Origin of the sequence: uncultured Methanobrevibacter sp. (assembly GCF_905235195.1) — an archaeon.
GTDB lineage: Archaea > Methanobacteriota > Methanobacteria > Methanobacteriales > Methanobacteriaceae > Methanarmilla.
This window is the reverse complement of record NZ_CAJOKH010000034.1, coordinates 1-42,364: the sequence shown is the minus strand read 5'-3', so window position 1 is coordinate 42,364 and position 42,364 is coordinate 1. Positions and strand designations below refer to the sequence as shown.

Genomic DNA, 42,364 nt, shown 5'->3' with positions numbered 1-42,364 from the left:
GAGAAAAAGATAAATATTATCATAAAAAATGCAAAGCAAACATTCAAGATAGCTTTTAAAAAATCAAAATTTTCTTAGCTTGACAGCATTGTATAAATACCAAAAATTAAACTTTTTTTTCATTATTGGGTGTCCTCCAAAATGCAATTTTTGAATTTTAGGTCAAAATTTTTTTCATATAAAATTTATTGATTTTTAAAAATACTTACTAATATTTAATTAAAGTATCTCAATAGTTTCAATGTTTTCACATAATTAAATTAAGCTTATTTTAATAGTTAATATTTGATTTAATTATATTTACAAAAGTAAATATTATATATTAGTTCTAATATTAATTATGTATGTTATGTTATTTATGGTTAAGAGAAATATTAATAAAAAATAAGTAAAATTGGGTATTGAAGTTTATGGAGAAAATATTCCAAAGGATCATATCTCTCATTTTATCGTGGATTTTATTGAAGAAAATTACAAACTTTTAAATATTGAAGAAAAAGAAAAAACTGGCAAAAATCCATTTCCTATTGTTCTATACTCAAATTATTGATTTATTCAAAAAAGAACATATAGAAAGTGCTAAATATATATCTAAGATGGCAAAATACCATGAAATATATAAATTCGTAGTGATAGTATAAAACCATCAGAACGTTCAATACAAAGGTACAAAGATAAATATGGTTCCTATTTTGAAGCATTATTAAAAATGACTTTATAAAAAAGCTTATGATATGGATTTACAGAATTTAATCCTGTTGGATTATGGAACTATTAAAAAAGTATATAATTCTAACAAAATATCATAACAGAAAAAGAAACTTTAATATTAGATCAATACTTCAAAAGCATTTTAATTGATGAGGAATCTCTTAAAACTTAATAAACACGCTAAAAAAATTTTGGAAAATGAAAAATAATTACAATTAAAAATTAGAACTCATATATGACATAAAAACTCAATTAACACTCACAGGAGAGAAAAATTCTCAATAAAGGATATTAAAGCTCGTTTTATGAAAGGTAAAAAGGAAATTTTTTAGTTGCTTAAAATATCAATCTACATCGATTACGATACAAAATTATTTGTGCAATAAATGTCACACAAAATCCTACAGCCTATATGAATTACTAGAAATTGCAGATAATCATAAAAAATATAAATAAAAAACCAAAACATATCAGTGCTGGTTCAATATATTTAAATAAATATGTTTATCTTACTTGGCTAATAATAATATAGATGGATTAATCCCTACAAGAAAAAAATCCAAACAAAGATTAAAAGATTAAACCCAATCCTTTCCAGAAAGATCATTTTGATATAATTTTAAAAAAAATGCCTTCCTATGTCCAAACAATAAATATCTATATTTTAATAAAGAATATGTCGAACATAATGGAGATTCAAATAAATCAGATAAAATTAAAATAATCTACAATAATTATTCCTCTTGTAAAAATTGTGAATGCAGATTCAAATGTATTTCTACTCACAAATTCAGAAAACAATCAATGAATATGGTTCATCAATGAAGTATCTATGGAAGAAAAAATGGAAAATAAGAATACTCCAAAAGGTCAAGTGTTGAAGGACAATATAGAGTATTAAAAAAAACAATTCAATATAGAAAAAGAAATGGTCGTTGGGATGGGTAAAAACAGAAGAAAAAATAAATCTTGATGGAATAGATTAAAATATTAAAAGATTATATAATATTACTCATGATAAATCTAATTCAAAAAAAGATTTAACTGATTTTTGTGAAGATGTCTGTTTTTCACCAATTAAAATTAGATGTAATGATTTTTTAGTTTTTATTAAAAAATTGCATTTTGGCGGACAACCTATTTATCTGTCAATAAATTATTTGTAAAAAAGATTGTCTTACATGATATTTACCTGACAAGTATTAAATAAATTTTTAATAATAATAAAAATATATATTAATTATAGGTGATTGAAATTTTTTCACATAAAAATGTTATATCAATAAAAGAATTCTCAAAAGATGATATTAACTATATACTAGAGAAGGCAACAAAATTAGAAAAAGTTGCAAAATCACAAGAAGTATCTAAATCACTTAATGGAAAAATAGTTGGAATGATGTTTTTTGAACCATCTACAAGGACAAAGCTATCATTTGAAACTGCAACTAAAAGATTAGGTGGAGCATATATTGGAATTGATAATGCAGCATCAAGTTCTATATCAAAAGGAGAAACAATTGCAGATACAGCAAAAATGTTTGAATCATATTCTGATGCATTGGTTATAAGACATGAACTTGAAGGAGTATCCCGTTTTATATCTGAAATTGTAGATGTACCTGTAATTAATGCTGGTGATGGAGCAGGTCAACATCCAACACAAACCTTACTTGATTTATATACAATGAAAAAAGAATTTGGAGATATTGAAGATTTAAAAGTTGCACTAGTTGGTGATTTAAAATATGGTCGTACAGTACATTCACTATCATATGCATTAGGATTATATAATGTAAAAATGACATTTGTATCCCCACCTGAATTAAAAATGCCAAAAGAAAATCTGAGAGATCTAGAAAAAAATAATATAGAATATCTTGAGGAATCAAATCTAAATAAAGTTATTGATGATATAGATGTATTATATGATACTAGAATTCAAAAAGAACGTTTTCCAGATGAAGAAGAATATAATAAAATAAAAGATGCATATTTGATTAATAAAAAAATGTTAGAAGATAAAAATCTAATTGTTATGCATCCACTTCCAAGAGTAAATGAAATATCACAGGATGTTGATAATACTAAACATAATCGTTATTTCGAACAGGCTTATAATGGGGTTCCAGTAAGAATGGCAATACTTGAAACATTAATATCTAATATCAAAAATAAGAAATAATTATAAAATATTCTATTATTAAAAAATATAATAAAATAAAAATTAATATTAAATAAAAAATTTAATTAAAAAAAATATAAAAATATATAGACAAAATTAGACAAAATTAGATATACAATTAATAGATTATATCTATTAAAATTATAATATAACTTATTTTTAAAATTATTTTAAAAAATACAACAAATTATATTATTAAATATGAAAAAAAGAGTTTAAAATAAAATAAATAATTTCTATAAAGAATTTAATGTTTTATCAACTAAATCTTCTTCACATTGTAATTTAATAATATTGGTTCTACCTTTACCTCTACCACGAGAAACAGTATTAGTAGAAATTATACCAAGCATTTCAAGTTCATTGATAAAATCAAAAATTCTACGATATGTAACTGAATCGCCTTTAGAAACTTCTTTATATGTTTCATATAATTTACCTGAACTGATTTCTTCCTTATTTTGAGTGAGAATAAGTACTGATTCTAGTACTCTTTGTTGTTGAGTAGGTAATGTATTTATTATATCAGTTACCTTATTATGTTCTATTCTATTTTTAGCAGCAATAACATAATCCCCTAAAATTTCAGAAGAATCATTTTCATCTGCAATATCTCCTGCTGTAGATAATAAATCAAGTGCATACCTTGCATCGCCTTCTTCTTTAGCTGCCATAGCAGAACATAGTGGAATAACATCTTCATTTAAAACATTTTCATTAAAAGACATTTCAGATCTTTCATTTAAAATATCAGCTAATTGATCTGCACGATATGGTGGAAATACTATTTCTTTATCCCTAAGGCTACTCATAACCCTAGGTTTAATAAACTTTTTAAAGTCTAAATAATTACTAATAGATAATACTGATACATTTTCAGTACGAGTTAAAGTATATAATAAACCATCCCCATCCTTTTCAAGTAATATATCAATTTCATCTAAAATAATTATTAAAATGAGTTTCTTACCATCAATTTCCTGATTTAAAACTTCTCTAAAAGTATTAATAATCTCTCCTTTGGTCCAACCCCTATATGGAACATCTCGACCTAATCTTTGGCAAAGCTGTGCTAAAACCTGATATTCTGTTGTATAATCTGTACAACGAATATATTCAACATTAATAAATATTTTATTATCTTGAGCAGCTTCTATTAATTGCTTTTGAGCAAATTTAGCAGCAGCAGTTTTACCTGTACCTGTTTTACCATAAATAGTAACATCTGAAGGAGTTACATTATCTAATGCATCGATCCAATATTTTGCAATCTTTGTAATTTGTTCATCCCTATGTGGTAATTGTTCAGGTAAAAATTTATGACTTAAAGGACTTTTATCTTTAAAAACAGATTTTCCTCTATCCATATTAGTAAAAATATTATCTTTCATACAGCCACCTATAGCATAGTCTCAAGTAAATAACTTTAAAAGTATACAATCAAATTAATATAATTTAATTAAATTAATTAATTCTAAAATTATGAATTAAAAATTTAATGAATATCTTATAATAATATTTAGAATAATAATTAAAATAACAAATAAAATTATTAAAGTAAATAAGTAAAATTCACATCATTTAAAGATGTATTTGAAGTGTAAAAAAATGTACTTTTAAAAAAAATTTAAAGTACAACTGCAAGTGTAATATTGATATTTATCTTTTATAAATATTTCCATAATAATGAAAATTTTATTCCAGTGTGTGAGATGTATTTCAAGTGTAAACAAATTTTGTAAAAAATAAAAATCTGAAGGTGTATTTCAAGTGTAAATTTTCTTTTTGATATTTACATATTTTCATAAAATGAATTTTTAAAAAATTTTACAGAGAGAAAAAATTATATATTTTACAGTGGAAATATACCCCTTAAGTCTAACAATATCCTCGAAAATATTTCAGTGGAAACATATCTCTCACACTGAAAAGTCAAAAATTAATTATAGAAATAATAAAATTAAAAACTTATTAAATTATAAAAAATATCTAAGTATTATTTCAAGTATAAAAAAGATAATATATTAAAAAAATATTAAAAATAAAAATAAAATGAAATATAAAAAAAATTAATAATTAAATATTACATTACCAAACTTTTTATTTTATAAATAAAATAATAAAATAAATTAATTATTATAATAATTTAAAATAATAATAATAAATTATAATATTAAAAAAATATTTAAGTTGATACAATGATAGATGAAAACTTATTATTAAAATGGTTAAATGAAGAAGGATTATTAAGCAAACAAACAGAAGATGGTAATGCTAATTTTCATTATATTATTGAATACCCTCCAGATCATGTGATGGATCTAATTCAACATGTCGGTAAAGAAGATATGATTTTAGTTGGTTGTGCAACGGAAATAGGAACTGAACAAAAAGAAATGATAAAAAATGCATCACAACAGACAAAGGAAAATTTTATTTGGTCTATGAGATTTGGATTAAATCAATTTTTAGTTGACTTTGAATTGAACCATCCAAATAATGAGCTTGTTCGTTTTCTTATAACTGATGAGATATTTGAAGATGGACTTACAAAGGATAATTTAATTCATACAATAAAAAGAATATATAAAGCGAAACTTCAATGTTTATGGTTACTTGATAGAACATTCTCTCAAAAAAGCATAAATATTGATGAATTATAAATTCATTTATAAATCATATTTTTTTAAATGATATAATATAATTTAATTAATTTTTTTTATATTATTAAATTTTAAAGTATTAATAAATTGAGTATTATTTAATTAAAGTATTAATAAATTGAGTATTATTTAATTTTTTATTTTTAAATTTATGTTATAAAGGATATAATATAAATATTATATAAATTAAATTAATAATAATGATAAATATTTTTCTTTATGATAACTTTTTTATAACAATTATATTGTTTTTTACAGTATTTGTAATAGCAATTTTATTAGATAAAATTATAGGTGAATTTCCAAATAATATACATCCTGTAGTATTAATTGGAAAAGTAATAGAATTATTAAAAATATTTTTAATAGATATGAATTTATATATATCAGGTCTATTATTATTTTTAGGTGTATTTATTATATTTTTTATATTAAATTATGCTCTATATCAAGTTGTAATGTATTTACCTATATTTTTTGTAGTAGTTATATCTGGAATATTTTTTTCACAGGCATTTTCAATTAAATTTTTACTTGATTCAGCTGAAAGAATAAGATATATTCTTGATCAAAAGGATATTAAGACTGGACGTAGAGAAGTATCAAAAATTGTTAGTAGACCTACAGAAAACTTACAAAGACCTCAATTAATATCTGCTACAATTGAAACATTAACTGAAAACATTACAGATTCTGTAGTTGCTCCAATATTTTATTATTTTGCATTTGGATTAATTGTTATAAGTGTATTCTGTTATTATCATTTATTTGATGATGCATTTATAGTAACTAATTTAAACATATTTGTTGTAAATAATTTTGGTATGGATGCAAATAGTAATGTAATTGATATAATTTTTATATCTGTAATTTTTGTATATGCCTATCGTGTAATAAATACTATGGATGCTATGGTAGGATACAAAAATGGAAGGTATAAAAAATTAGGATTTATTCCTGCAATTGTTGATGATATAGTTAATTTAATACCTGCAAGAATTTCTGGTTATTTGATGATTTTTGCAAGTTATATTTTAGGAATGAATTGGAAAAATGCATATAGAATATTAAAAAGAGATGCAAGGAATTGTGATAGTCCTAATTCAGGTTACCCTATGGCAGCATGTGCAGGTGCACTTGGTATACAACTAGAGAAGAAAAATAATTATGTTATGGGGGATCCATATAAAGGGCTTGATACATATGATATTAGAAGGGCATATAACTTAAGTAGATGGACTATATTTTTATATTTATTACTTCAAATCTTTTTAACCGCCCTTTTATTTATTATAATTTCATTTTTATTCTAAATATTTACTAAAAATTAATTTATAAATTATTTTTTTTAGTATTTTTATTATTTTATATTATTTTTTTATTATTTTTTTATTTTTACTATTTTATTATTTTTATAAGGATTATTGCTAAAAATGTATTTTTTAAATATTTCTTTCTTATTTTTAAATAAAAAATGTATAGGAGTTTTTAATTAATTTTAAAATTAAACAGACACAATTAAATATTTTTTTAATATCTTTGAAAAGGAATTTTAAATTGTATATAAAAATTAATTTAATATAAAAAGCATAATATTTTTTAAGGATTATATATTTTATAAAAATATTTTTTCTATAAAAAAAAAGTTTGTTTTAAATTTTTTAGGTTTTAATATGAAAATAGCAATTTTATCAGTTACAGAAAAAGGTTTAAAATTATCAGAAGTTATTCAATCTAAATTAAATGATGATTATACAGTAATTAAAGCTGATATTTACCATAAAAATGTCATGAAAAACATGAAAAATGTATTTAATAAATATGACGCTATTATTTCCATTATGGCAACTGGTATTACTATAAGAGCAATATCACCTTATATCCAATCTAAAGTTTTAGATCCTGCTGTTTTAGCTATCGATGAAAAGGGCCAATATGTTGTTAGTCTTTTATCAGGTCATTTAGGCGGTGGAAATGATTTAACTTGTAAAATTGCTAAATATATTAATGGCAAACCAGTTATTTCAACATCTACGGATGTTAATTTAAAGTGTGGTATTGATTCAATTGCTTCAAAATATTTTTATGAAATAGATGATACTAAAAAAATAATTGATTTTAATAAGGCTATTTTAGATAATATTTCATTTAGTATTAAATCAGATAAAGATTTAAGTCATTTAACTAAATATTTCCCAGGAAGTACATTTAAACAAGTACCAAAACATAAATTAAGTTTTAATCATAGAGAAATTACTGATAATATTCCATTATCTATTGTTAATTTTTCATTTAAAAAGAACAATCAAATATATGAAATGAATATGATAGAGAAAAAATTAGTTATAGGTATAGGATCAAAACGTGGTATGAAAAAAGAGCATGTAATTTTTGCAATTGAAGAAGCTATCAAAAATTTAAATATACCTTTAAGCAGAGTGAATAGTATAGCAACAATTTCAATTAAAAAAGATGAAATTGGTATAATTAAGGCAGCACATGATTTAAATAAAAAAATTGAAATTATTGATATATATGATGTCCGTAATTTTCACTCAGATGATTGTTCAAGATCAGAATTCGTTTATAAAAAATTCCAAATAGATGGTGTATGTGAACAATGTGCTATGATAGCAGCAGGGCATGACTCAAAATTAATTCATAAAAAATGTGCTTTAAATGGCGTTACAGTTGCTGTTGCAATTTCAAAGTAAATTTAAATAAATATCATTTTTTTAAATTAAACAGCTCACTAAATTTAATTATATTTTAAACTGTTGTTTATCTATAATTTTTTGTTTTCTCTTTTTTCTGTTTTTATGGTGTTTTTAATTTTAATATTTGTTTATTATTTTTATGATAATTTAAAAAAAGATTAAGAGTTATTAAAAACTCTTAATATTAAAATATTTTTATGGTTTTACAGTTATTTTTACTTTTTTATTTACTTGATTGTAGTAACTGTTTCTTGGGACTGTAATAACTGCAGTGTATGAACCTTTTTTGTTTAGGTTTCTTATTGTAAATGTTGCTTGGCCTTTACTGTTAGTTTTAGTTGTATATGTTTTACCATTAACTTTTAAGCTTATTTTTGTGTTTTTAAGGGCTTTGTTTTTATTGTCTTTAAAGATTGCTAGTATTTTTTAGTTTTTAAATTAAGTTTGTAACTTGTTGATTTTGCTGTTATTTTTGGGGTTGCTTTTTTAAATGTGAGTTTTACAGATCCGGTAGACGCATTATAAATATCTGATCCTGCATATTTAATTTTTACATTATAGGTTTTTGGTGTAAGCTTTGCAATATTGATTTTTACTTGGCCTTTACTATTAGTTTTATATTTTTTGCTTCCTATGTTTACTGTTATATATGTATTAGGTATAGCTTTACCATTTGAATCTTTTAATGTAATTGTCAAATATTTACCTAGATTATAAGTAGTAGTAACTGGTTTTGCAGTAATTTTACTTGCTAATTTTTCCACTGTAAATGTGGTTTGGTTTGTTGTGGCAGTGTAGCATTCATCTTCTGCAACTTCTATAGTTAGATTATAAATACCTATTTTAGTAGGTGTGAATTTACCGTCTTTTATTTCTTGGCCATTAACTTTGATTGTTACTGTTCCATTACTTTCAGTGGTATATTTTATTGTTATTTCTTTTCCTAATATTGCTTCAATAGGGTCAATAATAACTGATGTATTTGCTTTTGAAACATTAATAGTTGCATTTTCTTGATTTAGTGCTCCTCCATTTTCTTCTACTTGGTTTTTGTTAAATATGAAGTTGTATACATCCTCATTTTGTATTGCTCCACCATCTACTCCTGATTTGTTTCCAATGAACTGACAATTAGATGCATTACCAATTTCTATTGCTCCACCATATTTTCCTGCTTCATTTTGAGTAAATATACAGTCAGTTGCATTACTAAAATGTGTTGCTCCACCATCTGTTAATTCTCTATTTCCATTTATGAAAGTTATATTGTAAAAGTTAACATTATGATTATCAATGACATTAAATATTCTTGCCATATCGTTTGCATCTATTGTTGCTCCATTACCATAAATCGTTAAATCTCTGGTAATTTTGACTCCTTCATATAAGTTATGGTCTGAATCATTATTAAATTTGTAATCATTAGATAAGTAGATTGTAGAATTCTCATTTCCATTAATCGTATTATTTAAGTCTGTGAAAGTTAATGGATCTTCATCAATGTTGTGCTTTCATCTGCTCCAGACTTATATTGATTATCCTTATTATTTTCTTCTTCTTTAAGTTCAACATTCTCTTAACTAATTGAAACGTCATCATATCGGATATTTGTTTCTAAATTAGTAGTCTCTTATTATTATCAACACTAATTATATCTTTGTCTGTAGTATTTTCTGTTGCACTTTTGGCCTGAATACTTAAAATACAAAGAAGGAATAATAATGCTAATAAATATATTTTTTTATTTTTCATTATGAAATCCCTCAAGAGATTTTTTCATATATAATATTAGATATTATAGATTAAAAATATTAAGGATTAATAATAATTCACGGGTCTTAATTTTTTTAGGATTTGTAGATATCCAAATTTTCATTATTTGAGTTAAAAACATAATAAAAATAATGAAAATTAAGTTTTTTTTTCAAAAATTAAGGTAAAAATAGAAAAAAGTGTTTTTTATAAAAATTTTAGAAAATCAAATAATGTTTCTAAAAAGTTTTTTTTAAATTAATTGATTAAATATCTCATTGTTTAATTATATTTTGAAAAATATATTTATTTAAACTTAATTATCTCTAATTAAGTCTATTACCTTCCTTGATGCTTCACCATTATCAAATTCATTAAATTTATCATTAAATTTTTTATATTTTTCCCCATAAAGATTTTCATATTCATCTAAACTATTATTAATAAAATCTATAAGATCTTCTGTAGTCATACATATAGGACCTGGAACCTCACTAACCATATCAAAGTAAAAGTCTCTTAGATTATTTTTATAATTGTCTAAATCATATGTATAGAAAAGCATAGGTCTTTTTAAAAGAGCATAATCAAACATTACAGATGAATAATCAGTAATCATTATATCAGATATAAGGTATAATTCCTGTATATCCCAATCAGCATCACATTCTATTACAAAATCCCCATACTTACTCCAGTCAATATTATCTTTAACTAAATAGTGGAATTTAACGATTAAGTAATATTCATCTTTAAGTTTTTCATAAAGCATATCAAAGTCCATTTCAGTTGCAAATTTATATTCGCCTTTTTTATAATATTCATTATCTCTCCAGGTTGGAGCATAAAGAATGATTTTTTTATCAGTTGGAATATTAAATTTTGATTTAATTGTCTCTATATCTTTTGGATTATTTTTATGAATTAATATATCGTTTCTTGGATAACCAATTTCTAAAAATTCACCTTTAAAGTCAAAAGCATGTTTAAAGATATTTGATGAATATGAATTTTGTGATATTAGATATTGCCAGAGATGAGAATTTTTTCTAAAATCATCATGATATTGGGTAATGTCCTGATTTCCACTCATATCAATATAATCCATATCTAGTGCTAACTTTTTAAGTGGAGTACCATGCCAAGTTTGGATATATTTAGTGTTTTTATTTTTTTTAAGATAATATAAATGTCTTGAATCAAATATCCAAGTACCACTTCGAAGAGTGTAATATAAAAATTTGAAAAATGGTTTTTTAACTTTTATAGGATTTCCAGGTATTTCCGTTTTTGTATTTGTTAGTACCCAAACAGATTTAAATTCCTTATCAAGGCCTTGATTTAGAATTTCTTCATATATGGATTTAGGATTACCAGTATAATTACGACCATTACTTGATTCAAACAGGATAATATTTTCATTTGGAGGTATAATATAGGAAGCTATATAATATAAAGCTCTTGCAGAATATTTAGCAGTATTATAAATTATGTCCTTTAATTGTTTTTTAAATGTTTTCGCCATATTATCCCTTTTTTAATCAAATCTTTATATTTTAATTTATTTTTTTTATTTTTATATTTTTTTTAAATAAATCAATATTAAACTTATGTGTTATAAGAAATTATTAGCCTTCAAGTTCCTCAACTAGTCTTTGGGCATATTCCCAATCATTAATATCATCAATTTCACTCCATTTTAATCCATTTGTTAAGATGAAATCAATTGTTTTAATTTCACTTAAATCTTTAAATGAAAAATCATAATAGTTTTGTGGATTTTCATTAATAGATTCATTTAAAAATTTATTAAAATCACTAATGTCTGATTTAACAATTTTAGAAATTCCAATAAACTCTCCAGTAGAACTATCAATATCTAATTCTTTTCCAATAGAATTGATTATTCCATTAGTAATTGTTTTATCATTGTTAAAACTTTTATTATCAATAATTAATTTAAAAGATTCTTCATTTAACTGCTTATAGTTATCAATTATCATAGAACTATTACTGCTTTTACTAAGTCTTTTAATAATTAATGGATCTACTACATTATCTCCATTAACTAATATAAAATCATCTAAAGATTCTTTTTCAATAAATCTACTTGCAAGATAAGTTGAAACAGAAGTATTAGTTATATCATATTTTTCATTTATTATAATTTTAATTTCTATATTATATTTATCTTCAAGTTTTTTTGATAATTGTTCTACTTTTTCACCATTATATCCAATTACAACAATAAATTTGCAAATACCAGAGTCAATACAGTTTTTAATCATTCTCTCAAGTAGAGTTATATCATTAATTTTAAGCAGTGCCTTTGGAATATCTTTTGTAAGAGGCATTAATCTTGTACCCATACCTGCAGCTAAAATTACTCCTATCATAATATCACAATTTTTTTAATATTCTATTTTACTCCACAATGTTTTAAATGCTATTTTTGGAGGAATTTGTTTTACTATTACATCATAAACAAAATCTACAATAAGACTTTTAGTATTTGTTCTAGTACAAATATCTTTAATAGCCATTATTGAATTTTTCCCTTCAAAAACTATACCACTAGCTTTCTCATCAACTATAATTCTCTGACCATATAACATACCTAGTGTATGATTTCTACTTTCAGAAGATGTTGAGGTTAAAACCAAATCACCGAAACCACAGTATTCACTTGCAGTAGATTCATCTCCTCCAAAACTTTTAATTATATCTTTAGTTTCCCTAAATCCTTTTGTAAGCACGGAATATCTAGCATTTTCATTAATATTCATACCTTCACAAATACCATTAGCTATTGCATTAATATTTTTAATTACACCAGATAATTCTAATCCAAGCACATCATCAATGATTTTAACTTTAAAGTCTTCTGTTTCAAGAACTTCTTTTACGATTTTAGAATTTAGAGGATTATATGATGCAATATTTGTAATAGTTGGAAGGTTTAAAACAATTTCAGATGCAAAATTTGGTCCAGATAAGGCTACATAGTCATTGTCAAAAAAATCTTCAATGATTTTACCCATTGTTTTAAGGGAAGGATATTCAATACCTTTTGCTGTTGTAACAAGAATTATATCATTTTTAATAATTTTTTTAAAATCTATAAGTATATCTCTAAAGGCAGATGAAGGTATTGCTAGGAAAATAATTTTACAATCCTTTAAATCATTAATATCTGTTGTTGCAATAATATTATCTTTTAATCTTATATTTGGATAATATTCACTATTGCAATGATTTTCATTTATACTACTTTTAAGTTTTTCTCTTCTAAGAAAAAGGATTACTTCATCAACATTTAATGCTACTGTTTGGGCAATTGCTGTTGCTAAACTACCAGCACCAATAATACCTACATTCATTTAATCACCAATTAATTTTTACCTATTTTTGATTTAAAACGAACACTTAAATTATTTTTTTTATAATTTATCCACCCTTTAGTAGATTTAACAGTTTTAATTTCTTGGTTTAACCTTTGATTTTGTTTAAAATAAAAATTATAATTTCTTTCTTTTTCACGTATATAAATCAATTCATCTATTTTATCATCAATTAAAAAATCATACTTTATTTTATCAATCATACTAAGATTTCTAAACAGTTCCTTTGGATAAGTTTCAATAATCGGTTTTATGGTTTTGATTATAAATTCTCTATAATCTGAATTTCCAATATCAATTTGGTCTATAAATAATCGATAATCAATTTCTAGTAATTTAAAATGGTAAGAATCTAGAAGACAATTATATTTTTCATTTGATTTAAATAATTCATCTATTTTATTTATTATAAACATACGATCTGCTATATTTTTTTTATTTGTTCTATTTTGTGTAGTTGATTTATTTTGACTGTCTCTACGTCTTCTCCAATAGTATTTCACATCTGGTAGAACTCCAACAGAATCTGTAGAGCTAAATAATTCCATGGAAAATAATAAATCTTCATATAACCTATTAATAAATTCTATATTATTATCCATTATAAGACTTGTTTTAATTAATTTATTACAAGGGGAAGTATCATAGACAAATTCCTTATGTTCTAAAATACTAGTTTGTTTCATTTTGTATAGATTTTTCATGTAATTCACTTTCACCGATTATACCTTTCTTATCAAATCTTACAACATTAAATAATACCATATCAAGAAAGTTTTTTTCACAGAAGTTTAAAACTTTTTCATATCCATCTAAATCAATTTTATCATCACTATCCATAAAAGCAATATATTCGCCTTTAACTGATTTCAGGGCAATATTTCTAGCTATGGCTTGGCCTGTATTTTCTTTATTAAGTATAACTTTTATTCTATTATCTTTTGAGGCATATTTTTCTAATATTTCAGGTGAATTATCTTCAGATTTATCATCAATACAAATTATTTCAATATCTTCAAGACTTTGATTTACAAGACTATCTAAACACTCTTCTAAGTAATTAGCTGTGTTATATACAGGTACTATAATACTTATTTTCGGTTTATCTAAAGACATTTTATCACCAAAATTTTTTTTATATAATATTTCAATGGACTTTTATAAATTATTTTTATTATTATTAATTTAATTTAATTTTCCTTTAATATTTCTTAAGGGTTTTGTTATTTTCCAACTTGTAGATGAAAATATTTCATTTTGTGTTTTTTTAAGCTTTTTATTTTCTCTATTTATTTTTCTATATTCTGCTTTTAATCTTTTATATTCTTTTATATTATCATGATACCTTTTTTCATATATCTTATTATGTTTAATGATTCTTAAAAAATAATTATTCTTAAAATCACCATATTCTAAATTACTAAAAAACACATTAAATGGGTAATTTTTCTCAAAGAACGAAGAGTTTTTAAAGGTTTTATAATCATCAGATTCAAATAATTCATCTATATCTTCTTTTTTTAGAGTATTATCTTCAATATTATCTCGTATTCTATTAACATATGAGTATAAATTATTAGATATTAAAGCTGTTGTCATATATTCATTTATTTCAAAATCTTTGCATAATTTCAATATTGCAATATATGCTTTTAAGCTATTTTTAAGAGTTTTTAAGTTTATATTATGTGATACAGATTTATCTTCACTATCTCTAATATTATAATTATAAACAGAATAATTATTTATTAATATAAGTTTACTTGATTTAAAATAAGCTTCATTTACAAATATTAAGTCTTGAGCTGATATATCTTCTCTAAATTTAATATTTTTTTCTGTTAGTAGATCTTTCCTAAAGAGTTTTGAAGCTAATGCAGGAGCCAAATCCATTAATTTTAATTCTTCTTTAGGATTAGATATAATGGATGTTTTATCATCTGATTGGATTTTCTTCTCTTTTATAGTATTATCTGAATTTAAACGAGTGTATCCTCCAATAGCAATATCAATATCTTTATCCTGTGAAATTGCATCATATAATTTTTCCAATCCGTCAGTATTTAAATAATCATCACCATCTAAAAATAAAACATAATCTGAACTTGCATTTAGAATACCAATATTACGAGGCTTTCCTCCATATCCACTATTAGTATCTAGATGAATGACTTTTACATTAATATAATCATCTTCCCATTTATCAATTATTTGACTACTATTATCACTTGAGCAGTCATCAACAAATATTACTTCAATATTAGAAAAGCCAATACTTTGATTTTTAATACTTTTAAAATTTTTTTCAAGATATTTTTCAATATTAAAAACAGGTATAATAAGGGAAATTTTATACATAAAATCACATTAAGAATTTATCATTAGTAATTTATTTACTTTAATCTTTATAATATTGACTATTATTTTAAAATTAATTTTTTTCATGTAAATATAAATTTAATTAGTCTTATCTTTTCTAAATAATAATATATAAATAAAATTTTATATAAATAATAATTAAGAAATTTTAAATTATTTATTAATAAACGTGTTCATATGGATAAATCTAAATTTTCAATTATCATATCTCAGCAAGTATTTAATATATACTTTAAAGATTTTTATAAAAATATTAATTTTGATATTAATATCTATTTAATTTCTAAAGATAAATCCATTTATAAAAATTATCCTAATATTTCTATATTTTCTGATTTTGGTTCAATAATAGACTTAGGATTAGATAAAGATACAATTTATTTTTTATGTAAAAATGATTTAGATTTAATAAAAAATATTAATATTAAAAATAATTCTAATTTAATTATAATTGAAAGTGAAAAACTAAAAAACAATGAATTTATCCAGGAAAAAATCCATCATATGAATGATTTAATTAATATATATACAGAATCTAATAAATATTTTATTGAAAATCTATTACTATTTAATATTTTTGAAATCATTGAATTAAATTATGATGAATTTAGTAATTTTGAATATAAACAAATCATTTCTTCTATTTCTAATATTTTAACTTACATCTCTAAAGAAACTATTATTGGCGAATCTTATTTAAATAAAGATATTAAATCATTTTTAATATTTATTAGAAATAATCAGGAATATACACTGGATTCTAAAGATAAAACTGTTTTATTATATACTGATGATTATTTAATTGATGATTTGGCTAGTGAAAATATTAAAATAGATTTTCTTGATTTAAAAGATGGAATTTTAAACATTGACGGGTATTTTAAATCTAATTTTTATTATGATAGTCTAGATTTTGAAGCTATTTTAGAAGGCAACGGTGAAAAAATAGTATATAATTCTAGGTTATTAGAATATCCATTAACTGATAGAAGAACTTATAAATATTTAGGTATGGACTGGTTATTTTATTATAATTTCAATATTAAATTAGTTTTAGATGAATCTCAAGACTATAAACTAGTTTTAAAAACAATATTCACCGAAGCAGATTATAAGATTATAATTAAAAACAAGATATCCTTTAGAAAGCATGCTAATTTATCTCATTATACTAATTATACATGTCTAGGCACTAAACTTTTAGAATTTAGAGAAAATTCTTTTTATATTCGGGATTATTCAACTGGTAATATGTTAAAATTTGAGTTTAAATCTTTATTGCGGATTATTAAATCTAAAAAGCCATTTTGGCATAAGGCTATTTTTATGAGAATCCTTTATTTAATTTTAAAACCATTCTATAAAAATAAAAAAATATTTTTATTTGAAGATAGGCCACTACAAGCAGATGATAATGGGGAAATTTTATTTAAATATGCAATGGATCAAAAAGACAATATAGATAAATATTTTATCATTGATAAAAATACAGATGATTATAAAAGATTATCTAAGGATTATAAGAATATTATTCCGTTTAAATCTTTAAAACATAAAATATTATATCTTTTTGCAGATAAACATTTCTCAAGTCATATAGATAGGGTATTTTTAAATCCATTTAACGATGAATCTCCAGAATTTTATAATAGTTTAATTAAATTTAGAAGGTATTTCATTCAACATGGAGTAATACAATCTGATTTATCCCATTGGATTAGAAGATATTATCATAATCTAGATTTATTTTTAACATCCTCTCCCTATGAGAGAGATTCTATAATAAATGGTTATTATAATTATGATAAAGATATAGTTCAACTACTAGGCCTTCCACGTTATGATTATTTAGAAAATAAAAACGATCTTAATAAAGATATATTATTCATGCCTACATGGAGAAAATATATAAAAAATAAAGAAGAATTTTTAAATTCTGATTATTATAAAAGATTAAACAGATTTTTTAATAATAAAAAATTAAAAGAAAATCTTTTAAAATTTGGATATAAAATTGTTTTTAAACCTCATTATAATATCTTAGAGTATTTGGATTATTTAGATATTGATGAGGAGTATGTAAGAATTGCAGATGAATCTTATAGAGACTTATTTAACTTTTCTTCACTTCTTATTACAGATTATTCTTCTGTATTTTTCGATTTTGCATATTTAAAAAAACCAATAATATATTATCAAGAAAAAGATGAATATCATTTTAATAAAGGTTATTTTGACTATAAAACTATGGGATTTGGAGATATTATTCAAGATGAGGATAAATTAGTTGATTTAATCATTCATTATATGGAAAATAATTGTAAAATTACTAAGAAGTATAAACAAAGAGTAGAGACCTTTTTTGAATATAATGATAAAAATAATTCTAAAAGAGTTTATAATTGGAGCTTAAAGGAAAATTAAGTACTAATTATAAAAATATAAATAATATTAATTAAATATAATCAATTAGCTTTAAATTATTATTTCGGTGAATTTATGAGTAAAAAATTTAAATTTTCTATTATTATTTCTCTTTTTGAATCTCAATCTTATATTAATGAGTCATTAGATTCAATTATTAATCAATCATTAAATTTTGAAGATAATGTACAAATTATCATAGTAGATAATGGTAGTATTGATAATAGTAATGAAATAATAAGTCAGTATAAATCAAAGTATCCTGAAAATATAATTTTATTGTCTAAGGAGAATAAGGGTTTTGAAGATTCTTGTAATTATGCTTTAAATTATATTGAAGGAGAATATGTAAATTTTTTACTTGCTAACGATAAACTTTCAAAAGATACATTAAAAGAAGTTTATAATTTTTTTAAAAACAATTATAATGAAATTGATATAGTAAATATTCCTGTTGTAATATTTTCAACTCAGATGAATAAGTATTATTTGGAATATATGGACTTAAATAAAAAATTAGTAGTTAATTTAGATGAAAAGCCTACACAATCAATTTTACCATATTATAGTAATTTTATTAAATCAGATTTAATAAAAAATTTTCAATTTGATACTAATTTAGTTAGCGGTGCTGTTAATTTAATAATCACTGAAATTTTACTTAAAAAAAGAGCATATGGGGCTGTATATACTTCAAGATATTTCTTTAGAAAAAGAAATACAGATGATAGATTTGTTGAAGACCCTATTACTAAAAGGAATTTTACAGAAAAAATCAAATTATTCTACTTAAAATTAATTGACATATCAAAAGATCATAATGGCCGTGTTCCTAATTTTATTCAACATATTATTATTAAAGAACTTACAGAAATTGTTTTAGTTGAAGATTTATATCAATACTTAGATACTCAAGAAGAAATCGATGAATTCTGGGATTATTTTCATAAAATTTTACCTATATTTGATGAAGAATTTGTATATTCCGATAATAAGGTTCGAGATAGTGTAAAATCATTTTTAATATATTTAAAAAATAAAGAGTTCCATATAGAAACATATCCAGAGAAAAAAGAGGTTTATTTAAAAACCAACGATTATATAATCTGTAAACTCCACAGACATGTTATTCGTTTTGATATTATAAATTTCCACAATGGAGTATTGAATTTTTCAGGAAGTGTTTTAAGTCGTTGTGATAATAGTACATTTTATATTGAAGCAGTAAAAACAGATGATAAAGGTAACCAACTAGTTTATAAAAGTAAATTCTTTGAGTATGTAACTACTGGTCGTAAATCTCGTAAATTTTTAGGTATCTGGTGGAATTATTATCATCATTTTGATGTAAGTGTTCCAGTTAATAATGATAATAAATGTAAAATTAATTTTAGATTAGTCTATAATGAAAATGGAAAGGAAGTTATTATAGATAATAGAATTGATTTTAGACAATTTCCAGGTATGTCAAAATTTAATAATTATTTTGTTAAAGAGTCTAAAATTATTTACTTTAAACTTAAAACATTCTATTTTGAACCATTTTCTTATAAGAGAATGCTTCATTTAGAAGCTTATTCATTTGGAAAAATTATACTTAAAAAAGAAAAAGATTTAAAATCAGCTTTATTCTATAAATTTGCTAGATTAATATTATTCCCTTTTATGCAAAATAAGAATATTTGGCTATTTATTGATAGGGATGAAGTTGCAGATGATAATGCAGAACAGCTATTTAAATATTCCTATGAAATTGATGATAATATTAATAAATATTTCCTTATAAAAGAGGATAGCCCTGATTATAAGAGATTAAAAGATGATTATGGTAGTAGTATTGTTCCCTTCTCATCAGTTAAACATAAAATACTTTATTTCTTTGCAGATAAAATCATATCTTCACAAATTACAAGAAGCCTTATAAATCCATATAAAAATACATATGTTTTTGAAGGTTTATCTTCACATGAGTTTTGTTTTATACAACATGGTGTAATTCTACATGATTTATCTAGCTGGATTAGAAAATATAATAGACAAATGCTATTATTTGTTACAAGCTCTCCATTAGAACGTGATTCTATTGTAAATGGCTACTATAATTATGGAAAAGATGTTGTTCAAACTTTAGGTCTTGCAAGATATGATAATTTAGTGGATGATTCTAAATGTGAAATACTGTTTATGCCTACTTGGAGAAGAAAATTAGATACAGAAGATCAATTTATAAATTCAGATTATTTTAAATACTTAAAAAGTTTTTTAAATAATGATAAATTAATTGAATTTTTAGATAAAAAAGGATACACCCTGGTATTTAGACCTCATCCTAATTTATGGAAGTTTATACATCTATTTGATTTTAATGATAATATTAAAATTTCAGATGTACCTTATAGGGATATGTTTAGGGATGCATCACTAATGGTTACAGATTACTCTTCAGTTTTCTTTGATTTTGCCTACTTGAAAAAACCTGTTTTATATTATCAAAAAGAATCATTTGACGATTTTCATTATGGTAAAGGATATTTTGACTATGAAACCATGGCATTTGGAGAAATTGTTCAAAATGAAGATGAATTAGTCCAGATGATAATGAAATATGTTGAAAATAACTGTAAAATGAAAGATGAATATAAATCAAGAGTTGATAAGTTTTTCAAATTTAATGATAAAAATAATAGAAAAAGATTATATGATTGGATAAAAAATCATTAAATAAGATTTTTAATTAATGGGAAATATATACTAATCCTTGAAAAGTATGTGAAATATTGAATATAACTTATTTTACAATCATATTATCCAGATTTAATCAATCGTAGATGTATATGTAAATTAAATCTGAAAAAGAATAGGAAAATTTAAACAGAATTAATAGAAATATTTAAAAATACTAAAAAAAAATTTGATTTAACATCATTTTAGGAAATGGATGGATAATATTTAGGCTAAAACGATATTAAATTAATTATTTATCCGAATAGTTTATGCCAAGATGCCTTCCAGCAGTTATAGCTGTATCAATGAGATTATTCTTCTGCTTCAATATTTAATCAACTGGATGGGTTTTTACACTGAACATATAATTCAATAATTCACTTTGATAATAATCAACAGTTTTATTAGTAAGTAGCTTTGTAAGTTTTGATAAATGATTAGGCGCCTTTTCAGCACTAAAAACTAAACAAAAAGATACAGAATGATACTTAAATCTAATATCTTCTAGTTTTTGTAAATTTGTTAAAAATTCATAATTATCTGTTGAATTATACAGGTATTTGTTTTCTAATCGAATAGCCTCATATCTCAAATCATAAAGCCTTAAATCGTAGGGACCAATCACAGTACGATTACGTATCTCTTGGCAATAATTTCTAATTTCTTCACGGGTCATATTTTCTTTAAGTTCTTTTACATATATTTTTTCAGAATTATCATTTGATACTTTATTTTTTAGCTTTATATCCTGCTTTATACTATTTGGTGTATGATTATCAGAGGTGTTTGTGTGATTTTCATTAGAAGTATCTGTTTTATTTTTGTCTGATGTATTATTATTTGATCGATTGTGTCAGTGGTATCTACTTTTTCATCATGGTCACTTTAGAAAATTAAATGATTTTTAGAAAATTATAATGTATCAAAACTTTTTTTAAGTCTAATCTTTTTAAAAATCCATTTAGTTTTTATATTATTTTTTTAATTTAATTAAAAAAGTTTTTTAGAAAAAATCAGTAAACATGTTTAAAAAATAAAAAAATTGAATTAAATTGGTTTTGCAATTATATTATAAACTCCATCTGTTAATTTATTTATATATTTAGTAACAACATCTCTTGAAAGGATATATGTAACTATATTCTATAAATATTATAATATTTTTATAATTATATAATATATATTATATTTAAATTAATTAATATTTAAAAATATAAATTTTAAAAAGTTTTTAAATATTTTTTTTAAAAAAAGAGTAGATTAAAGTTTTTTTATAATTTTCTTATATAAAAAAGTATTTTATTTAATAAATTAATAAAAATAGAATTAATTTGATTATATAGATTCTAATTTACTTAAAATCTCCCAAATTAATGTTCTTGCATGTACAGGGATATTAGGATCATTACTAATATTATCTAAGATTACAATTACAGCACTAGCTCTCACTGTCTCATCTTCTTCTTCATTACTTAATATTTCTATTGATTCTTCAGCTGCTCTTCTTATATTACGTGGAACAGTATTGTTTTCTATGATAAAAGTTAATATTTCTGTGACCTCTTCAAATATCTCATTAGCCATTTAATCCTCTCCTTAATTTTTGATTTTATTAAGTTTATAAATATAGTTATTAATAGTTAATCTATATGTTTTTTATATTTTGTGGTATTAATAATTTTTGGCTCTTTGAAAAACTTGTCTGATTTTTATTATTTTTCATTAATATTATTGGGTATTTTTCTATTAATTAATATTTGATAGTTTTTTATAGCTATAATACCTAATCTACAGATATAAGCAATTAATGGAATATTTTTATCAATTTTTTAAATTGAATTTTTTTTGCAATTCTAATTTAGAATTTTATTTGATTTTAATAAATCTTTTAAAATCCTCAGAAAATCTATTATAACAACTAAGGTCTAAACTATTGAGAAAACCTTGAATATTCTTTTTACAGTATAAATATTGTAAACCAACTCCAATTCTGTAAATTTAATGGATTCGGCATAATCTGGACTAACTGTTAATCCATAATATGAGTTTGTAACTGCTATTTTTAATAAATTAAGTTCTTCTTCTGCAATTCATCATCAATGTAGTAATTAAATAATTCTTTGGGAGAAGATTCATTAAATTCATATATTCCTTGGAAATAGGCATTATGAATTGATACAATATATTTAGACTTTAAGTTTTTATTTTTACAGATATAAGGAACAAATCCTTCATGATAATCATTAATATGGATTATATCAGGATTTAAAGATTTTTGTTCAATGAGTTCATTATTGAACGAGAAAAAAAGGCCCATCTAATTCTCAAATTCTGTGCTTAATATAATAATTTTATTAAAATCACTTTTTAATAAATTTTAGCTTGTTGGAAAATAAATTATAAATGAAGAACTTCTATTTATTTTTAGAACCTTAATTATTTATTTCCCATCTAAAAGAATTTATATATTAAAAATTTAAATTTAGAGTTTATGATTGGTAGATTTAAATAATATTCCTATTTAATCTATATTATTAAACATGAAGTTGAAATTTAATAAATCAAACTCAAGTAATACTATCTAGAATAAAATATTTAAAAGCAACGTTCTATTTAATGGAATTTAACATATTAGCAATAAATTGTGTTTTAGCTGAATATTCTACAAATTCTGCTAGGTCACTTGCTTCAAGAAGATTTATTCCTGTTGTAATAATCCCATGTTCTTTTAAAACTAAAACATCCATGTCTTCACTTTTTGAAAATGCATCTCCAACTGCTTCAGCTAATTCTACAGTTCCTGGTTTTATATATTCAATTTGAGCTAAGTAAGGAATATTTATCGGGCCAAAACCTTCATATCTTTTAATTTTTTTATGTGAATGTGCAAAACCGGTAGCATATGGAGAGTGTGTATGAACTATAGCTTTAATATCTTCACGTTTTTTATAAATATTACAATGCATATAAACTTCAGATGAAGGTTTATTATTTTCTATTGCATTTCCATCCAAATCGACAATTGCTATATCTTCTTCTTTTAAAATTCCAAGTGATAATAATGTTGGTGATATTGCAATTAACTTATTACCCTCTGAATCTGTAAATTTAATACTTATATTACCTGATTTACCTGGTGTTAATTCTTTATCATACACTTTTTTAGAATAATCTACAATTAATTTTTTTACATTTTCCATAATATCACTAACAATGAAATTTATAATCTAATTATGTTTTTAATATTTAAAAAATTATTTAAAATTTCTTTTAATCTTAAAAAAATATTTTTAATTAAATTTTGTAAAGATAATGGAATTCATTCTATTTGTTAAAATATATATTAATATTATTAGACAAATTTTAACTGTTTATAAACACCTTTATCAAGTATGGGAACTTCTGCTGGTGTTGGAACAATATTGTAAATCTTCTGGAACTCTGTTTGAGTTTGGAATGTTCCAGAATTAATTAAATGTATACCATTATAGACTCTGTGGGTGTTAATATGTACATGTCCTGTATGGAAAACATCTGGCACATCTTCAATTACAAGATAATCCTCAAGTTCTGATGCAAGAGGAGTTCTTTCACCGTAAATAGGAGCTAAATGTCGTTTTTTAAGTAATTCTTCCATAAGAATATCATTTCTCTCATGTGAAAATCCTTTTACACTCATTGCTAAATCATCGAAGCTACGGCCATGATAAATTAAAACCTTTATTCCATCAAGTGATACATAACCTGGATTTGAAATAAATTCAACATTATCTAACTCATATAATGCATTTGCATATTTTTCAGGTACAGCTGGTTGAGGTTCAGCAACTCTTGATGCATCGTGGTTTCCAGGGGATATAATAATTTTAATATCTTTTCTTATTTGACCTAAATAACTAGCAGCTTTATCATATTGCTGGCGAATATCTTTAATTTCAAGTTCTTTTTCTTGGTTTGGATAAACACCTATACCATCCACAATATCTCCACCAATAATAAGGTATTTAACATCTTTTGCAATGGCCACTTGTTCTTCATTACCATATTCACAATTTATCCACATGATAAACCTTTCAAATGCTTCAGGAAGGAATGTTTTACTTCCAATATGAACATCAGATAAAAATACTATTCCAAAGTCCATTTCTTTTTTAGCTATTCTTGGTACATCTGGATGAATAATTTGATTTGCAATTGCAAGTTTATTATCTCCTGACATTTTACTTGCAAGTATACCAACTACTTCGTCTTTTACAAGTTTTTCAGCATCACTCATAAGCTCAGCATTATCTTTACTTACTAAAATAGGAATTTGCCCTGTATCATCTTCAAATTCAATTAATTTATGTCCATTTTTAGTTGTTCTAACTTCATTAACCATTAAAATTAATGCTAAATCAGTTTGATCCCTGTTTATATCTTCTATTTTTTGTGCAAGTTTTAAATCAGGCCTTTGTAATAGTATTTTTGATTCTTTCTCATAACGACTTGCAAAATAACTAATTAAGTTACTAATCTCACCACTAGTATATGACTTTTTACTTGTATCTTGTAGTATTTGAAAGTCATATTTTACATTAGTTTTTTCCAGATTTCTTCTATAAATAGAATGTTTTGATTTTGGATTTTTAATGTTTTCGATCTTTTCAGGTTTAATATCAGTTCCAGGATTATATCTAATTTCAGATGCATCAAATTCATTATTTTCTGCTTGATTATCATATAATCCTTTTTTATCCTCTTCTTCTTTAGGGGTAAGATTGATATTTGGACTTTTTTCTGTTTCATCTGCTTGTATAAATTCCTTTTTATCAATGGTTTTAAAAGAATTATTATTCTCTTTAATAGTTTCTTTGTGAAAATTATTATCTTTTTTAGAATCTTCTCTTGGAGAACTTGATAGTTGTTTATTGTTATCTTTATTATCAGTATTTTCAGAATTTTTTTTATTATATTCAGTATTTGAAATATCTATACCTAAAATATCACAAACTATCTCTTTTGAAACTGATACATAATCATCTTTATCATAATCTCCACTTTTTAATTTTACAATTAAAGATGAGGTTAAATTTTTAGAATCATCAGATTCTAAAATCATTTCGTAAGCTTTTGGAGATAAATTAATACCTTTTTTTGCAAATTTAAGTAAAATATCTGAAGACATGTAAATCCATCAAATTTATAATCTATTTTTTTTTTAAAAAATCATTTAAAGCTTTTATTTTTAATTTAAACTTTATTTAGATATTTTTGAAAAATAATAATTTAATTTAAACTTTTCATTATTACATTATAATATAATTTTAAAATTATTTATAATTTGGGCTTTGTAGAATTTCTATTTGGTTTTTGTAAAAATTTTTTTAATTATAGATTTTTTCATTATTTTTATATAAATTTTTAAAAAAAAACATTTTCCTATGTGTATTTTTATTATTATAGTTTAAATATTTGTCTAATAATAAAAATAATAAATTTTTAATACAATAATTTCACTAATACGAAATATTAAGAAATATATACCTAAATACATACTAGTAGATAGAGCATATGATACTAACTATCAGAAAATCTATAAACTAAAAGCAAAATCATGATCAAATACCATTAAAAAACCGATTAAAAACGGAAAATACAGATTAAAAAGTATAAATTTAAAAAAGAAATATATTCAAGAAGTATTAACGTAGAATCCATTTTTAGTGTAATAAAAAGAATATTTAATGTAACAATAGATGCAGAATCTTACAACTATTTAATAAAGAAACAAAAATCATAAATAAAATGTATAATATTTATAGATTAACTTAAATTCGATGAAAATTAGGATTTTTATAAAGCAAAAAAAAAAGAAAAAAGTATTAGAGTTATTGTATAACTCTTAATATAGGTTTTACAATTATTTTTACTTTTTTACTTATTTGATTGAAGTAATAGTTTCCTGTAACTGTTATAACTGCATTGTATATGCCTTTTTTATTAAGGTTATATATTTAAATGTTGCTTGGCCTTTACTGTTAGTTTTAGTTGTGTATGTTTTGCCTTTAACTTTTAATGTTATTTTTTTGTTTTTAATTGCTTTGTTTTGATTTTTTAGGTTTATTGTGTATTTTTTAGGTAATGTTTTGATTTTAAATCTTGCAGATTTTGCAGTTATTTTTGGTGTAGCTTTTTTGACTGTAACATTTACTGATGCAGAGGAAACTTTATATTTACCTGATCCTGCATATGTAATCCTTGCTTGGTATGTTTTTGGACTTGTTGTAGGAACTTTGATATTAATTTGTCCATTATCATCAGTAGTATAATTTTTGCTTTTACCTAATATTTTGACTGTTAATATTTCTCCTATTATAGGTTTACCGTCTGCGTCATTTAATGTAATTACTAAATCTTTATCTAAATCATAATATGTGGTTATAGATTTTGCAATTATATGGATTTAATAAAATATTTGATTTCTAGAAATATTTATTCTTATTGCATTCAAGTTAAACAATTGAATAAAAATATTTAATATTAATATTTTTTAAAATTAATGTAAAAAATAGAAATTGACTTTTATAATAATTTTTTACAAAAATCAAATAGGATTTCTACAAAGTCACAATTTGTTTATAATTTTTTTATATTAATTATATATTCTTAAAATAATATTTTCTTAAAAATTTTTTCTTATTTTGAAAATAAAGACTTATTATACATTTTTTATATAATATTTTTAAATTTATCCCATAATCCATTAAATAATTACTATAAATAATAAATTCACTAAAAATTTTAGTTTTTCATATAATTTTTTAATACTTGTAAATTTAAAAAAGTCTAATAAACTAAATAAATATTAAAAATTAGGTATGTTTTTATATTACTTTAATTAAATATATAATAACGAATATAAGAATTTCTAATAATTTTTTAAAATTATTCTAAATTTTATAATTATTACGATTTATTTATAATTTAAAAAGTGATAAAATGAATAAAGCCCTTAAAGGAATACTTATAATTATTTTATTTATCGGTTTTTTTGAAGCTGGATTATTGAGCTCTTATACAATTGTAACTTCTCAAGTTCCAGATGTAAAAGGTTTAATAGATTTACAATTCGATACTATAGGTAATATTTTCTCTCAAGAAAATTTTAATAGTGTTGTAATTAAAGATCCATCTACTATTAATGTAACAAATAAAGAGGACTTTGTAAGTACACTGAAGGAGCAGGCGGGAGTAGATGATATAGATTATAATAATTTAACTATAGCTACATATAATGATGATGATGAAGATGTAATCGATTTAAATATTACAGCTTATGGATATTCAGCACCTACATCATCTAGTGTAATTAGTTCAACTCCTGATTATAAAATAATAGCTACAGGTACAGCTAATGAAACTTATGATGGTTATAAAGTTAATTTAGATTCTATAACTATTGTATCTATTTTCAAAATATATGATTCAGATGCTGTTGATGTTGGAAACAATCAAAATAATAATACAACAGAAACATATTCATATTAAGTTAAAAATTGTTTTTTATTTTAATTTCAAATATTAAATGAGTTTAAGCTTAAGTTTTATTAAATCCTTAAACTTATTTATTTATATAATTTCATTCTTGTTTTCAAATAGTTTAGCTAATTAAAATAATATTTAGATTTTATCAAAACTAGTTAAGTTTATTAACAATTAATATAAAGAATTATTAATTAGCTTAAATTAAATTAATAATACTATTTTTTATTTAAAATTCATGTTGATAATATGATAAATATAATTGGAATTGGACAAAATAGGGAGAATATGACATTAGCAGCATTAAATGCATTGAAAGAATCTGATGTTATAGTAGGTTATGAAAAATACATTGACTCTATATCTGATATTATTGAAGGAAAAGAAATTATTAAAAAAGGTATGGGGGATGAAGTTAAAAGAGTTGAAATGGCTATAGAGAAAAGTCTTGAGGGTAATACTGTTTCTATTGTTTCATCTGGAGATCCTGGTGTTTTTGGAATGGCAAATGTTCTTTTTCAAATTATAGGTAAATATGATAATATTGAACTTAAAATTTATCCTGGAATATCTGCCCTAAATTATTCTGCTTCACTTTTAGGTGCACCATTACATGATTTTGCAGCTATTAGTTTAAGTGACCTTTTAACTCCTCAAGCAGAAATTGAAAATAAACTGCATCATGCATTATTATCTAATCTTATTATAGCTATTTATAATCCAATTAGTAAATCAAGAAAAGAGCCATTTAGAATGTTTAAAAAATTAGTTTTAGATATTCGAGGTGTTGATACATTAATAGGTATTGTAAATAGTGAAACTTATCCTTCTAAAGTTAAAATTGTTAAAATTCAGGATTTGGATGAAGATAAAATTAATATGTCTACAACATTAATTGTTGGAAATAAAATGACATATGAAGATAATGGATATATGATTACACCAAGAGGATATGTAATCAAATATAAATTACATCCAATGACTGTAGAGTTTTACAAGAGTTTTATCAGAGGTGAAACTCCTACAGGTCCAAATACAGATTGTGAATTTTATCCATGTCATGAAGAAGGACAATTCTGCGACTTCTGTTATTGTCCATTTTATCCTTGTGGAGACTCTTCAACAGGTGGTAAATGGATAAAAAATAAGAACATTTGGAATTGTAAAGATTGTATGTGGATACATAAAAAAGAAAATATTGACTGTGTAAAGGGAGAAATTGTTAATATGATTAAGGAACCTAAAGACCTTGTAAAAAATAAAAAAGCTCTTCTTAAATTACGTAGAGCTTGTATATTAAAAAATCCTAAACATGATTAGTTTTCTATTATTTATTTTATTTTAGTTTATTATTTTAATTAAGTATTTATTATTTAAATCATATTTATTTATTTTTACTCTTATTTTATTATTTTTCTAATTAGTTTTACTTTTATTCTTTTATTATTTTTTTTAATTAAAATTTACATTTTTATTTTCTTTATACTTATTTTATTTATTTTATTATTCCAATTATTTTTTTTAAATTTTTTTTTTTAATATTTCAAATTTTAAAATCAAATATATAATTCTTTTTATATTAAAAAATATAAATTATAAATAATTATATTTTTAAATAATTAAAAAAATTAAATAATTTTTATATGTGAAGGGATTAAATGTCAAGTATAAAAGATATATTAATTGAAATGAAGAATATGTCAGAGTTAATGGTTCATTTGTCCTACTCTGCCGTTCTTTTTAATAGTAAAGATGCCGCGTACGAAGTGTTAAGACTTGAAAACCGAGTCAATAGTTTAAATTATGAGATTAAAACACAATCTCTACTGGCTGCAAGATCAAAAGAAGACGCTGAAAGATTAACTGCATTACTTGAAATTGCAGAAGCTGCAGAATCTATTGCAGATGCAGCAAAGGATTTAGCAGACATAGTAATTAAAGGTATTAAACCTCATCCAGTATTCAAACGTGTTATGGAAGAATCTGATGAAAGGATAACTGGTGTTAGTGTTGTATCTAATAGTGAATTATGTAATAAAAGTTTAGGAGAATTACTCCTAAATACTCGTACAGGTATGAGAATCATAGCTATTAGAAGACGTGATTCTTGGATTTATGGTCCAAATAAATATACTGTAATTTTAGAAGATGATGTCTTACTTGCAAAAGGAACAGAAACTGGTTCTGATTTTTTAGTTCAAATTGCAAAGGGTGAAAAGTCATTCGACGATTTATCTGATATTATCGATGATATTGATGATAATTAAATATTTTTTTACAATTTTTACCTTGACCTTTGCTTAATTGAATTAATAGTGGTGATTAATTTTTAAAATTTAGATTTTTAAATTTAAAAAAAGAATTATTTTAGTTGATACAATGAGTAAATTAAGCGAAGTTGAAAGGTTGCCTTATATTATTAAATCACATAAATCAACCATTAATGAAAGTTTAATTGCACTTTTTATATGTGCTATTGGAGATTTATGTGCTGGAATAATTTTAGGAAATATGACTTTTTTCTTCAAATCATTTCCAGGGCTTCTTGTTTTAATCCCAGGTGCTATTGGAATGAGAGGTAATATATTTGGTTCTTTTGCATCAAGGATTAGTTCTAATTTACATATTGGAACTTTAGAACCTGAATTTAAACAGTCTAGTATTTTAAATATTAACTTTTCATCTTCAATTATTCTTACAATGGTCTTATCCTTATTTTTAGCAATTTTTGCTAAGATTATGTGTATAATAATAGGCCTTAATAGTATTAGTCTTATGGATTTTATTCTTATATCCTTATTTGCAGGTTTTATCTCTTGTTTAATAATGTTGCCAATTACTTTATTTATTTCATTTAAAAGTTATAATGGTGGATGGGATCCAGATAATGTTACAACTCCAATTGTAGCAGCATTTGGTGATTTGTTTACACTTCCTTGTATAATTTTATCTATTTTCATATTAGAATTTTTAAATCTTAATTTATTTGTAAAGACTATTATATTTATCATATTAATTATTATGGTAATAGCATTATTTATTCATGCTTTATATTCAGATGATTATCTTAAAACTATTTTAAAACAGTCTACTCCTGTATTAGTCTTTTGTTCCTTTTTAGGTATTTTTGCAGGTACTGTACTTGATAGTTTTGCAAGTACTCTTTTAAATAATCCTACAATACTTACTTTAGTACCACTATTTTCAGGTGAAAGTGGAAATTTAGTAAGTATATTAGGTGCTAGATTATCATCAGGTATTCATTCAGGTTTAATTGAAACAGAATTCAAAATCAATGAAAGTGTTGCTATTAATTTTATTATAATTGCACTTCTTTCTGTAATTGTTTACCCAACAATTGCTATTATTGCAGATTTATTTTCAATAATTTTAAATATTCAAACATTCAGTATTTTACATTTGATTTTAATAAGTCTTCTATCAGGGACAGTATTAATTCCTATTATGATGGTTATAGTATTTTTCATCGGAATATATTCTTTTAATAAGGGTTTAGATCCAGATAATGTAGTTATACCAATATCAACAAGTATTACAGATGCCTTATCAAATTCACTTTTAATATTCTTTTCATTTATTGTTATTACTTTTATGCTTTAATTTAATTATACCATGTTTTAAAAATTATATAAGCATCTTGAGATTTAAAATAATCATATTTTAAATAGGTTCTATCAGTATTTTTATCTATAACAACCACTTTTGCCTCTAAAGGATTATTATTTTTTATAATATGGACTATTATTGGGGAATTTTTATTTTCATTTAATGATTGAATGTCACTGTTTAATTTTACACATCCATTAGATGAACTTTTTAGGATTGTTGAGTTAATACCATTACTTAATTTATATTGAAAGTTATTGCTAGATGATAATAGATAATAATCATATTGGTTTAGATTATAGTAAACACCAAAAGAATTACAAATCCAATTATCATCATGACTATCAGGGCAAATATAGTTGTTTGTATTATTAGTACTTAGATTTAATATGGAATATTCACTTAAATAATCTATTTTTACACTTCGATTAACAATAACAACATTGGATGCTTCTATATTAGGATTATCTCCCATAGTTATACTTTCTAGATTATTATTTAAAGGAATTATATTTAGCTGACTTTTAAGCTCTCCATTTAATATATTATTATTTATGAGAATATCGTAATTTTGACTTAAAGCTCTTATTTTACTGAAGGATAGAATTTGCATGTTATTTTCTTCATTTGAGTTTAAACCAGGAGTAAATGAATTTTGATAGTTTATTTTATCCCAATTAGGAGGTGTTCCTTCTGTTTTTATTAAATTATCTAAAACTTCTCTACTTAAGGTCTCTTGTTTATTTAAATCAATGTTATCAGTAATTTTATCCTTTGAAACACTTATCATATTAAATATAATGCCAATAATAACTGTTAAAATAAGTATTGTTATTAAAATGTCAATTGAATAAATCATTGCCTTATTATCTTTAATTATTTTAATTTTCATATAACCACAGTTAAATAAAACCATATTTGCTTTTATGGCCATTTTCTAAAAATATAAAATCAGAGTCACTACTTGTATTGTTTAAAATGATTATATCTCCAGGATAAGGATTTTCACCAAATATTACATGGTCTATTGATACAATAGACCTATTATCTTCTGTTAGAATACCTGGGACTATAAAAGTTTCAAAGCCATAATGAGAACAATTTCCATAACCTTCCATTCTACATAAATAACAACTACCATCACGGCTTTCATGATAATATCCATTTAAAATACAATTTTCACATAAGCCATTTGTTCCATGACTAGTATAGTCTTGATAAGAACATTCTTTAATGATTAATGGAGATTTTCCATTGATATATGGCTCGGTATTTATCTCACCATTAGTCTTTTCATTTAAATAATTCTTAAGAGAATTTTTATAGTTTATTTTATCATTTTCCACCTGAATATCCCTACATTTTAAAAAGGGTAATGGGTCGTATAGACCAACAACAGATATTTTATAGGTGTCTTCACTGCTGTAAGACTTATCATCTTTTGTAAAGTTTAATCTTATTTTAACATTAATATTAAATGGATTTTCATCATTATATACATCTAATACTTCAGAAACAATTGTTATTTTATAATTGTTATAATATTTTCTATTTTCTTCATTTAATTTTTGATTTATTCTATTTTTTAGCTCAATTCGACAGTTTGATAAGGGGTTTTTATTATTAATAATATTTCTACTGGTTTCATTTATTATCTCTAATGATAAAACTGGAACATTAGCCTTATAGTTTTCTATAATATATTCAAAATTATTATCATTGATTTCAGATATTTTATTATTGTTAATATATGTTGAAGTCTCTAAAACTAAAAATCCAACTAATATAAAGCTGAAAATTAAAACAATATTTATGGAACTTATAATATTTCCCTTATTTTCACAAAGGAATTTTTTTAAATTTAATCTCATAAATATTACTAATATATAAGTGAACTAGTAGCTTTTTATTTATTTTTAAAATAAGTTCTATATTTTTAATTAATTTGATTTTTAAAACATTATTTCATTTTTAAATTAATTTTAATTTTTAATTATTTTTTAATTTATAAATTATTAGTTTTTATTATATTTTTAAAATTTTATTATCTTTAAATTAGTTTTATAAAATGTATTTTTATTTTTTTAAAAAAGAAGTATTAATTTAAAATTCACAAATAATAAAAAAATACTTATTTATATTTTAAAAAATAAAATAAATATAATTCATACTAAAAAATAATTATTAATATATTTATGGAGGAATTTTATGTCTGATACAGTAAGAGTATGGCGACATATTCAACAAAGATATAACTTAATCGGATCAAAGTGTACTACCTGTGGTAAAGTATTTTTCCCACCTAGAGTTATTTGTCCTGATTGTAGGAGAAAAGGAAATATTGAAAATATTAAATTCTCTGGTAAAGGTAAAATTCATACTTATTCCGTAATTAGGTCACCATCTGATGAGTTTAAAACTATTGCTCCTTATGCTGTAGCTATTGTTGAATTAGATGAAGGTGCTAAATTAACTGCACAACTTGTAGATTGTGATGTTGACGATATAGAAATTGGTGATCCAGTAGAAATGGTCTTTAGAAAAATTTCAGAAGACGGTCCTGATGGTGTTATTTCATATGGATTTAAATTTAAAATAGTTAAATAATTTTATTTTGCTATTTAAACCATTTTTATTTATTTTGATCCATCACTAGTTATTTTTAATTATTTTTAATAATATTATTAATTTATAAACTATTTTTAGTCTTGTTTTTTATTTAACTTATTTTATTTTTAATTACTTATTTTAGCTATATAATTTTTAAAATTCATTTTCATATAAAGCTATTTATCTAATTGTTTCATTTTTTTTAAAATAATCTTAATTATATAAAAATTTATTTAATTTAAAAACATAGTATTTTTATGGAATCTAATAATTATTCTATTTCATCATTATCAGAAAAAGCCTTAATTGAAAGGATAATTAAATTATCTAAAGGTAGAAAGTCTACACTTAAAGGTGAATATTTTAATTTAATTGGTGATGATTGTTCTGTAATTAGATTTGAAGATAAATATTTGATTAGTACATCTGATATGTTAATTGAAAGTCATCATTTTCCAGAGGAGATGTCATTTTTTGATAGGGGTTTTAAGGCTGTTACTGTAAATGTAAGTGATTTAGCTTCAATGGGTGCTAAACCATTAGGAATTTTAATAAGTATTGGGTTATATAAGGATTTAAAACTCTCTGAATTTGATGAGATTTTTGAAGGAATACTTTCAGCTTGTGACTTTTACAATATTGCTCTACTTGGTGGAGATACTAATGATGCAGATGAGATAATCATTACAGGTACAGCTTTTGGATATACGGAAAAGGAACCTATGATGAAATATGGTTTAAATATTGGGGATCTTGTTTGTCTTACTGGTAATATAGGTTTTGCAGCTTTAGGTTTTGAATTGTTAAATAGAGATGAATATAAGATATACAATCAAAGTATTCAAGCTAATCAATCTAATCAAGTTAATCAAGGTCAATCTTATCAAAATAATTGCGATATTGTTGAATATTCAATTAGTATGGCACTTAAACCAATTGCTAAAATATACGAAGGTCAAATTTTATTAGATTCAAATGTTAAAGTAGCAACTGATATTACAGATGGACTAGGAAGTGAACTTGAATCTTTATTAGAATCAGATAAGAAATATTATTTTGCAAATAACCAAACAGATGAAAGTTCATATAATAAAGGTATTAGAATTTATGAGGAAAAATTAGATATAAGCAAGGATTATTTAGAGATTTCAGATAATTTAGACCTTGATACATTAGAACTGAAACTTAATATAGGTGAAGATTTTGAGTTATTATTTATTATACCTTTTGAGCTAAAAGATTCACTTAATAAATTATTGGACTTTAAAGTTATAGGTGAGGTTATAGATAAAAATACACTTGAAATAGTACTCTCAGATGGTGATATTGTAAACTTATCTACAAAAGGTTATGACCATTTTAAAAGTTAAATAATTTTTTAATATAGTTTAGCTTATAATCTACTATTTTTTCATTTATTAATTAATTAATAAATAAAATTACTATAAAAAAACTTTTTTAAATAGTAATTTTTAAAATAGATCTATTCATTATTTTCTAGTTTAGTAATCTTATTGTCTTTTGCTTTTATTTTATTATTTAAGGATTGAATTTCAATTTCCATATCTTTAATTTTATCATTAAGCTCAGTGATTCTTTCTTGATCATATTTTAACTGGTCTTTTAGTTCATTGTTTTCTCCATTGAGCTTATGGTAATTATTTTTATAGAAAACATAACTATTACTTTTACTTAAAATTTTATCTAAAAATGAAGATTTACTATTTTTTTCAACTTCTATTTTACTTTCTTTTTTATTTTCTATCTCATCAAGATTGATTTGATTTTTATAATTGTGAATTTCCTTTGCAAAGTAAATATTATTTTCAAGTAAATTTGCAAGTGGATTTTCCTTGTATTTGTATTTAATTTCTATATCATCACAGAAATCAATATTCATTGGTTGTTTAATTAATGGAATATCTAATTCCTGGTCGAAATCTTCTCTATCTTTATTGTGTTTAAGAGCATATTGGGTTGCAAATTCAGTTACATCTTCCATATCTAGGGAACCTGTTTCTTTAATCTTATTAAACATAATTATGTAATGATAACTAATATTTGATTTTACAACTTTTCTTGCAAGACTATTAGGATAATTAGTTAATATTTTAGACATGGTTTGTTTTATTGAACGTAGTGGGAAATGTGCTAAAATTAGGCCATTATCTTTAATATTAGTAACTTTGCTTTTATCTTTATTTTCAACAGTTACTCTATGGTTTCCCATTGAAAGGCCTGCATTATATTTTTCATATAATTTTTTTGTAGTTATAACCTTACCATTCATCTCAAGAGATGGATCTCTTATATATTGAATTCTTCTAGGTACAAGTAAATCTTCCTCATCATCTTCTTCTGTAGGTACATAGGATACACGTTCTACAGTATAATATGCATCATTTGGGATTTTTTCAATATATTCTCTTGGATTTCCTTCACGGGTGGTTATAAATTCATCAGCATCTATTGGACATATTATATCTGCATCATATTCTTCAATTACTTTTTTAAGTAAAAAATTATATTTTTCTAATGGTTCAAAGTATTTATCTGTATCTATAATAACTTTAATCTGTAATCCTTCAGCTATTAATTCTTCTAAAATATAATTTGTATCATCTGTACTACCATTATCTAAAATTAACATAAAATCTACAATATTCAGATGATATCTAACGAAAGATTCAATTATATCTGCTTCATTTTTAATTGTTGTAATAGATGCAATTTTCATAAATATGCCTACTAAGTTTTTTTTATTTTTTTTTAATTTTTATAATATTATTATTTTAATTAAATAATAACAATTAGTATTATATAATTAAAATATTTAAATATAACTACGATTTTTCATTGTCTATATTAAAAAACTCTTTTTTACTAGTAATTTATTTTTAGCTATTTAATTTAAGAATATTTCAACGATTTATTTTCATTTATAATAAATCAATAATTTAAAAAAATAGTTTTGAAATGTTTGAATAGTATTTAAAAAATATTTATATAAGTATATTAATATACAATAATACATAAAATTACTATATGGTGTTAAAAATGGCAACAACAGTTAGAATAGATGAAGATGTAAAACAACAATTAAAAATTAAAAGTGCGGAATTAGGAGTTAAACAAATAGAATTAATAAATAAATATGTTATTGAGGGGATAAAAAGAGATTCAACTCCTGAAAAACCCGTTCCAACTATTGATGAGCTAGAAAAACTATTAAATCATGATAATCACCAAGGTAATGGATTAGATAAATTATGTGGTATAATTGATAACGATAAAATTGTTGACGAAGTAGATGAAAAATAAGTGTTTGGAGAGATTATTAAATGTTATTTATTGATAGCTCTTATATTATTGCTTTAATGAATAAAAAAGCAAAAAAACACAAAGAAGCTAAACAAATAAATGAACTAATTAAAAAGGAATACACTACTATTAACTCCACTGTTTTAATTGAAATCTTAAATAATTTAACTAAAAAAAGATATGAGCTATTAAGAGATGATATAATTAATATATTATATAATATGAATAAAATAGTTTATTTAACACCCAAAGATTATGATAAAGCTCTTCATATATGCAAAGATTATAATTTTGCTATTAACTATTCCGATTGCACTATTTTGAAAACAATGATTGATTATAATATTAATACAATAGTATCTTTTAACCGTGATTTTGATAAAATTAAGGAAATAAATAGATTTTATTTATAAAATAATTTTATTTAAATTTTTAATTTTCAAATTTTACACTTGAAATGGTACACTTAAGTAATATAATTTTTTTTATTTAATTCTTTTAGTGGTGTTAAGATGTTTTATGAATCAATATTATATGAAAATCTAACAAATGAAAGGGTACAATGCAATATATGTAATCATAATTGTATTATTGATAATAATACCTATGGATTATGTGGAACTCGTTTAAATAAGGAAGGTATTTTATATTCTATAAATTATGGTCAAGTTTCATCACTTAACACAGATCCGGTTGAGAAAAAACCATTTTATCATTTTCATCCTAATAGTTTAGCATATTCTGTAGGTGGTTTTGCCTGTAATATGTCATGTTTAGCCTGCCAGAACTATACCATATCACAAGTTCACACCAAAAACATAGACTCAAAGAATATACTTCCAGAAACCATTGTGGAAAATGCACTTAAATCTAAATCTTTATCAATTGCTTATACCTATAATGAACCTACTATGTTTTTAGAATATGTTCTAGACACATCTAAAATTGCATCCAAAAACAAACTTAAAAATCTCTACATAAGTAATGGTTATATGACAAGTGATGCACTTGATTACTTACTCAAATATATTGATGGATTTAATATTGATTTAAAATTTTTTTCAAATAAATTGTATGGGAAATATTCAGATGCCTCACTAGATGAGATTTTAGATAATTTAATAAAGATATATGAAAGTAAGGCTCATCTTGAAATAACAAATTTATTAATCACTGGTTTAAATGATAGTCCTCATATGATAAGAGATTTAATTAATTTTATAAAAGATAATTTATCTCCAGATGTACCAGTCCATTTTTCAAGAGCATTTCCCTATTATAAAATGAATAATATTCTTCCTACAAATCCTGAAACCTTAATAAATGCATATAATATGGCAAAAGAAATGGGTCTTCAAAATGTCTATTTAGGAAATATCCAACATAATCAGAATTCATATTGTCCAGAATGTGGTGAGATTTTAATTAAAAGAAATGGATATTCTACAAGTGATTTAGGAAGAATAGTTACTAATAAATGTTCTAATTGCGGATATAAATTAAATTTTAGAATTTAAATATAATAGGTAAATTAATTATTTAACTTCTGCTTTTTAATCAAAAAAATAATTGTAAAAATAAAAATAAAATGAAAGAGTAAATTATTTAAAATTCAGTAAAACTTACTCTATCGAATTTTTCTACTCGTTTTAAATCTTTAGTTGCATCAACACCTATTTTACATGTTGTACCATCAGGTAGTGCTTTTGGATCTAGTGATGAACCTCTTGCACCACTTACTACCATTAAATCTTCATCACCTTTAACCCTTGTAGCTATTGCATATTCAACATCTTCTGCATCAAATAGGTCAATATCCTCATCAACTACAACACAATGTTTAAGTGAAGGGTGTGCAGATAAAGCAGCCATAAGCACATTTTTACCATCACCTTGGGTTTGTTTTACAATTTGAACAACAGCATGTAACCAACAACAACCACCTTCAGTTAAAGCAACATTTAAAACAGTTGGAACTGTATTTTTAACATGTTCAAATATTCTAGGTTCTTGTGGAAGGCCTTGTAAAAGTTTATGTTCAAATCCTGCAGGTATAATACCATGATAATATGAATTTCTTTTAAGATGCATTTTACTTAATTTAATTACTGGTTCATCTCTAACTACATCATATGTATCAGTTAAATCTACAAATGGTCCTTCGCTAGATCTTTCACCAGCAATTATTTTACCTTCAAGAATAATATCTGCTTCAGGAACTTTAATATCAGATTCTTCACAGTTTTGAAGTTTTAATTGCCCATTTTTAAATGCATTTGCAACTTCCATTTCATCTGCATCTATAGGTATAGAACATGTACTTGCAAGTAAGATTGCAGGGTCCATTCCAATACAGATTGTAATATCTAAATTTTCCCCTAATTCTTCAGCTTTATGGAAATATGTATAAAGATTTCTTGGAACAAGTCTAATTCCAAGGGTAGCATTATCTTTAACGAGCATTCTGTGAATTGATGCATTTTGAGCACCAGTTTCAGGGTCACGTGCAAATACTACACCCGCAGTAATATACTTACCTCCATCTTTTGCGTAATGTTTTAAAATAGGAAGTTTAGTTAAATCAGCATCATAAGTTTCATAATCTTCTAAATCTTCATAATTTTCAATTTTTTTTGGATTTTCAGTTGCTTCTATGATTTTTTGAAGAATTTCTTCTTTTTTACAGTTAATTGATTTAGCTATTTTTTCTCTCGTATTACATATTCCAGATATTACGGGGATTTTATGATTTTTAACATTTGTAAATAAAACTGTGTCTTTTGGATATTTTTTTAATATTTCCACAATTTCATATTCACAATCAACTTCCTCATCAATTTCTATAATATTTTTATAATTATTTAATTCCATAGAATCACATTATCATTTTTTTATTTATTTTATTTTATTAAGTTTAATTATTATTTGCTTACTTGTTTTAGTTAATATGGTTTATTAAACATTATTCTTTAATTTTAACTAATTTTAGTTTAAATATTTAATTATATATTAGCAGTTTTATATTTTAATCTTGTAAGTTCTTTTTCAATTTTTTTATCACTAATTGCTAATATTTCACCTGCTAATATTCCACAATTTTTACTGTTATTGATTCCTACAGTTGCTACTGGAGCACCAGTTGGCATACTTACCATTGAAAGTAGAGAATCATTACCTACTAATTCTATATCGCAGGGAACACCAATAATAACCCGTTCGCTATAGCCTGCAATTGAACCTGTAACCTGTGAAGATAAACCACTTACTCCAATAAATAATTTTGCATTTTTCATTTTAATCATATGTTCTTGAAACTTTTTAGGATGTCTAATTGGACTTAAAACAGTTAAATCATATGATATTTTCATTCTATCAAGTAATGTAGATGTTTTTTTAGCAATACTCATATCAGAATTACTTCCAAGTATTAATGCAATATTAGGACATTCCTCAGGTGGTAAAGGGTCAACATCAAGATTTTCATTGACCTTAACTTCTATTTCATCAAAATCATATGGAAGGAAATCTTTTTCAATATAATTTCCATTAAGTTTGTTTAAAATTTCTTTTTCACTACTGTAAACCTTGTTTTTATAAGAAACTCTAAGATTATGGATTCTTTCTCTCATATCTTTATCATAAGTTCCAATTATTTCTGCTGCAAGAATTGCAGCATTATCTCCTCTGTCTATTCCAACAGTTGCAACAGGTGCTGGAAATGGCATTTGAACACAAGAATATAATGCATCTAATCCATCAAATTTTGATTCAACAGGTACTCCGATAACAGGCCTATGTGTAAATGAAGCAATAACTCCAGGTAAATGTGCTGCCAAACCAGCTATTGCAATAAACACTTCAATTCCTCTTTTGGTACCTTCAATTACATCATATTTAACTTTTTGATGAGTTCTATGGGCAGATGATATTTTAAAGTCATAGGGAATTTTTAACTCTTCTAATTTATCTATACACTTTTCTGCAATTTTTAAATCTGAACCACTACCTAATATTATCATTACCTTTGCTCTCACCTTATCACCTATTAGAGTAATTTGTTAAATATAATTATAAAATTTAATTAAAAATGTTTTATTTTATTCTAAAATTATAATTTCAAATTATATTTATTATTATTATAAACTATTATTTATTATTTAAAATTATATTCAAATTATTTTATAAATTTCTCTTTTATTATTTATTAAATTTTGAAATTTTTTTTTAAAGGCTTTGTCATTTTGTTAGTTGGGATTTTATTTTTTTCATCCATCCATTTTTTCTGTTGAATATTTGGTTAAATATACCTTGTTTTGTTCTAAATCT

Annotated in this window: 35 protein-coding genes; 17 read left to right on the top strand and 18 right to left on the bottom strand. The window is 23.2% G+C overall.

The window, feature by feature from the left end:
* Positions 1-394 precede the first annotated feature (394 nt).
* The gene (locus QZ146_RS05295) at positions 395-550 is read left to right on the top strand and encodes a hypothetical protein (protein WP_295722619.1); all 156 of its coding nucleotides are present in this window, start codon (positions 395-397) and stop codon (positions 548-550) included.
* A 1,407-nt stretch (positions 551-1,957) separates the two neighbouring features.
* Positions 1,958-2,896, top strand: a complete 939-nt coding sequence (gene pyrB / locus QZ146_RS05290; protein ID WP_295722618.1) for an aspartate carbamoyltransferase — start codon at positions 1,958-1,960, stop codon at positions 2,894-2,896.
* Positions 2,897-3,132: 236 nt separating this feature from the next.
* On the opposite strand, the gene QZ146_RS05285 is transcribed toward pyrB, so the two are convergent.
* A complete protein-coding gene (locus QZ146_RS05285; RefSeq protein ID WP_295722617.1) occupies positions 3,133-4,287 on the bottom strand; it encodes a Cdc6/Cdc18 family protein in 1,155 nt (384 codons plus the stop codon).
* A gap of 807 nt (positions 4,288-5,094) precedes the next feature.
* Here QZ146_RS05285 and QZ146_RS05280 point away from each other — a divergent pair.
* The 3 genes from QZ146_RS05280 (at position 5,095) to QZ146_RS05270 (ending at position 8,273) form a co-directional block, all read left to right on the top strand.
* Positions 5,095-5,559 (top strand): DUF2299 domain-containing protein, encoded by a 465-nt coding sequence (locus tag QZ146_RS05280; protein WP_295722615.1) that lies wholly within the window; start codon positions 5,095-5,097, stop codon positions 5,557-5,559.
* A 245-nt stretch (positions 5,560-5,804) separates the two neighbouring features.
* Positions 5,805-6,872 carry a cobalamin biosynthesis protein gene (locus QZ146_RS05275; RefSeq protein ID WP_295722614.1) on the top strand — a complete coding sequence of 356 codons (1,068 nt, stop codon included), beginning with the start codon at positions 5,805-5,807 and terminating at the stop codon, positions 6,870-6,872.
* Between the two features lie 360 nt (positions 6,873-7,232).
* The gene (locus QZ146_RS05270) at positions 7,233-8,273 is read left to right on the top strand and encodes a cobalt-precorrin 5A hydrolase (RefSeq protein ID WP_295722613.1); all 1,041 of its coding nucleotides are present in this window, start codon (positions 7,233-7,235) and stop codon (positions 8,271-8,273) included.
* 419 nt (positions 8,274-8,692) lie between these two features.
* Here the strand turns inward: QZ146_RS05270 and QZ146_RS05265 are convergent, their stop codons facing one another.
* The 7 genes from QZ146_RS05265 to QZ146_RS05235 form a co-directional block, all read right to left on the bottom strand.
* Positions 8,693-9,592, bottom strand: coding sequence for an Ig-like domain-containing protein (locus QZ146_RS05265; RefSeq protein WP_295722612.1), 900 nt, complete (start codon positions 9,590-9,592; stop codon positions 8,693-8,695).
* Positions 9,593-10,344: 752 nt separating this feature from the next.
* The gene (locus QZ146_RS05260; protein WP_295722611.1) at positions 10,345-11,553 is read right to left on the bottom strand and encodes a CDP-glycerol glycerophosphotransferase family protein; all 1,209 of its coding nucleotides are present in this window, start codon (positions 11,551-11,553) and stop codon (positions 10,345-10,347) included.
* A gap of 103 nt (positions 11,554-11,656) precedes the next feature.
* Positions 11,657-12,424, bottom strand: coding sequence for a sugar phosphate nucleotidyltransferase (locus QZ146_RS05255; RefSeq protein WP_295722610.1), 768 nt, complete (start codon positions 12,422-12,424; stop codon positions 11,657-11,659).
* 15 nt (positions 12,425-12,439) lie between these two features.
* Positions 12,440-13,408 (bottom strand): NAD(P)H-dependent glycerol-3-phosphate dehydrogenase, encoded by a 969-nt coding sequence (locus QZ146_RS05250; RefSeq protein WP_295722609.1) that lies wholly within the window; start codon positions 13,406-13,408, stop codon positions 12,440-12,442.
* 11 nt (positions 13,409-13,419) lie between these two features.
* Positions 13,420-14,133: a hypothetical protein gene (locus QZ146_RS05245; protein ID WP_295722608.1), complete on the bottom strand. Its 714-nt coding sequence runs from the start codon at positions 14,131-14,133 to the stop codon at positions 13,420-13,422.
* Complete coding sequence (locus QZ146_RS05240) at positions 14,102-14,545, bottom strand: glycosyltransferase family 2 protein (protein WP_295722607.1); 444 nt, start codon at positions 14,543-14,545, stop codon at positions 14,102-14,104. The genes QZ146_RS05245 and QZ146_RS05240 overlap by 32 nt, the downstream gene beginning before the upstream one ends.
* Before the next feature lie 69 nt (positions 14,546-14,614).
* Positions 14,615-15,787, bottom strand: a complete 1,173-nt coding sequence (locus tag QZ146_RS05235) for a glycosyltransferase (RefSeq protein ID WP_295722606.1) — start codon at positions 15,785-15,787, stop codon at positions 14,615-14,617.
* Between the two features lie 198 nt (positions 15,788-15,985).
* Between QZ146_RS05235 and QZ146_RS05230 the strand changes: the two genes are divergently transcribed.
* Positions 15,986-18,232, top strand: coding sequence for a CDP-glycerol glycerophosphotransferase family protein (locus QZ146_RS05230; protein WP_295722605.1), 2,247 nt, complete (start codon positions 15,986-15,988; stop codon positions 18,230-18,232).
* Positions 18,233-18,307: 75 nt separating this feature from the next.
* Positions 18,308-20,953 carry a CDP-glycerol:glycerophosphate glycerophosphotransferase gene (locus tag QZ146_RS05225; RefSeq protein ID WP_295722604.1) on the top strand — a complete coding sequence of 882 codons (2,646 nt, stop codon included), beginning with the start codon at positions 18,308-18,310 and terminating at the stop codon, positions 20,951-20,953.
* 334 nt (positions 20,954-21,287) lie between these two features.
* Here the strand turns inward: QZ146_RS05225 and QZ146_RS05220 are convergent, their stop codons facing one another.
* The 5 genes from QZ146_RS05220 to QZ146_RS05200 form a co-directional block, all read right to left on the bottom strand.
* The gene (locus tag QZ146_RS05220; RefSeq protein WP_295722602.1) at positions 21,288-21,632 is read right to left on the bottom strand and encodes a hypothetical protein; all 345 of its coding nucleotides are present in this window, start codon (positions 21,630-21,632) and stop codon (positions 21,288-21,290) included.
* 659 nt (positions 21,633-22,291) lie between these two features.
* The gene (locus QZ146_RS05215) at positions 22,292-22,540 is read right to left on the bottom strand and encodes a UPF0147 family protein (protein ID WP_295722601.1); all 249 of its coding nucleotides are present in this window, start codon (positions 22,538-22,540) and stop codon (positions 22,292-22,294) included.
* Positions 22,541-23,018: 478 nt separating this feature from the next.
* A complete protein-coding gene (locus tag QZ146_RS05210; RefSeq protein ID WP_295722600.1) occupies positions 23,019-23,273 on the bottom strand; it encodes a glycogen/starch synthase in 255 nt (84 codons plus the stop codon).
* 292 nt (positions 23,274-23,565) lie between these two features.
* Positions 23,566-24,156 carry a class II aldolase/adducin family protein gene (locus QZ146_RS05205; protein ID WP_295722599.1) on the bottom strand — a complete coding sequence of 197 codons (591 nt, stop codon included), beginning with the start codon at positions 24,154-24,156 and terminating at the stop codon, positions 23,566-23,568.
* A gap of 152 nt (positions 24,157-24,308) precedes the next feature.
* Positions 24,309-26,123 carry a DNA-directed DNA polymerase II small subunit gene (locus QZ146_RS05200; protein ID WP_295722598.1) on the bottom strand — a complete coding sequence of 605 codons (1,815 nt, stop codon included), beginning with the start codon at positions 26,121-26,123 and terminating at the stop codon, positions 24,309-24,311.
* Between the two features lie 940 nt (positions 26,124-27,063).
* Here QZ146_RS05200 and QZ146_RS05195 point away from each other — a divergent pair.
* From QZ146_RS05195 to QZ146_RS05175, 5 genes are all read left to right on the top strand, one after another.
* Positions 27,064-27,267: a hypothetical protein gene (locus QZ146_RS05195; protein WP_295722597.1), complete on the top strand. Its 204-nt coding sequence runs from the start codon at positions 27,064-27,066 to the stop codon at positions 27,265-27,267.
* A 670-nt stretch (positions 27,268-27,937) separates the two neighbouring features.
* Entirely contained in the window at positions 27,938-28,486 is a 549-nt protein-coding gene (locus QZ146_RS05190; RefSeq protein WP_295722596.1) for a hypothetical protein, read from the top strand.
* Between the two features lie 243 nt (positions 28,487-28,729).
* Entirely contained in the window at positions 28,730-29,800 is a 1,071-nt protein-coding gene (gene cobJ / locus QZ146_RS05185; RefSeq protein ID WP_295722595.1) for a precorrin-3B C(17)-methyltransferase, read from the top strand.
* A 338-nt stretch (positions 29,801-30,138) separates the two neighbouring features.
* Positions 30,139-30,747 (top strand): potassium channel family protein, encoded by a 609-nt coding sequence (locus QZ146_RS05180; protein WP_295722594.1) that lies wholly within the window; start codon positions 30,139-30,141, stop codon positions 30,745-30,747.
* Between the two features lie 112 nt (positions 30,748-30,859).
* Positions 30,860-32,101 carry a magnesium transporter gene (locus QZ146_RS05175; protein ID WP_295722593.1) on the top strand — a complete coding sequence of 414 codons (1,242 nt, stop codon included), beginning with the start codon at positions 30,860-30,862 and terminating at the stop codon, positions 32,099-32,101.
* 1 nt (position 32,102) lies between these two features.
* On the opposite strand, the gene QZ146_RS05170 is transcribed toward QZ146_RS05175, so the two are convergent.
* Positions 32,103-32,999, bottom strand: coding sequence for a hypothetical protein (locus tag QZ146_RS05170; RefSeq protein ID WP_295722592.1), 897 nt, complete (start codon positions 32,997-32,999; stop codon positions 32,103-32,105).
* Between the two features lie 10 nt (positions 33,000-33,009).
* Positions 33,010-33,978 carry a hypothetical protein gene (locus tag QZ146_RS05165; protein WP_295722591.1) on the bottom strand — a complete coding sequence of 323 codons (969 nt, stop codon included), beginning with the start codon at positions 33,976-33,978 and terminating at the stop codon, positions 33,010-33,012.
* Positions 33,979-34,315: 337 nt separating this feature from the next.
* On the opposite strand from QZ146_RS05165, the gene QZ146_RS05160 reads away from it, so the two are divergent.
* Together QZ146_RS05160 and thiL are read left to right on the top strand one after the other, a co-directional pair.
* Positions 34,316-34,714, top strand: coding sequence for a Zn-ribbon domain-containing OB-fold protein (locus QZ146_RS05160; protein ID WP_295722590.1), 399 nt, complete (start codon positions 34,316-34,318; stop codon positions 34,712-34,714).
* A 260-nt stretch (positions 34,715-34,974) separates the two neighbouring features.
* On the top strand, positions 34,975-36,087 hold the full coding sequence (gene thiL, locus QZ146_RS05155; protein ID WP_295722589.1) for a thiamine-phosphate kinase: 1,113 nt from the start codon (positions 34,975-34,977) through the stop codon (positions 36,085-36,087).
* Positions 36,088-36,200: 113 nt separating this feature from the next.
* Here the strand turns inward: thiL and QZ146_RS05150 are convergent, their stop codons facing one another.
* Positions 36,201-37,454 carry a glycosyltransferase family 2 protein gene (locus QZ146_RS05150; protein ID WP_295722588.1) on the bottom strand — a complete coding sequence of 418 codons (1,254 nt, stop codon included), beginning with the start codon at positions 37,452-37,454 and terminating at the stop codon, positions 36,201-36,203.
* A gap of 320 nt (positions 37,455-37,774) precedes the next feature.
* Here QZ146_RS05150 and QZ146_RS05145 point away from each other — a divergent pair, with 320 nt between their 5' ends.
* The 3 genes from QZ146_RS05145 (at position 37,775) to amrS (ending at position 39,555) form a co-directional block, all read left to right on the top strand.
* The gene (locus QZ146_RS05145; RefSeq protein WP_295722587.1) at positions 37,775-38,038 is read left to right on the top strand and encodes a hypothetical protein; all 264 of its coding nucleotides are present in this window, start codon (positions 37,775-37,777) and stop codon (positions 38,036-38,038) included.
* A 20-nt stretch (positions 38,039-38,058) separates the two neighbouring features.
* Positions 38,059-38,451: a type II toxin-antitoxin system VapC family toxin gene (locus QZ146_RS05140; RefSeq protein ID WP_295722586.1), complete on the top strand. Its 393-nt coding sequence runs from the start codon at positions 38,059-38,061 to the stop codon at positions 38,449-38,451.
* A 99-nt stretch (positions 38,452-38,550) separates the two neighbouring features.
* Positions 38,551-39,555 (top strand): AmmeMemoRadiSam system radical SAM enzyme, encoded by a 1,005-nt coding sequence (gene amrS, locus QZ146_RS05135; protein ID WP_295722585.1) that lies wholly within the window; start codon positions 38,551-38,553, stop codon positions 39,553-39,555.
* A gap of 88 nt (positions 39,556-39,643) precedes the next feature.
* Here the strand turns inward: amrS and QZ146_RS05130 are convergent, their stop codons facing one another.
* The gene (locus tag QZ146_RS05130; protein WP_295722584.1) at positions 39,644-40,909 is read right to left on the bottom strand and encodes a UbiD family decarboxylase; all 1,266 of its coding nucleotides are present in this window, start codon (positions 40,907-40,909) and stop codon (positions 39,644-39,646) included.
* Between the two features lie 131 nt (positions 40,910-41,040).
* Complete coding sequence (gene purE / locus QZ146_RS05125) at positions 41,041-42,072, bottom strand: 5-(carboxyamino)imidazole ribonucleotide mutase (protein WP_295722583.1); 1,032 nt, start codon at positions 42,070-42,072, stop codon at positions 41,041-41,043.
* Between the last annotated feature and the right edge of the window lie 292 nt (positions 42,073-42,364).

Coding starts and splice junctions, on each gene's coding strand:
- QZ146_RS05285 (WP_295722617.1), bottom strand. CDS start 4,287: ATGAAAGATAATATTTTTACTAATATGGATAGAGGAAAATCTGTTTTT.
- QZ146_RS05280 (WP_295722615.1), top strand. CDS start 5,095: ATGATAGATGAAAACTTATTATTAAAATGGTTAAATGAAGAAGGATTA.
- QZ146_RS05270 (WP_295722613.1), top strand. CDS start 7,233: ATGAAAATAGCAATTTTATCAGTTACAGAAAAAGGTTTAAAATTATCA.
- QZ146_RS05265 (WP_295722612.1), bottom strand. CDS start 9,592: ATGGCAAGAATATTTAATGTCATTGATAATCATAATGTTAACTTTTAC.
- QZ146_RS05260 (WP_295722611.1), bottom strand. CDS start 11,553: ATGGCGAAAACATTTAAAAAACAATTAAAGGACATAATTTATAATACT.
- QZ146_RS05255 (WP_295722610.1), bottom strand. CDS start 12,424: ATGATAGGAGTAATTTTAGCTGCAGGTATGGGTACAAGATTAATGCCT.
- QZ146_RS05250 (WP_295722609.1), bottom strand. CDS start 13,408: ATGAATGTAGGTATTATTGGTGCTGGTAGTTTAGCAACAGCAATTGCC.
- QZ146_RS05245 (WP_295722608.1), bottom strand. CDS start 14,133: ATGAAAAATCTATACAAAATGAAACAAACTAGTATTTTAGAACATAAG.
- QZ146_RS05240 (WP_295722607.1), bottom strand. CDS start 14,545: ATGTCTTTAGATAAACCGAAAATAAGTATTATAGTACCTGTATATAAC.
- QZ146_RS05235 (WP_295722606.1), bottom strand. CDS start 15,787: ATGTATAAAATTTCCCTTATTATACCTGTTTTTAATATTGAAAAATAT.
- QZ146_RS05230 (WP_295722605.1), top strand. CDS start 15,986: ATGGATAAATCTAAATTTTCAATTATCATATCTCAGCAAGTATTTAAT.
- QZ146_RS05225 (WP_295722604.1), top strand. CDS start 18,308: ATGAGTAAAAAATTTAAATTTTCTATTATTATTTCTCTTTTTGAATCT.
- QZ146_RS05220 (WP_295722602.1), bottom strand. CDS start 21,632: ATGACCCGTGAAGAAATTAGAAATTATTGCCAAGAGATACGTAATCGT.
- QZ146_RS05215 (WP_295722601.1), bottom strand. CDS start 22,540: ATGGCTAATGAGATATTTGAAGAGGTCACAGAAATATTAACTTTTATC.
- QZ146_RS05210 (WP_295722600.1), bottom strand. CDS start 23,273: ATGGGCCTTTTTTTCTCGTTCAATAATGAACTCATTGAACAAAAATCT.
- QZ146_RS05205 (WP_295722599.1), bottom strand. CDS start 24,156: ATGGAAAATGTAAAAAAATTAATTGTAGATTATTCTAAAAAAGTGTAT.
- QZ146_RS05200 (WP_295722598.1), bottom strand. CDS start 26,123: ATGTCTTCAGATATTTTACTTAAATTTGCAAAAAAAGGTATTAATTTA.
- QZ146_RS05190 (WP_295722596.1), top strand. CDS start 27,938: ATGAATAAAGCCCTTAAAGGAATACTTATAATTATTTTATTTATCGGT.
- cobJ (WP_295722595.1), top strand. CDS start 28,730: ATGATAAATATAATTGGAATTGGACAAAATAGGGAGAATATGACATTA.
- QZ146_RS05180 (WP_295722594.1), top strand. CDS start 30,139: ATGTCAAGTATAAAAGATATATTAATTGAAATGAAGAATATGTCAGAG.
- QZ146_RS05175 (WP_295722593.1), top strand. CDS start 30,860: ATGAGTAAATTAAGCGAAGTTGAAAGGTTGCCTTATATTATTAAATCA.
- QZ146_RS05170 (WP_295722592.1), bottom strand. CDS start 32,999: ATGAAAATTAAAATAATTAAAGATAATAAGGCAATGATTTATTCAATT.
- QZ146_RS05165 (WP_295722591.1), bottom strand. CDS start 33,978: ATGAGATTAAATTTAAAAAAATTCCTTTGTGAAAATAAGGGAAATATT.
- QZ146_RS05160 (WP_295722590.1), top strand. CDS start 34,316: ATGTCTGATACAGTAAGAGTATGGCGACATATTCAACAAAGATATAAC.
- thiL (WP_295722589.1), top strand. CDS start 34,975: ATGGAATCTAATAATTATTCTATTTCATCATTATCAGAAAAAGCCTTA.
- QZ146_RS05150 (WP_295722588.1), bottom strand. CDS start 37,454: ATGAAAATTGCATCTATTACAACAATTAAAAATGAAGCAGATATAATT.
- QZ146_RS05145 (WP_295722587.1), top strand. CDS start 37,775: ATGGCAACAACAGTTAGAATAGATGAAGATGTAAAACAACAATTAAAA.
- QZ146_RS05140 (WP_295722586.1), top strand. CDS start 38,059: ATGTTATTTATTGATAGCTCTTATATTATTGCTTTAATGAATAAAAAA.
- amrS (WP_295722585.1), top strand. CDS start 38,551: ATGTTTTATGAATCAATATTATATGAAAATCTAACAAATGAAAGGGTA.
- QZ146_RS05130 (WP_295722584.1), bottom strand. CDS start 40,909: ATGGAATTAAATAATTATAAAAATATTATAGAAATTGATGAGGAAGTT.